At 52.3% G+C, this 56043-nt stretch carries 58 protein-coding genes (2 of these 58 running past the window's edge); 32 read left to right on the top strand and 26 right to left on the bottom strand.

Annotation, left to right across the window (positions count from 1 at the left end):
• The 3 genes from ABDW13_RS00510 to ABDW13_RS00500 all read left to right on the top strand — a co-directional run.
• On the top strand, positions 1 to 61 hold the 3' portion of the coding sequence (locus ABDW13_RS00510) for an amino acid ABC transporter ATP-binding protein (RefSeq protein ID WP_343550412.1). It extends 734 nt beyond the left edge of the window; 61 of the gene's 795 nt are visible here — the last part of the coding sequence; its start codon lies beyond the left edge, outside the window; it ends in the stop codon at positions 59 to 61.
• Positions 61 to 963 (top strand): ABC transporter substrate-binding protein, encoded by a 903-nt coding sequence (locus ABDW13_RS00505; protein WP_343550411.1) that lies wholly within the window; start codon positions 61 to 63, stop codon positions 961 to 963. Before ABDW13_RS00510 ends, ABDW13_RS00505 begins: the two co-directional genes overlap by 1 nt.
• 234 nt (positions 964 to 1197) lie before the next feature.
• On the top strand, positions 1198 to 1488 hold the full coding sequence (locus ABDW13_RS00500) for a hypothetical protein (RefSeq protein ID WP_343550410.1): 291 nt from the start codon (positions 1198 to 1200) through the stop codon (positions 1486 to 1488).
• 131 nt (positions 1489 to 1619) lie between these two features.
• Here ABDW13_RS00500 and ABDW13_RS00495 read toward each other — a convergent pair whose 3' ends face one another.
• The 4 genes from ABDW13_RS00495 to ABDW13_RS00480 all read right to left on the bottom strand — a co-directional run bounded on the left by ABDW13_RS00495 (position 1620) and on the right by ABDW13_RS00480 (position 6273).
• A complete protein-coding gene (locus tag ABDW13_RS00495) occupies positions 1620 to 2966 on the bottom strand; it encodes an EAL domain-containing protein (protein ID WP_343550409.1) in 1347 nt (448 codons plus the stop codon).
• Between the two features lie 297 nt (positions 2967 to 3263).
• Complete coding sequence (locus tag ABDW13_RS00490) at positions 3264 to 4295, bottom strand: proline racemase family protein (RefSeq protein ID WP_343550408.1); 1032 nt, start codon at positions 4293 to 4295, stop codon at positions 3264 to 3266.
• Between the two features lie 17 nt (positions 4296 to 4312).
• Positions 4313 to 5341 (bottom strand): proline racemase family protein, encoded by a 1029-nt coding sequence (locus ABDW13_RS00485; protein WP_343550407.1) that lies wholly within the window; start codon positions 5339 to 5341, stop codon positions 4313 to 4315.
• A gap of 32 nt (positions 5342 to 5373) precedes the next feature.
• Positions 5374 to 6273 carry a transporter substrate-binding domain-containing protein gene (locus tag ABDW13_RS00480; protein WP_343550406.1) on the bottom strand — a complete coding sequence of 300 codons (900 nt, stop codon included), beginning with the start codon at positions 6271 to 6273 and terminating at the stop codon, positions 5374 to 5376.
• A 247-nt stretch (positions 6274 to 6520) separates the two neighbouring features.
• Between ABDW13_RS00480 and ABDW13_RS00475 the strand changes: the two genes are divergently transcribed.
• The 3 genes from ABDW13_RS00475 (at position 6521) to ABDW13_RS00465 (ending at position 8299) form a co-directional block, all read left to right on the top strand.
• Positions 6521 to 7081 carry a non-canonical purine NTP pyrophosphatase gene (locus ABDW13_RS00475; RefSeq protein WP_343550405.1) on the top strand — a complete coding sequence of 187 codons (561 nt, stop codon included), beginning with the start codon at positions 6521 to 6523 and terminating at the stop codon, positions 7079 to 7081.
• Complete coding sequence (locus tag ABDW13_RS00470; protein WP_008108794.1) at positions 7078 to 7872, top strand: SIR2 family protein; 795 nt, start codon at positions 7078 to 7080, stop codon at positions 7870 to 7872. Before ABDW13_RS00475 ends, ABDW13_RS00470 begins: the two co-directional genes overlap by 4 nt.
• A gap of 73 nt (positions 7873 to 7945) precedes the next feature.
• A complete protein-coding gene (locus ABDW13_RS00465) occupies positions 7946 to 8299 on the top strand; it encodes a YebG family protein (protein ID WP_343550404.1) in 354 nt (117 codons plus the stop codon).
• A gap of 50 nt (positions 8300 to 8349) precedes the next feature.
• Here the strand turns inward: ABDW13_RS00465 and ABDW13_RS00460 are convergent, their stop codons facing one another.
• A complete protein-coding gene (locus tag ABDW13_RS00460; RefSeq protein ID WP_343550403.1) occupies positions 8350 to 9153 on the bottom strand; it encodes a hypothetical protein in 804 nt (267 codons plus the stop codon).
• A 421-nt stretch (positions 9154 to 9574) separates the two neighbouring features.
• Between ABDW13_RS00460 and ABDW13_RS00455 the strand changes: the two genes are divergently transcribed.
• A complete protein-coding gene (locus ABDW13_RS00455) occupies positions 9575 to 11512 on the top strand; it encodes a methyl-accepting chemotaxis protein (RefSeq protein ID WP_343550402.1) in 1938 nt (645 codons plus the stop codon).
• On the opposite strand, the gene ABDW13_RS00450 is transcribed toward ABDW13_RS00455, so the two are convergent.
• Together ABDW13_RS00450 and ABDW13_RS00445 are read right to left on the bottom strand one after the other, a co-directional pair.
• On the bottom strand, positions 11500 to 12702 hold the full coding sequence (locus ABDW13_RS00450; RefSeq protein ID WP_343550401.1) for an MFS transporter: 1203 nt from the start codon (positions 12700 to 12702) through the stop codon (positions 11500 to 11502). The two genes, ABDW13_RS00455 and ABDW13_RS00450, sit on opposite strands and share 13 nt — an antisense overlap.
• 106 nt (positions 12703 to 12808) lie before the next feature.
• The gene (locus tag ABDW13_RS00445) at positions 12809 to 13771 is read right to left on the bottom strand and encodes a helix-turn-helix domain-containing protein (RefSeq protein ID WP_343550400.1); all 963 of its coding nucleotides are present in this window, start codon (positions 13769 to 13771) and stop codon (positions 12809 to 12811) included.
• Between the two features lie 201 nt (positions 13772 to 13972).
• Here ABDW13_RS00445 and ABDW13_RS00440 point away from each other — a divergent pair, with 201 nt between their 5' ends.
• On the top strand, positions 13973 to 14614 hold the full coding sequence (locus ABDW13_RS00440; protein WP_343550399.1) for an HD domain-containing protein: 642 nt from the start codon (positions 13973 to 13975) through the stop codon (positions 14612 to 14614).
• Between the two features lie 6 nt (positions 14615 to 14620).
• Here the strand turns inward: ABDW13_RS00440 and ABDW13_RS00435 are convergent, their stop codons facing one another.
• Positions 14621 to 15736 (bottom strand): metallophosphoesterase, encoded by a 1116-nt coding sequence (locus ABDW13_RS00435; protein WP_343550398.1) that lies wholly within the window; start codon positions 15734 to 15736, stop codon positions 14621 to 14623.
• 124 nt (positions 15737 to 15860) lie between these two features.
• Here ABDW13_RS00435 and ABDW13_RS00430 point away from each other — a divergent pair, with 124 nt between their 5' ends.
• Positions 15861 to 16214, top strand: a complete 354-nt coding sequence (locus tag ABDW13_RS00430; protein WP_343550397.1) for an MmcQ/YjbR family DNA-binding protein — start codon at positions 15861 to 15863, stop codon at positions 16212 to 16214.
• Here the strand turns inward: ABDW13_RS00430 and cybB are convergent.
• Together cybB and ABDW13_RS00420 are read right to left on the bottom strand one after the other, a co-directional pair.
• A complete protein-coding gene (gene cybB / locus ABDW13_RS00425) occupies positions 16198 to 16746 on the bottom strand; it encodes a cytochrome b561 (RefSeq protein WP_343550396.1) in 549 nt (182 codons plus the stop codon). The genes ABDW13_RS00430 and cybB overlap by 17 nt on opposite strands.
• Before the next feature lie 91 nt (positions 16747 to 16837).
• Positions 16838 to 17332, bottom strand: a complete 495-nt coding sequence (locus tag ABDW13_RS00420; protein ID WP_343550395.1) for a MarR family transcriptional regulator — start codon at positions 17330 to 17332, stop codon at positions 16838 to 16840.
• Between the two features lie 99 nt (positions 17333 to 17431).
• Between ABDW13_RS00420 and ABDW13_RS00415 the strand changes: the two genes are divergently transcribed.
• The 3 genes from ABDW13_RS00415 to ABDW13_RS00405 all read left to right on the top strand — a co-directional run bounded on the left by ABDW13_RS00415 (position 17432) and on the right by ABDW13_RS00405 (position 19758).
• Entirely contained in the window at positions 17432 to 18580 is a 1149-nt protein-coding gene (locus tag ABDW13_RS00415) for an MFS transporter (RefSeq protein ID WP_343550394.1), read from the top strand.
• 96 nt (positions 18581 to 18676) lie between these two features.
• Positions 18677 to 19180, top strand: a complete 504-nt coding sequence (locus ABDW13_RS00410; protein WP_343550393.1) for a DUF1543 domain-containing protein — start codon at positions 18677 to 18679, stop codon at positions 19178 to 19180.
• 155 nt (positions 19181 to 19335) lie between these two features.
• A complete protein-coding gene (locus tag ABDW13_RS00405; RefSeq protein ID WP_343550392.1) occupies positions 19336 to 19758 on the top strand; it encodes an NUDIX hydrolase in 423 nt (140 codons plus the stop codon).
• On the opposite strand, the gene ABDW13_RS00400 is transcribed toward ABDW13_RS00405, so the two are convergent.
• Positions 19755 to 20216, bottom strand: coding sequence for a GNAT family N-acetyltransferase (locus tag ABDW13_RS00400; RefSeq protein WP_343550391.1), 462 nt, complete (start codon positions 20214 to 20216; stop codon positions 19755 to 19757). The genes ABDW13_RS00405 and ABDW13_RS00400 overlap by 4 nt on opposite strands.
• A gap of 90 nt (positions 20217 to 20306) precedes the next feature.
• A complete protein-coding gene (locus ABDW13_RS00395; protein ID WP_343550390.1) occupies positions 20307 to 21053 on the bottom strand; it encodes an SDR family oxidoreductase in 747 nt (248 codons plus the stop codon).
• Between the two features lie 99 nt (positions 21054 to 21152).
• Here ABDW13_RS00395 and ABDW13_RS00390 point away from each other — a divergent pair, with 99 nt between their 5' ends.
• Positions 21153 to 22055 carry an AraC family transcriptional regulator gene (locus tag ABDW13_RS00390; protein ID WP_343550389.1) on the top strand — a complete coding sequence of 301 codons (903 nt, stop codon included), beginning with the start codon at positions 21153 to 21155 and terminating at the stop codon, positions 22053 to 22055.
• On the opposite strand, the gene ABDW13_RS00385 is transcribed toward ABDW13_RS00390, so the two are convergent.
• A complete protein-coding gene (locus ABDW13_RS00385; RefSeq protein WP_343550388.1) occupies positions 22052 to 22474 on the bottom strand; it encodes a DUF2000 domain-containing protein in 423 nt (140 codons plus the stop codon). The genes ABDW13_RS00390 and ABDW13_RS00385 overlap by 4 nt on opposite strands.
• Positions 22475 to 22731: 257 nt before the next feature.
• Here ABDW13_RS00385 and ABDW13_RS00380 point away from each other — a divergent pair, with 257 nt between their 5' ends.
• The gene (locus tag ABDW13_RS00380) at positions 22732 to 23193 is read left to right on the top strand and encodes an Lrp/AsnC family transcriptional regulator (protein WP_343550387.1); all 462 of its coding nucleotides are present in this window, start codon (positions 22732 to 22734) and stop codon (positions 23191 to 23193) included.
• A gap of 168 nt (positions 23194 to 23361) precedes the next feature.
• On the top strand, positions 23362 to 23889 hold the full coding sequence (locus ABDW13_RS00375) for a biosynthetic peptidoglycan transglycosylase (RefSeq protein ID WP_343550386.1): 528 nt from the start codon (positions 23362 to 23364) through the stop codon (positions 23887 to 23889).
• Here ABDW13_RS00375 and ABDW13_RS00370 read toward each other — a convergent pair.
• Positions 23824 to 24480, bottom strand: coding sequence for a hypothetical protein (locus tag ABDW13_RS00370; RefSeq protein ID WP_343550385.1), 657 nt, complete (start codon positions 24478 to 24480; stop codon positions 23824 to 23826). The two genes, ABDW13_RS00375 and ABDW13_RS00370, sit on opposite strands and share 66 nt — an antisense overlap.
• A gap of 445 nt (positions 24481 to 24925) precedes the next feature.
• On the opposite strand from ABDW13_RS00370, the gene ABDW13_RS00365 reads away from it, so the two are divergent.
• The 11 genes from ABDW13_RS00365 (at position 24926) to ABDW13_RS00315 (ending at position 35010) form a co-directional block, all read left to right on the top strand.
• The gene (locus tag ABDW13_RS00365; RefSeq protein WP_343550384.1) at positions 24926 to 25159 is read left to right on the top strand and encodes a hypothetical protein; all 234 of its coding nucleotides are present in this window, start codon (positions 24926 to 24928) and stop codon (positions 25157 to 25159) included.
• A 253-nt stretch (positions 25160 to 25412) separates the two neighbouring features.
• Positions 25413 to 26300 (top strand): LysR family transcriptional regulator, encoded by an 888-nt coding sequence (locus ABDW13_RS00360; protein ID WP_343550383.1) that lies wholly within the window; start codon positions 25413 to 25415, stop codon positions 26298 to 26300.
• 155 nt (positions 26301 to 26455) lie between these two features.
• The gene (locus ABDW13_RS00355; protein WP_343550382.1) at positions 26456 to 27274 is read left to right on the top strand and encodes an alpha/beta fold hydrolase; all 819 of its coding nucleotides are present in this window, start codon (positions 26456 to 26458) and stop codon (positions 27272 to 27274) included.
• A 1-nt stretch (position 27275) separates the two neighbouring features.
• Complete coding sequence (locus ABDW13_RS00350; RefSeq protein WP_343550381.1) at positions 27276 to 28379, top strand: LLM class flavin-dependent oxidoreductase; 1104 nt, start codon at positions 27276 to 27278, stop codon at positions 28377 to 28379.
• A gap of 135 nt (positions 28380 to 28514) precedes the next feature.
• Entirely contained in the window at positions 28515 to 29480 is a 966-nt protein-coding gene (locus ABDW13_RS00345) for a BMP family protein (RefSeq protein ID WP_343550380.1), read from the top strand.
• Between the two features lie 4 nt (positions 29481 to 29484).
• Positions 29485 to 30987 (top strand): ABC transporter ATP-binding protein, encoded by a 1503-nt coding sequence (locus tag ABDW13_RS00340; protein ID WP_343550379.1) that lies wholly within the window; start codon positions 29485 to 29487, stop codon positions 30985 to 30987.
• Entirely contained in the window at positions 30980 to 32077 is a 1098-nt protein-coding gene (locus ABDW13_RS00335; protein WP_343550378.1) for an ABC transporter permease, read from the top strand. Before ABDW13_RS00340 ends, ABDW13_RS00335 begins: the two co-directional genes overlap by 8 nt.
• A complete protein-coding gene (locus ABDW13_RS00330; protein WP_343550377.1) occupies positions 32059 to 33000 on the top strand; it encodes an ABC transporter permease in 942 nt (313 codons plus the stop codon). Before ABDW13_RS00335 ends, ABDW13_RS00330 begins: the two co-directional genes overlap by 19 nt.
• Positions 33001 to 33021: 21 nt before the next feature.
• Positions 33022 to 33423 carry a Rid family hydrolase gene (locus ABDW13_RS00325; RefSeq protein WP_343550376.1) on the top strand — a complete coding sequence of 134 codons (402 nt, stop codon included), beginning with the start codon at positions 33022 to 33024 and terminating at the stop codon, positions 33421 to 33423.
• A gap of 64 nt (positions 33424 to 33487) precedes the next feature.
• A complete protein-coding gene (locus ABDW13_RS00320) occupies positions 33488 to 34504 on the top strand; it encodes an aldo/keto reductase (RefSeq protein WP_343550375.1) in 1017 nt (338 codons plus the stop codon).
• On the top strand, positions 34501 to 35010 hold the full coding sequence (locus ABDW13_RS00315) for a flavin reductase family protein (RefSeq protein ID WP_343550374.1): 510 nt from the start codon (positions 34501 to 34503) through the stop codon (positions 35008 to 35010). Before ABDW13_RS00320 ends, ABDW13_RS00315 begins: the two co-directional genes overlap by 4 nt.
• A 50-nt stretch (positions 35011 to 35060) precedes the next feature.
• Here ABDW13_RS00315 and ABDW13_RS00310 read toward each other — a convergent pair whose 3' ends face one another.
• From ABDW13_RS00310 to ABDW13_RS00285, 6 genes are all read right to left on the bottom strand, one after another.
• The gene (locus ABDW13_RS00310) at positions 35061 to 35447 is read right to left on the bottom strand and encodes a RidA family protein (protein ID WP_343550373.1); all 387 of its coding nucleotides are present in this window, start codon (positions 35445 to 35447) and stop codon (positions 35061 to 35063) included.
• A 100-nt stretch (positions 35448 to 35547) separates the two neighbouring features.
• A complete protein-coding gene (locus ABDW13_RS00305) occupies positions 35548 to 36381 on the bottom strand; it encodes a metal ABC transporter permease (protein WP_343550372.1) in 834 nt (277 codons plus the stop codon).
• On the bottom strand, positions 36374 to 37237 hold the full coding sequence (gene sitC / locus ABDW13_RS00300; RefSeq protein ID WP_343550371.1) for an iron/manganese ABC transporter permease subunit SitC: 864 nt from the start codon (positions 37235 to 37237) through the stop codon (positions 36374 to 36376). The genes ABDW13_RS00305 and sitC overlap by 8 nt, the downstream gene beginning before the upstream one ends.
• A complete protein-coding gene (locus ABDW13_RS00295) occupies positions 37221 to 38027 on the bottom strand; it encodes a manganese/iron ABC transporter ATP-binding protein (protein WP_343550370.1) in 807 nt (268 codons plus the stop codon). The genes sitC and ABDW13_RS00295 overlap by 17 nt, the downstream gene beginning before the upstream one ends.
• Positions 38024 to 38926, bottom strand: coding sequence for a metal ABC transporter substrate-binding protein (locus ABDW13_RS00290; protein ID WP_343550369.1), 903 nt, complete (start codon positions 38924 to 38926; stop codon positions 38024 to 38026). The genes ABDW13_RS00295 and ABDW13_RS00290 overlap by 4 nt, the downstream gene beginning before the upstream one ends.
• 166 nt (positions 38927 to 39092) lie before the next feature.
• Positions 39093 to 39449 (bottom strand): cupin domain-containing protein, encoded by a 357-nt coding sequence (locus tag ABDW13_RS00285; RefSeq protein ID WP_343550368.1) that lies wholly within the window; start codon positions 39447 to 39449, stop codon positions 39093 to 39095.
• Positions 39450 to 39792: 343 nt separating this feature from the next.
• Between ABDW13_RS00285 and ABDW13_RS00280 the strand changes: the two genes are divergently transcribed.
• Positions 39793 to 41121, top strand: coding sequence for an FAD-binding oxidoreductase (locus ABDW13_RS00280; RefSeq protein WP_343550367.1), 1329 nt, complete (start codon positions 39793 to 39795; stop codon positions 41119 to 41121).
• Between the two features lie 39 nt (positions 41122 to 41160).
• On the opposite strand, the gene ABDW13_RS00275 is transcribed toward ABDW13_RS00280, so the two are convergent.
• Together ABDW13_RS00275 and ABDW13_RS00270 are read right to left on the bottom strand one after the other, a co-directional pair.
• The gene (locus tag ABDW13_RS00275; protein WP_343550366.1) at positions 41161 to 42447 is read right to left on the bottom strand and encodes a PAS domain-containing methyl-accepting chemotaxis protein; all 1287 of its coding nucleotides are present in this window, start codon (positions 42445 to 42447) and stop codon (positions 41161 to 41163) included.
• A 267-nt stretch (positions 42448 to 42714) separates the two neighbouring features.
• Positions 42715 to 44028 (bottom strand): MFS transporter, encoded by a 1314-nt coding sequence (locus tag ABDW13_RS00270; protein WP_343550648.1) that lies wholly within the window; start codon positions 44026 to 44028, stop codon positions 42715 to 42717.
• A gap of 442 nt (positions 44029 to 44470) precedes the next feature.
• Between ABDW13_RS00270 and ABDW13_RS00265 the strand changes: the two genes are divergently transcribed.
• Together ABDW13_RS00265 and ABDW13_RS00260 are read left to right on the top strand one after the other, a co-directional pair.
• The gene (locus ABDW13_RS00265) at positions 44471 to 46450 is read left to right on the top strand and encodes an autotransporter domain-containing protein (RefSeq protein ID WP_343550365.1); all 1980 of its coding nucleotides are present in this window, start codon (positions 44471 to 44473) and stop codon (positions 46448 to 46450) included.
• 358 nt (positions 46451 to 46808) lie between these two features.
• Positions 46809 to 48686, top strand: a complete 1878-nt coding sequence (locus tag ABDW13_RS00260; protein ID WP_343550364.1) for a hypothetical protein — start codon at positions 46809 to 46811, stop codon at positions 48684 to 48686.
• A 42-nt stretch (positions 48687 to 48728) separates the two neighbouring features.
• Here ABDW13_RS00260 and ABDW13_RS00255 read toward each other — a convergent pair whose 3' ends face one another.
• A complete protein-coding gene (locus ABDW13_RS00255; protein WP_343550363.1) occupies positions 48729 to 50057 on the bottom strand; it encodes a glycoside hydrolase family 10 protein in 1329 nt (442 codons plus the stop codon).
• Positions 50058 to 50267: 210 nt separating this feature from the next.
• On the opposite strand from ABDW13_RS00255, the gene ABDW13_RS00250 reads away from it, so the two are divergent.
• Positions 50268 to 50594: a hypothetical protein gene (locus tag ABDW13_RS00250; RefSeq protein ID WP_343550362.1), complete on the top strand. Its 327-nt coding sequence runs from the start codon at positions 50268 to 50270 to the stop codon at positions 50592 to 50594.
• 34 nt (positions 50595 to 50628) lie between these two features.
• On the opposite strand, the gene gabP is transcribed toward ABDW13_RS00250, so the two are convergent.
• Both gabP and gabT read right to left on the bottom strand, forming a co-directional pair.
• Positions 50629 to 52023 (bottom strand): GABA permease, encoded by a 1395-nt coding sequence (gabP, locus tag ABDW13_RS00245; protein WP_343550361.1) that lies wholly within the window; start codon positions 52021 to 52023, stop codon positions 50629 to 50631.
• A 102-nt stretch (positions 52024 to 52125) separates the two neighbouring features.
• Positions 52126 to 53388, bottom strand: a complete 1263-nt coding sequence (gene gabT, locus ABDW13_RS00240) for a 4-aminobutyrate--2-oxoglutarate transaminase (protein WP_343550360.1) — start codon at positions 53386 to 53388, stop codon at positions 52126 to 52128.
• A gap of 109 nt (positions 53389 to 53497) precedes the next feature.
• On the opposite strand from gabT, the gene ABDW13_RS00235 reads away from it, so the two are divergent.
• A complete protein-coding gene (locus ABDW13_RS00235) occupies positions 53498 to 54982 on the top strand; it encodes a PLP-dependent aminotransferase family protein (RefSeq protein WP_343550359.1) in 1485 nt (494 codons plus the stop codon).
• Between the two features lie 82 nt (positions 54983 to 55064).
• On the opposite strand, the gene ABDW13_RS00230 is transcribed toward ABDW13_RS00235, so the two are convergent.
• Positions 55065 to 55928, bottom strand: coding sequence for an aldo/keto reductase family oxidoreductase (locus ABDW13_RS00230; protein ID WP_343550358.1), 864 nt, complete (start codon positions 55926 to 55928; stop codon positions 55065 to 55067).
• 97 nt (positions 55929 to 56025) lie between these two features.
• On the opposite strand from ABDW13_RS00230, the gene ABDW13_RS00225 reads away from it, so the two are divergent.
• Positions 56026 to 56043, top strand: partial view of a LysR family transcriptional regulator gene (locus tag ABDW13_RS00225; protein WP_343550357.1) — the 5' end (the start) only. The gene runs 897 nt beyond the window's last position; only the first 18 of its 915 coding nucleotides appear in the window; its start codon is at positions 56026 to 56028; its stop codon lies beyond the right edge, outside the window.

The raw sequence follows: 56043 nt of genomic DNA, 5'->3' as shown, positions 1-56043 counted from the left end.
TCAAGTGCTGAATCAACCGCGCCATGAGCGCACCAAACGTTTTCTGGCGCGGGTGCTGTAATGAAGCAAATGATTATTACGGCGATGTTCACGCTGATTTTTGCTGCGCCAACTTTGGCGGCGGAAAAACTGGATGCGCGGAATAACGAAACGCCGATCACGATTGCGGCTAATCCACAGGCCATCGCCAAAATCCCGCCGGATTTTCATTTCGTCAATCCGGGCTATTTAACCGTCGCCACCTCGGCAAATAATTCGCCGCCGATCGGTTTGTGGGCTTCGGATAATAAAACCTTGATTGGCAGCGATCCGGATATTGCGCGTCTGCTGGCGGATAGCCTTGGTTTGAAGCTGAAACTGGTGCCTGCGGCGTGGGAGGATTGGCCGCTGGGCATTACGGCGGGGCGCTATGACGTGGCGATGTTCAATATCGCGGTAACCGAGGAGCGTAAAAAGAAATTCGATTTCGCCACCTATCGCGCGGATAACCATGCGTTTATGGTGAAAAACGACAGCACCTTGCAGGTCAAAGGGCGCGAGGATATTGCCGGGAAACGCATTATTGTCGGTTCGGGAACCAATCAGGAGAAAATTTTACTCAGCTGGGATGATAAGAATCGCGCGCAAGGATTAGCACCAGTGCAGCCGATTTACCTGAATGATGATGCCGCCGCAACCCTGGCGCTGCTTTCCGGACGGGCCGATGCATCGTTTGGTCCGCAGGCGATGGCGGCTTGGAAAGTGGCTTCCCGCGGGCAAACCAAGATCGTCGGCCATAGCCCGTTCCGCTCGTGGGTGGCGGTGACGACGAAGAAAGGCAACGGCTTGGATGTGGCATTGCAGCAAGCGATTAACGGTGCAATTAGCAGCGGGCAATATAAACAAGTTTTAGCGCGCTGGGGTGAACAGGAAGAAGCAGTTGAAACTTCTCAGGTGAATCCGCCGGGAATTGTTTATCAATAAAATGCAGAGTTAATATTGCGAGAAAGCTCACAAGGTAAAAGTTGTGGGCTTTTTTTATTTCAAAAAAGCGCATGCGCCATCACAAATATTATTAGTGAGTTCATTAATTACCCATTCAATTTGGAAGTATATTGCTTAGGCTGTAAATAAAATTATTTTTGGCTTTGATTATAAAATGATAGGGTGTCCTAAGTTTCAATAACATTCATGCAAAAATATTGTAGAGGTAATGGAATGCATAAGCGGATTATGGAATTAGAGGATTCAATATCATCACTTAGAATTGACATGGCAGTAATCAAGGCCAACTATGCTAGTAAGCTCGATCTTCAGATCGCGAAAAATCAAATTATCCTAAAAGATGTTGGGTGTTCAAGTAAGCAATTACCTTTATCTAATGTCATACCAGTAAAAAATGAAGAGTTTGATCTGCATAAAATGGTGATGGTTCAAGTCAGGTGGGTTGCTGCAAGTCAGCTTTGTGCTATGACATTAGGGATAATCATTCTGAAATACTTCTTTTAGTTAAGGATTTGTTGCCAGAATTCTAAAGCGCACGTATCGTAGCGGCGCGATTTATCGCGTTGTGTTGACCTTTAAAAATCAACGGAACGCGATAAATCGCGCCGCTACAAAATTGTGCGATGATTGAATAATTACTCAACAGATCGCATTTTGCTGCCTTTTTTAATCCACGCTAATGCATCCGTTGCGGGCAAAGGTCGAGCGAAGTGGTAGCCCTGAAACAGGTGACAACCTTTATCACGCAGGTAAGTGAAATACTCTTCACTTTCAATGCCTTCAGCTAATACTTTGATTCCCATTTCGCGCGACAATTCTATGGTCTTCTGCACCACAATCGCTGATGATTCATTTTTGAAAATTTGCATGATCAGCGACTTATCAATCTTAATATCATCAATAGCGAAATCACTGATCGATTTAAGCGATGAATAGCCAACACCGAAATCATCAATCGCCCATTTAATCCCTAACTGGCTAAAGTGATTAATGACATCACCAATACGTTTTTGATCATAAATAAATGTGGTTTCGGTAATTTCAAATTTTAAGCGTTCCGGTCGGATTTTATAGTGCGAAAGCGTCAACAACGTATCATGGGTGAAATCACGATGAATCAGTTGCAGCGGACTGATATTAATTGAAAATACCAAATCACGCAGATTATGTTCACGATCCCAATCCGATATTTGCTGTAAGGTGCGCTCCATCACCCATTTGCCGATATCAATTATCAAGCCACTCTTTTCCGCGACCGGAATAAACACTTCCGGCGAAATGAACCCTTTGGCTGGATGCTTCCAGCGTAATAGTGCCTCAAAGCCAATCAATCTTTTTTCACTATCAACTTGCGGTTGATAATAGAGATCTAACTGTTGCTTTTCGATGGCGTACGAGAGTTCACGCTTGATTAAATCGGTTTCTGAATAATCGCCGCGCGAGGTAAATACGGTGAGGAGTAACGCGACAATGGGCACCAAACAATTAACGATATAGAAGCTAGGTTCTTGCGGGATATTGAGTTGAAAGTTACCGCGCTGCCAGGTTAATCCGGTCGAAATGAAAAACAGATAAACCATTAAACATATGATGGGAAATAGCTTGCTTAAGTAGACAGATTGCTGACGTAGTACCAACGCGGCGCCAATGGTTAAGGCGATCAGGTAATTATATTCAGAGTGCTTGGCCGCAAGATGCCCATTATCTAACAGAAAAAGCAAAACAATACTGAACAGCAATGCATGGGTAATAATATAGAGATTTCTGTTTAAATTGCCGTAAAAGGCAGCAATGACGGTATAAAATCCGAGCGTGGTGGTGAGGCAATAGAGGAAAGCAATACTATCTTGCCCGCTGGCGAGATTGAGTAATGCCATATAAATTCCCGCAACGATGCTGGAAACACCCGCAATCATTAAGGTTAATCGCAGTTTCTTTTCTGGACTGTCACCTTTCAACATGAAAGGTAAATTCTTCACCATAGAATATCTTGAACTAAAATAAGAGATCATCAGTCGTTCTCGTGTTTTTATGTCATATTTATTTAATATTTATCAACGATATATTAGAGTTAAGCCAAGCGACTGTCATAATTGTTTTCGCATTATTTACATATGCGTAAGTTGTTTTAGGATTTGAGATAGGATAGGTCATTTCGTGACGCTGGTAATGAAGATCATGATAATCAGCGTACTTAAGAGAAATAAACAAAATAGTGTGCCAGATACAACTAAGGCAGCCGTATTATCGCGCTGCCTTTTTCAGAATTGGATGAGGCTTTAACTCGGTGCGCGCGCATCGCTGCCGTAGCCGACGCCAAACCCTTCGACAAACGGATCTTGCGGATCAAGCAGGAAAGTGGAATGGGCAATCACATGCGCACGCCCGCGTATTCTGGGAATCACTAAGGTTACGCCATTTACTGTATTTGCACTGGCTAATTCGCCGGTAAAAACGGATCCAATAATACTTTCATGCGGGAATTTTTCCTGTAATTCCAGCTCTCCGCGATAATAACGTTGCGCCATGCGCGCTGACGTTCCGGTGCCGCCGGGCGATCTGTCGACGCCTGATTCACCAAAAAATACCAGATTGCGATAAGTGCCTTGGCTGTTTTTCTCCTCGGTGAATATCACCATTGGCACATGGCAGGTTTGCCCGTTGGTGGGATCAATAATATGCAAATCACGATTAACTGCATCGCGTATTTCGCGCCCCGCAATCACCAATTGTTCAGAAAAAGCAGGCGCAACTTGCATATCCAGCGACTGTGCGGGAATTAACGCGTAATAGTTGCCGCCATAAACAATATCCACCGTGACTTCGCCGAAAGTTGGCAATAGCAATTTCTGCTGCGGCATCACCATATACGATGCCACGTTTTGCAGTGTGACACCTTTTACCACGCCATCGCGTACTTCAACTTCAGCGGTAACGCGTCCGGCTGGCGTATCAAAAATGATATTTGTCAGCGGTTCCGTGGCCGCGATGTAGCCATTTTCGACCATCACCGTTGCCGCGCCGATGGTGCCTGCGCCACACATAATCGGCCATCCTCCGGTTTCGATGAAAACGATGCCAATATCGGCTGCGCTATCACAGGGCGGCATCAGAATACTGCCGCACATTTCAGAGCTGCCGCGCGGTTCGTACATCAGTAGCTTCCTAATGTCATCATGATGGGTTTTCAAATATTCACGTTTTTCGGCGATGGTGGTGCCTGGTGCCGGTTTTACGCCGCCGACCACCACGCGTGCCGGTGCGCCAGCGCTGTGCGCGTCAATCACTGCAAATTGAACCGCTGATTTCATTGTTCACCTCAACGTTATTAAGCGGGGCGCCTGGCATCGGCGGCATAACCCACGCCAAAACCTTCCGGGAAGGTATCTTCGGGATCGACATAGAAGTTACGGATGGCGATCATAAATGCGCGGCCAGTAATCCGCGGTAATACGCATTCGATGCCGTTTACCGTTTCCACCTTCATTAGTTTCCCCTCGAAGCGCGAACCAATAATGCTTTCATGGATAAACGATTCACCGGGTTGCAGTTCGCCACGTGCATACAACTGGGCCATACGCGCCGAGGTACCGGTGCCGCCAGGTGAGCGATCAACGCCCGCTTCGCCAAACAACACCATATTGCGATAAGTGCCGCTGTTGGCTCCGGGCTCGGTGAAAATCAGATTGGGAATCGGCATGATCGCTTCATCCTGATGTTGCACGCTGATGGAATGATTGGTCGCGGCACGGATCTCGCGGCCGACTTTTTTCAGCTGGTCGGCCTGATCAGGACGGATTTGCAGATCGAAACGGCTGGCCGGCACGATGACGTAAAAGTTGCCGCCGTAAGCAATATCAACCTCGACGTCGCCATAGTCCGGAACATGTATTTTATGGTCGCGCACCGCTAAATAAGAGGCGACATTATCCAGGCTGACGCCTTGAACACTGCCATCTTTTATCGCCACCCGTGCGGTGACCAAACCTGCGGGTGTATCAAACACGATTTTGGTTTCAGGTTCTGTGGCTTTAATTAAGCCGCTTTCAATTAACGCGGTGGCCGCACCAATGGTGCCCGCACCGCACATGGTGAGCCAGCCGCCACTTTCAATAAACACAATGCCAATGTCGGCGCGGGGATCGCTGGCGGGCATAATTAAACTGCCGCTCATTTGCGAGCCGCCGCGTGGTTCATACATTAATAGCTTGCGCACGTCGTCATGATGTTGTTGCAGGTAGAGACGTTTCTCGTTGATGGTATTACCGCGCGCCAGCGGGATACCACTTAATACCACGCGCGCTTGTGCGCCAGCCGAATGCATATCGATGGCGTAATAATGAGATTTTGACCGCATTAAACAACCCTTACTTAATTCGGATGAAGGTATTAGAGATACGTCGGCAAGGCATCGCTTTTACGATAAATGGTCGGGTTATCGATCATGCCGTAATCGGTGCCCCATTTTTTATGGATTTCCTGATACTTGCCGCTTTTAATCAGGCTCAAATATGCCGCCTGAATTGCCTTTAACATTTCATCGCTGTATTCGGTGCGTGCCACGGCGGTCGCGCATGGCCCACCACCAATGCGTCCGCTGGGTTCAAACGGCTGGCCGCTGGCGACTAAAGTTAAACCGACTTCACGCCCGGTTAAAACCGCTTCAACGCGATTGCTGGATAGCGCTAATACCGCATCAGACATTTGTGGGAAGGCGGTGACAATCGGTGCCGGTTTGCCTGCTTTGGCACAATGTTCTTTCCCGGCTTGCATGGTCGGTACGCCAGAGGAACCGGCTAAAATAGCGATTTTATGTCCACACACATCATCGAAATTTTGTGGCAAATAAGTGCTGCCTTTATTCACTACAAACGCATCGAAATTACTCCATTCGGTGACGAAATCGGCTACTTCAAGCCGGTCTTTACGCACAAAGAATTCACCCATGCCGATATCGTATTTATTGCTTTGCAGGCCGAGTAAAATTCCAGGGAAATCCATCTGATTAATTTCGACTTTTAATCCCATGGTTTGCGCCACCGCCGTGACCATCTCCGGGATCATGCCGACCTTTTTGCCATCCTGAACGAAGGAGAAGGGCTGATACCGCGACATAGTGGCAACGCGCAATACGCCGCGTTTTTTTATCGCATCGGGGACTAAGGCGACGACTTCAGGCACCGCTTGCACCTGCATTTCTGCGGGCGTTGCGGCGAGAGCCGGTGAAGCCTGAGACAGTGCCAACGTAGCGCCCATCAGCAAGGCGGCAATGCTTTTCTTTGCGGACATAACAACTCCCTTATCGGTGTAAGTTAAGTGTAATATGTAACCGGTAATTAATAACACATTATGAAATGTGTCAATCTTTTCGCGCGCAGAGTGTGAACGAATGAGGAAAGTGCGATGTGGATTGTTCCTACCCAGTTATAAATCCACACGTTAGAATGAAAAAGGCGTTTGAGCGGAATGTGCGGTTATGCAATTCAGTGCTTAAGCACAACGGTTTCTCCAATGATCACTCACTCTTAAGATTGCAATGAAAATACGATTCTTATCTGCAAACGAACTTAAGCTGGCTGAAGTGCGCACCATTCTGGAGCCAGTCGGCGTTGAAGTGTTGCCCATCGCGCGCCGTATCGAAGAAATCCAGACGGAAAATGAAGTCGAGTTGGTACGCGACAAGCTCACCAAAGCGTTTTCTATCATCGGTCGCCCGTTATTTGTCGAACACACCGGATTGTATCTGGATGGCCTGAACGGCTTACCAGCGGGACTGACACGCATTTTCTGGAGCCGACTTAATGCGGAGCGCTTTACTAAGCTGGTCAACGGCTTAGATAGCCCGTGCGTGACGGCGAAAACCGTGTTGGGCTATTGTGACGGGCAAAAAATGTATCAGTTTGAAGGGGAACTGCGCGGCACCATCGCCAAAGAACCAGCCGGGCCACGTGAATTTCAGTGGGATTGCGTGTTCATTCCGGAAGGCCACACGCAAACTTTCGCCGAAATGGGCGAGCTGAAAAACGAGATTTCCATGCGTCGTTTGGCGCTGGATCGCTTCGCCACCTTTCTTAAAACATCGCGGGGATTGGCATGAAACCGGAGCTAAAACGCGCCTATGATGCTGGGAAATTGATCCTGTTTGCTGGCGCGGGGATATCGCGCAATCTGGGCTTGCCGGAGTGGCATGAACTGATTGCGCATCTGGCTAAAGAGTTGGGCTACGACCCGAAAATCTTTAATACCTATGGCACGCATTTGTCGCTGGCGGAATATTACAAACAGCGCAAAGGCTCGCTGGGGCCGCTGCGCAGCTGGATGGATCGTGAATGGCATCGTCCCGATATTGACGTGCGCAGTTCAGAGATTCACACCATGATCACCCAAGGCAATTTTTCGCGCATCTACACCACCAATTACGACCGCTGGCTGGAGATGGCGCATGAAGCGCACAATGTCCCATACAGCAAAGTGGCGAATGCCGCAGATTTGGTGTCATTGACCGAAGATAAACGCCATATCATTAAACTTCATGGCGATTTTGACGATGATACTTCGATCGTTTTAGACGAAAGCAGCTACTTTGAGCGACTCTATTTCGATTCACCGCTGGATATTAAATTGACCCACGATGTGATGGGCAATTCGGTGTTATTTGTCGGCTATAGCATCAGTGATTTTAATATTCGTCTGTTATTCTACCGCCTGACCAAAATGTGGGGCCGCACCGGATTAGCCACCGCCCGTCCAAAATCCTACTTGTTCACTAACCGCAATAACCCGGTGGCGAAAGAGGTGCTAGGACAGTGGGGCATTGAAATGATCGTTTCGGAAGAGGACGATCCGCGCAAAGCGCTGGCGCTGTTCCTGGAAGAATTACTGGCTTAGAGGCAGAAAAGCGTTGCCTGCAAAAGTTGGATTAGAATACACTGTATATAAATACAGTTAACCGAGGTGCATCATGGCAGTCGAAACCAAATATGTTGTAGTCAGAAAGGGTGAAGAGAAGATGACGTTTGCCAATAAAAAAGACGCGGATGCCTGGGACAAAATGCTCGATATGGCAGATGCTTTCACCGATTGGCTGCAACAGCACCAGCCAGAGTTGGATGAAGCGCAGGCCGAAGCATTGGGCATGTTGTTGGCTGAACAAAAAGACGCGGTGCAGCATATTCTGCGTACCAGCAAGTTACCGGATGTGGTGAAAGAAGCGGCGTCAGACGTTGCAGAATCGGTTGCAGCGGCGGCTGAGTCTGAAGGTGAAGCCGAAGAGGCTGCGCCGGAAAAAAAGGTACGCTCGGTTAAAGCGGCCTGATTATTTAATTTATTTGGCTGCGCTGCGGTGCGCAGCCAAATGTTGTTGTTTTATTGCGGGAACAATAAGGTCACATTAAAACGAATGCCCCAATCTTCCGGGCCCACATTATCTGGTGTATGCGCCCAATAACGTAGTCCTCCGCCAAACTGCACCACTTGATCGCCAATTTTTGTCACTTTGCTGACGGTTAAATTAATTGGCACGCTCCATTCGCTCTGCGTCCAGTCATAAGTTGATTCCGTGTTCAGGCCATAGGAAATTGCATCAGCCGTGGTGTACGAGAGAAAAGGCTGGATAAAGGTGGCGTTGACATGCTTGCGATCATTTTGACCGGCGTAATCCCAGATGTGATTCGCCAATGTGCCGAAGGTCCACGGGCCGGATTGTTTTAGCACCACGCCAGTGGGTCCCGCACCCCATTTACGCCCAGATAAGACGCTCTCGCTGCCGGTTGGCAGCAGTAATACCGGACCAAATCCCCAAATCAAACCACTTTCAGTCGGTGCTTTTGGCGAGTAGAAAAAACTCTGCACAATATCGCCAATACCGGTTTGATTTTCTCCCTTTCCAGTGACATCACTCTGTGTTGTGAAGGGCAGAATAGTTCGGCTAATAATATTGGTATCGTTATTGAGGCTTAAAGGCACAACAGGCTGCACATTGAGCAGCGTGCGCGTGCCTTTATTTGGCCCAACATTATCATCCACATTTAATTGAAACGGTACGCTAATTAAATTAGCCACGGGATTGCTGAGTTGTTTTGCTAACCCGGCACTGTCCTCCGCAGCGTAGATTGTCAGCGGACTTAACGTTAAAGACACACACCACCAAGGAAGATTAAGTTTCATCATGAACTCACCTGCAAAGGCCAGAACCGAGGAATTAGGTTGAGTAAGTTTAGTGCCTAATTTGATAACGTGTGCTGCGTTCTCGACCGGGTAATTTTCCAGGCAACCTCATACTTTTGCTCCTGAATGGGCTGAGCTGAATGTAATGGTTATTCGGCTCATATTATGAGCCGAATAATAGCGGCCAATCGGCTCATTACCAGTAAGGTTCGGATAAATGTCGTGATACCGAGCAGTTAAACAATCGAACCCATTAGCGCCGCTACGGAATGTGCGGGAATAACTTTCTGCCAAACCCTACACCTCTGATCAGACCTCCTCAGCCATCAAGTTTCTGCACATCCCGCCGATAGTCTGTTCCAGGATGTACGCGCACAGGGAGTGGTTCTTTTTACCGAAAAGTGTCAACTCCAGGAGCGCCATAATGGCCAAACACGCATCACCTAAAACCATAAGCACCCGCACGCAAATGCTGCTGACGGGCGCCATCACCATCACGCTCGGCTTTGCCGTCACCATCGGCGTACTCAGCTGGCAATCCAGTAACGAACAAAAGTCTCTCGCTGAAAATTATCTGCAACAAATCGCGCAAACTCAGGCGCTGCAAATCCAACATGAACTGAGTTATGCGCGCGATGTGGCGCATAATCTGGGTCATAGCTTGATTGCACTACCCGCGGCGGGCATTCAAGACCGCAAAGTGGCGGATAAAGTGATGGAATCGGCATTACGTGATAATCCCGATTACCTCTCAATCTCGGTGATTTTCCAGGAGAACGCCTTTGATGGCCGCGATGCCGAGTTTTCCACACAGCCCGGTGCGGCACCGAAAGGTCGCTATGCGTTCTTTGTCGATCGCGATCAGTCCGGCAATTTCAAAATGCATCCGTTGGCCTCGATCTTCACGCCAGGTCAGGGCGATTACTATTTATTGCCACAGAAAAGCCAGAAAGACACGCTGATTGAACCTTACAGTTACGCCTACAACGGTGTACCAACGCTGTTAACTTCGGTTGCCGCGCCGATTCTCAGTCAGGGCAAATTGTGGGGCGTAGTGACATCGGATATTTCGCTGGCATCGCTGCAAGAGAAGGTCAACAAAATCAAACCGTGGGAAGGCAGCGGCTATGCGATGTTGCTCTCCAGCGCCGGTAATGTGGTGTCCTATCCAGACAAAAGCCTCACCAGCAAACCGTGGAAGGGCGAAACACACAACTTCAGCACCAGCGTAGCGCAGCAGCATGATGCATTGCTGGGCGAAGATGCGCTGGTGACTTGGCAACCGGTGAAGATTGGCAACAGCGATCAGCAATGGTACCTCGGCGTAGTTGCGCCGGTGAGCAAAGTGATGGCGGCGGCGCATCGTCAGTTGATCAATGCGGTGATCCTGATGGTGATCAGCATCCTAGTGGTGTGTTCGTTGCTCGGCGTGCTGTTCAGCCGCAAAGTGCTGAAGCCAATTGGTGGCGAGCCGCTGGAAGCCGCGACCATTGCGCTGGCGGTGGCCGATGGCAAGCTGGATAACGTGATTACGCTGAAAGCACGTGATAACTGCAGCTTGTTCTATGCGCTGCATACCATGCAAAACCAACTGCGCGACATCGTCGGACAAATTCAGGATGCCAGTTCGTCGGTGCGTCAGGGCGCGGGAGAAATCGCCAGCGGCAACCTCAATCTGGCTTCACGCACCGAGCAGCAGGCCGCCGCGCTGGAGCAAACCGCCGCCAGCATGGAGCAGATCACTGCCACGGTGAAACACAACGCCACCAACGCGCATCAGGCCACCACGCTCACCGATAACGCCACGCGCATCGCCAGCCGTGGCGAAACGCTGGTGGGCGAAGTGGTGCAAACCATGGCGCAGATCGACGACAGCGCGAAGAAAATCGGCGACATCACCGCCATCATCAACAGCATCGCTTTCCAGACCAACATCCTGGCGCTGAACGCGGCGGTTGAAGCCGCGCGTGCTGGTGAACAAGGACGCGGCTTTGCGGTTGTCGCTTCTGAAGTACGTAATCTGGCCCAGCGAAGCGCCAATGCGGTGAAAGAGATTGCGGCGCTGATTGAAGAGTCGAGCCAGCGTGTCGGTAGCGGCGTGCAGCTGGTGCAAGATGCCGGTAAAACCATGCAGGAGATGACGCAGGCGGTTAATTCGGTACGCACCATCATCGGTGAAATCGTCATTGCTTCCGATGAACAGGCGCGCGGCATTAGCCAGGTGACGATCGCGGTCAACGAGATGGACAGCACCACACAGCAAAACGCCGCGCTAGTGCAAGAGATGTCCGCCGCAGCCAGTTCACTGGAAGATCAGGCATCGCAATTAGCCAACACCGTTGGACGTTTTCAATTGAGCTGATAGTTATCTGCTCGGCGGCTGCCCATCCACCACGTAACCAATGCGGCGAAGGCGATAACGGCCAGAACCGCAAAGGTTGCGCGATACGAGTAGGCAGCCGCAATATTCCCGGCTAATGCTGGACTGAGTGACGCGCCAATACCTTGCATCAGCATAATAAATCCCTGACCGGCATTGGTATGTCCGCTCCCTTGCAGGACTTTGACAATATATCCCGGTATCGACACGCCCAGCAGCCCGGCGGCTATCCCATCCAGAATTTGCACCGGCACCATTGAATAGGTGCTGTCGAAAGCCGACGCCATCAGAGCGCGTAATGGCAGTATGAGCAGTGCCAGCGTAATCAGCGTTGCATAGCCGTAACGTGTTGCGTGTTTTGCCGCGAACAATGCAACGGGAATCATCACACACTGTGAAATAACCACTGTTGCCGCCGCATATAGTCCGGGGCTGATTTCCTGGTTATGCATTACCGCAACGCGCAAACTCAGCATCGGTAATAAAGCCGCGTTGCCAAGGTGAAACAGCAGCAACGTTAGCGCAGTGATAATAATCGCCGGATGACGGGCGATTTGGCTCAATCGTGGAAGCGGGCTGTTTGATGAAGCGATTGTCAGCCCTCGTGCAGCAACATCATCGATCTCTGCGCTGCGAATGGCCAATACCGCCATGCCAGCAAGTAGCGCCATTGCCGTCATCAGCACAAAAACGGCGCCGATGCCCCAATACCAAACCGAGGCGCCAGCGATAAGCGCAGCGCTCATGTTTCCAGCGTGATTGAAGGCTTCATTTTTCCCCATTTGATGGCCAAACTTGTCGGGGCCGGTTAAACCCAGCGTAACGCCGGTCAAAATGGGGGCAATTAGTGCCGCAGAGAGTCCGGTGATAACCTGAGACAGCAGCGTTATCCAACCCTGTGGGAAATACCACAACATCAGCGTGGCGCAGGTGATCAAAATGGTGCCAGCCAGCAGTAACGAACGTTTATGGCGTGTTGCATCAGTGGCGACGCCTGCCGGTAATGTTGCAAGCAATCCTGCCAATCCACCCGCTGTCATCACCCAACCAATGTCTGCCGGATTCCAGTGGCGCTCGGTTAAAAAAATGCCGAGAAAGGGGCCAAGACCATCGCGCACGTCAGCCATAAAAAAATTCACCAGGCAAAGTGCCTGGAGCGAACGCAGTTGCATATCAATCCTTAATGTTTCGGAAAGAAGTCACGGGAAGAAACTACCTAATCATGGCAGCAAATTTTAGATTTGATGAACAAGATGCACGCTAAATTCGTCGAGGATATTAAATCTTCACGATCATTTTTCGATAAGCCGCTGGCGTTAAACCCGTCACGCGGCTGAATGCGCGCCGCATCACATCCGCGCCCGAAAATCCACATTGCGCCGCCAGCGTTTTGGCGGGCAATGCGTGCTGTTCCAGCAACTGTTTAGCTTTTGCCACGCGTTCGCGCTCCAGCCATTGTCCGGGCGTTATCGCCAATTCACTGCGAAATAGGCGCGTGAGATGTCTTTCGCTGATGTCCATGTGTTGCGCCATCACCGCCACGCTTTTCACTTCGGTCAGATGCGCAATCGTCCAACGTTGTAACTCTTGTAATGCCGATCGACCTTGCAGCGAGACGCTGTTGTTACGCGCAAAGTGTGCCTGATTGACCGGACGACGGAAAAACATCACCAAATGTGCAGCCACTTCTAAAGCCACTTGCTGGCCGAGATCCTCTTCAACCAGTCGCAGCGCCAAATCCAGGCCGGATGTCACGCCTGCGGCGGTGCGCACCCGTCCATCGCTGATACAGATGGCATCGGCTTCCACCTTGATAGCGGGATGCAGCGAGGCCAGCAACGCCGCGCTTTCCCAATGGGTGGTGACGCGTTTGCCATCCAACAATCCGGTGCGCGCCAGCAATAATGCACCGCTACACACTGAGCCAAATCGTTTGCTGCGTTGGCATAACGCGGTGATTTTTTCGAGCATGAGCGGAGCCGACGCCAATTGATCAATCCCCGGCGCACCGGCGATCAGGAAAGTATGCGGGACGATGTTATAGCTATCGGCTAACAAGATGTCGGCATTGAGTCGCACACCCGACGACGCGCGAATGTTGAGATCGTCGAGAGCAATAATGCGCGGTGAGTAGATCTGTCGTTTCAGCAGGCGATTGGCTTCGGCAAACACATCCAGCGGGCCGCAAACGTCGAGCATTTGCACGCCTGGCACCGCCAAAATCGCTATTTCGTGGCTCATTGCAATCCCCATGACGCAATCAATCGTGATGTCCGTAATCATCGCTAAAGGACACTTTAAGACGTTAAGCCTGCGCTCTATTCTGGGAAAACGCAATACGCGGCGTTTTTGCCCGGTCACCATTTATGGTGACCCTACAAAACAACCCTTCGTAGGGTCGCCATTTATGGTGACCTCTCAACCGGAAATTGGAGAGATAACATGAGCTTAAACATCACTGGCATCCGCATTCCCGATAGCAAAATGGCGCGCGAAGCCACCGAATTTGTCCGCGATACCGAATCCGATTTGCTGTTTAACCACTCCAGCCGCGTCTATTACTGGGGCGCGCTGGCGGGACAACAACGCGGGTTACAGGTCGATCAGGAATTGCTCTACATCGGCTGCATGTTCCATGACATCGGTTTGACGCACGAGCATTGCAGCTGCGATAAGCGCTTTGAAGTGGATGGTGCGAATGCGGCACGCAGTTTCTTACAAGGTTACGGCATTGCAACCAGCGATATCGATAAGGTGTGGACGGCGATTGCACTGCACACCACGCCGGGCATTCCGGAGTTTATGGCGCCAGAAATTGCGCTGGTGACCGCTGGTGTGGAAATGGATGTGCTGGGAATCGGTTACGAGAAATTTGCTGAGGAGCAAATTGGTGCCGTAACGCATCACTATCCGCGTCCGGCGGCGTTTAAAGAGGAAATTATCGAGGCATTTTATGCGGGCATCCGGCATAAACCGGATACCACGTTTGGCAACGTCAAAGCGGATGTGATCAAAGATAAACAGCCCGATTTCACGCCGCTCAACTTTTGTAGCGTGATCCGCCAGTCGCGCTGGCCGGGCTGAGTGATATTACGGCTTACGCGTTAAGGTAATGCGCGTTAACTCCGAAGGACGGCCCAAACGCACCGCCATGCCCGGCCACAAGGCGGTGCCGTTATTCACGTATAACTGCATGCCATCGACTTGATACAACCCGGAGACAAAACCGGCATTGGGTTTGACAAACAGCCGATCAAATCCAACGATCAAGCCGCCGTGCGTATGGCCCGACAGTTGCAAATCGACTCTCTCAACCGCATTTTGCCGTGCATTTTTCGGCTGATGATCCATCAGGATCACCGGCGCATTTTCTGGCGCACCTTTCAGCGCTTGCGCTAAATCCGGGCCAGTGGCACCTCGACGTGGCGCTGAAGTATCCGGCAAGCCGGCGATCACCAGTTCTGCACCATCGCGCTTAATCACCACGTGATTATTCAGTAGCGGCTTTAAGCCCAACGACGCCAAATGCTCGGTCCAACGCTGCTGTTCGAAGAAGTATTCGTGATTGCCGGTGGTGGCATAAACGCCATCCGGTGCGTGCAAACCGCTGAGCGGCGCGACATCTTCGCGACGATTATCCAGCGTGCCGTCAATCACATCACCAGTAACCAGAATCAGATCGACGTTCAGCGCCATCGCTTTCTGCACCGTCGCCGCCGTCCATTTGGCATTGAACAGGTTAGTGATGTGCATATCCGTCAGCTGTAACAGTTGATAGCCTTCGAACTCACGCGGAAGGTTGTCGATCTCAATCGTCACATCTTTTAAAGGCGGAACGCGGATCGCCTGATATACGCCAAAAGTCGCCAGCAACAGCGCCAATACCGCAGCTGCATAACGCAGGTTGGGGACGATCTCCAGCGGATGCCTGATCAGCAACGAAACCAGCGCTACCACATCAAGCGCAATCTGCGTGATGGCGAGAAACAGCACAAAGCTGTACGACCAGTTAAACAGGATGATCACCGTGCGTGGCATTTCAGGCGAAAACACGCTACCGGAGGTGAATTTATTAACCAGAAGATACTGCGAAGCCAGCAATACCAGCAGCGATAAGACGATTTTTAACAGCAGCGGCATGGCTAACGGGAACAAAAAACGCGCGATAACATACCAGCTCGGTATGCTGAAAATCAGATGAAACATCGTTTACTTCCCTGGTCGAAGGCGCTGTCGCAGCGCAAAAAAACAATACGCAGTGTAGCCTTAACTGATTACTATTGCGGCTTCGCGTGTGCGGTTTTTACCCGTCATTCACCACGGAGGATGCATGAAACGCCAGCAGTTGTTCGAGCACATCAATCAGACTTATCAAGTCGAACCTGATTATCCGTGGAAAAAGCACAGTGCGTACGCGGTGCTGCGCCATCCGCGTCACCGCAAATGGTTTGCCCTGGTTTTTCCGCTGGAGAGTCACAAACTCGGTTTACCTGACGGCCCGGTTGTTGATGTCATGAACATCAAAGCGCGCCCCGAACTGATCGGTTCGCTGCGTCAATTGCCCGGTGTGCATCCGGCTTACCACATGAATAAAGAGCATTGGCTCAGTATCACGTTGGAGAATGGCTTGCCGGACAGTGAAATTCTGGCGCTGCTTGACGACAGTTTTAGTCTGACATTTTAGTGCGACGCGAAGGCATCATGCGCAATAAGGTGTTGTCTTTGAACAGATAGTGATGCGCTAACGCGGCGACCGCGTGAATGCCGATCAGCCAATAACCGTACGGCGCGAGGGTTTCGTGCCAATCGACGATGCTATCGGCGAAATCAGGATCGGGATCGCTGCTCACCGGCATTGGAATTCCAAAAATCCACCAGGTGCGGCCCATATAGAAGCGCGACAAAATGCCCAGTATCGGTAGCACGATGAAAAACACATAGATCGCCAAATGCATCAGATGCGCTAAGCCCGTTTGCCAGTGCGGCGGTTTTGGCACGATGGCCGGGCTTCGATGGCGGAAACGCAACATTATGCGCGACAGCATCAACACCAGCACGCAGCTGCCAGCGGTGAAATGACTGATGATCATGGCATAACCTTGCCACGAACCGCGCGTCGCTAAGCCACGGAATTCCATGGTGCAATACGCGGTGGCGACCAACACGAACGTCAGCCAATGAAGGAATATTTGCGACGGGGCGTATTTTGTACTCATATTCAATCCGTAATTGCCTGGCGAGAAAAAGCTACTTTAATGCAAAACGTGCTGAATTAATTCATAATTTGACACATCCGCAACACCCATTTTACTTCACCGTTTCGCTTGCTTGCAGCAGTTGGCTTAGTAAAGCGCTGAGCTGCTGTTTCTGTGCCGCATCTAAACTGGCGAGCACATCATTTTGTGTTTGCGTATGCACATGCAGCGCTTGCTCGATTTTTTCTAATCCCGCGTCGGTTAACGCCACCAACATGCTGCGTTTGTCTTCTGGATCGGCGATACGTTTGATCGAACCGACTTCTTCTAAACGATTAAGTCGGTTAGTCATCGCGCCGGAGGTGACCAGCAACGATTTATACAACTGCGTCGGCGACAAACAGTAGGGCGCACCTGCACGACGCAAGGTTGCCAGTACATCAAATTCGCCATCGCGAAAACCAAACGGCTCAAGCGCCTCGGCGCGGTTTTTCGCCAGATGTTTCATGATGCGCAGCATGCGACCAAATACCGCCATCGACGATGCATCCAATTCCGGCATCGCGCTGGCCCATTGTTCAACCACAAAATCTACGTGATCCGCCAAACTGATTCTCCTTCATTTGTTGCTTTGTGCGCACAGGCTATCTCAATTTGCAAAACTATCTTAACGTTAAGATACTTTCAACGTGCAAGGAGATGCAAAGTGAATCGTACTTTACCTGCGGTTGGGATGTTTGCCTTACTGGTTTTTGTTATCGCGCTCAATCTGCGCCCGATCATGGCGGCAATGGGGCCGCTGTTTCCGCTGCTTCAACGTGATGCGCAATTGAGCGCCACACAACTGAGCTTATTAACCACCTTGCCGGTGATCATGATGGGATTGGCAGCGCTGGCGAGTCCGCTGCTGTTGCGTGCACTTGGCGAAGTGCGCGGCATTGCGGTTGGATTGATATTGTTGATTGTGGCGAGCGTGGCGCGCGGTATTGATCAATCCGCCACGATGTTAATTACCAGCGCGCTGGTGGCAGGTTGCGGCATTGGTTTGATTCAGGCGCTGATGCCTGCGCAGATCAAACGCCACTTTGGCGCCAAAGCTGGCACGCTAATGGCGCTGTTCACCACCGGTATTATGGCGGGCGCAGCGATTGCCGCCGCCAGTGCCGCGCCGCTCGCGCATACACAAGGTTTGGCCATGACGCTGGCGATTCCCGTGATTCCAGCGGCGATTGCGCTGCTGTTGTGGCTGACCAGTTCACGCGGCATGGCACCGATTATTCATGCTGCACGCTCGCAAATAAAACCCTCAAAACGCGCCTGGCTATTGATGATGTTCTTTGGCATCGGCACCGGTGCTTACACGTTGGTGCTGGCATGGTTGCCGCCGTTTTATATGCAGCATGGTTGGCTGCCCGCGCAAAGTGGTTATGTGCTGGGCGCGCTGACATTAACTGAAGTGGTCGCTGGATTTATGTTGTCGGCGCTAATTCATCGCTTCCACGATCGCCGCCGTCCGCTGTTGGGGGTTTTAACGCTGATTTTAATCGGCTTGATCAGTTTGCTGATATTCGGCGGCGTGCATGCATGGCTTCCCACGTTGCTGCTGGGATTGGGTATCGGCGCACTGTTTCCCTTATCGCTGATCGTCACGCTAGATCACGCCCAAACACCAGAACAAGCGGGCGCATTGCTCTCCTTCGTGCAAGGCGGTGGTTATTTAATTGCCGCGATCATGCCGTTGATCGCAGGCATCGTGCGTGATCGCGCGGCATCTTTGGATAGCGCGTGGATTATCATGAGCGTGGGCATTGTGTTGCTGATGGCCATTGCGCTACGCTTCAAACCACAGCATTAATTGGCATGGTTGCGACAGGAAACGGTTGTCACGTTATATGTCTTGTTTTATAACGCTTTGCACACGCTTCTTGGTAGAACAAAAGGAAATGAACACGTGAACCTGTTTATCTTTTACGTTGGCGGTAATGCCGGAAAATCCAACATTGAAGTGCACGATATCCAATTCGTCGCAGCCGATAAACCTGAAGATGCCTGGCCCGCGCTGCGCGAAGCCTGGTTTGGCGACGCCGATAAAATTCATGTCGATGGCTATGCACGCGTGACTTGGGCGGATGGTTATCGCGTGACGTTGTCACCTGAGGCCGCGCAAGGCCATGAGAAACTTTTCTTTGTTAATGCCGGTGCGTACCATCCTTCAACGCTGGCTGAACTGCATGCGTTCGATCTGTTTGTGGCGAAAGATGCCGCAGAAGCCAAAGCTAAAGGCATGAAAAACCTGCTGCCTGGTGCGGATCATCAGCACAAAGACAACCTGAAAGATGTGGATGATTGCTTGCTGCTGGAAAAAATTGGCGATCTCTATATCCACTTAACGCCAGAAGCTAATGGTGAACCGTTCCGCCCAGAATGGCAGGGATATCAACCGATTGGCATTTAATTCGTAGCGGCGCGATTTATCGCGTTGTGTTGACCTTTTAAAATCAACGGAACGCGATAAATCGCGCCGCTACGGAATTGTGCGTTGATTGAAAGCGTTACTTAACTGATCGTCATTACATCATTTTTGGCGACTTCACCATCAAAGGAGCACGCATGTCCCCACAAATTGGCGTTGGCGTATTAATTTTCCGCGACGGAAAACTGTTATTGGGCCAACGCAAAAACAGCCACGGCGCGGGCGATTGGTCGGCACCGGGCGGCCACCTGGAATTTGGCGAATCGCCTGAAGACTGCGCGCGCCGCGAAGTATTAGAAGAAACCGGCTTGCAACTCGAAATACTGCAAAACGGTGCGTTCGTCAGCGATGTGTTTCCAGAGGTCAACAAGCACTACATCACGCTACTAATGGTCGCGCAGCACGCCAGCGGCGAACCGCAACTGCTGGAACCGAACAAATGCAGCGGCTGGCATTGGTTCGCACCAGAAGAATTGCCACATCCGTTGTTCGCACCGCTGCGCACCTGGCTGGAACGCGATGGATTGGCGGCGCTTCAGGCGCTGGCACAGTCAAGTTAAAGTAGTAGTTTCATCACCGTAACTTCTTCTTCAGCGATCATACGTTGTTCAACATCCTGCCAGCCAAAGCGTCGGTACAACGCTTGTTGATCCGGCGTATAGAGCCACAATGCTGAGATTGCACGTTGATGCGCTTCCGCAATTAAGCGCGTGACCAAAGCGCTCGCCAATCCTTTGCCTCGATGCTGTGAGGCAGTAAGCACTTCACCGAGCCAAAACTCACGTTCGGCAATATCGCTGATTTCATAGTGGATGATGCTGGCAGTCGCCATTAGTTCGCCTTCCGCCGAAGTCGTCACTAGCGTCAGCGTTTGCGCTGAGGGAGCATTACGGTCGATCAAGCGTTGACGTATGAGCGAGGCATCGCGCCAGTTGGGAAAATCTGACCATTCGCGATGCAGCATCTCTGTTACTGCATCGAACAACTGTGGCTGTTGGGCCAGTAGACTGATGTGCATTTATGATCCTGAGTGAGTATCAGCAAGACCAAAAACATAGCCCGAAGAGATAAAGGTTGCCAGGCAAACTGCGATGCCTGGCAATTAACGTCACGCTGCGCCGTTGGCCAACGCCACCGCATCTTCCCCCGCCGGAATACGCATCGGTGCATGCGGATCGGTCGCTGCTTGCCAAACCGCCTCGGCGACATCTATCGCTTTGGTGGTCGGCTGCGGCTGATGCATCGCATTGAAGATACCATCCAGCATCGGCTGATACGGTTCGAGTTGCGTATTCTCCATACGCGGCATCGCATTCTTACCGAAATCGGTGGTCGGCGCTAAACCTGGCAACACCAGGCGCACCTTCACATTGAACGGCTCAAGTTCCAGCGCCAGCGATTCCGTAAAGGCATTCACCGCCGCTTTGCTGCCGGTGTACACCGCCAGCAGCGGCAGCGATTTCAGCGTCACAGTAGAAGTAACATTGACCACTGTGCCGCTTCGATTCGCGCGGAACTGCGGCAGCACAGCCTGCGTCATCGCGATGGTGCCAAGCGTGTTAGTTTCAAACACGTCGCGCACCGTTGACATTGGCGTGCCTTCCAGTGAGGTCAGCACACCAATTCCGGCGTTATTGACCAGCACATCAATATCGCCCGCAGCGGCTATCGCGTTTTTTATGCTGGCGGCATCGCTGACATCCAAAGGCAGCAAATGCAGATTATCCGATGTTGGGAACAGTTCTGGATTTGGCTTACGCATGGTGGCGATCACTTTCCAGCCGCGCTCGAGAAAATAGAGCGCGGTGGCGTGACCAAAGCCAGAAGAACAACCGGTGATTAGAATCGTTTTCATCTTTCACTCCTGCATTGCATTGGGGTAGACGTTCACTATAAAGTCAACGTGCTGGACTCACTACAATGCAAAGTCCAGCTTTCATTCGCAGGAGTCCAAATGATCGATCCACTCTCAGAAATGGTGTCGTTGCTGCAACCGCAAGCGGCTTTCTCCAAACGCGCGCGTGGCAATGGCCGCTGGCGCGTGAGTCGCAGTGAAACCGGTCAGCCGTTCTATTGTTTGGTGTTGGAAGGTCGCAGCCAGTTGAAGATGAAAGGGCATGCGCCGATTATGCTGGAGCAGGGTGACTTTGTGCTGATTCCTGCCGCATGGGAATTTTGCATGACCAGCGCCGAACCGCCAGCCGATGATGCGCCTGACATCTTGCCGCAAATGCTCGCGCCCGGGGAGTTCTGGATTGGCGATCAGCAACAACCCGCCGACGTGCAAACGTTAATCGGCTATTGCCAGTTTGGCGCACCCGATGCCGGATTGATCGTCTCGCTGTTGCCGCAGTTTATCCGCGTGCGCGGCGAATCGCGCCTGACCACGCTGGTGCAATTGGTGATGGAAGAGTGTCGTGCGCAACGTCCGGCGCGCCACGTAGTGTTGGAGCGTTTGCTGGAGTTGCTATTAATAGAAGCGCTGCGTTCGATGCCGATCTGCAATGCGTGCCCTGGCGTGATGAGTGGCCTAGCCGATGAACGTTTAGCGGCGGCGATCCGCGAAATCCACGCCAAACCCGCTCACAACTGGACGGTTGCCGAATTGGCAAAAACCGCCGCGCTTTCGCGTTCCGCTTTCTTTGTGCGTTTTCGTGATGCGGTTGGTGTCGCGCCGATGATGTATCTGCTGACGTGGCGCATGGCGCTGGCAAAAAATCTGCTGCGTAACAAAAGCATGGCGGTGGCCGAAGTGGCGGAGCGTGTTGGCTATCGATCAGCCAGCGCGTTTAGTGTGGCGTTCAGTCGCTACGTCGGCCAGCCGCCCGCATGGTTCGCGGCGCATGAGGAAAGTTAGCGATAGAGCTTCAAATTACCGGTTAATCGGGTAATTTTTTTCTTCGGTCCAATCAATCCCATCGCCACCAATTCAATATGATTGCTGTGCGTATTGGCGATGCGTTCACCGTATTCATTGTAGGTTTTGCAGGATTGCGCCAGCGCGCTGAATGGCATGGCAAAGATCTCGTTATCCGCAGCGCTTATTTGCTGTAACTCGCGCAGATAATTACCACTCGCCAATAACACCGGCAGCGGCGCATAAATCACGCCGGGATAATTTATGCCATCCTGACTTAGCTGATCTGGCCCGACCAAATTGCCTATCAATTTTCCAAAACTAATGCCGATAACACTGGCAGCATTCATCGCCAATCCGGCGGGTAATTGTTGGTCGATCACAATAGTGCAGCGATGGTTATTTGCGTCGAAATCCATATTGTTTTTTCCTAATAAATGCGATGAAAGTGCGGCCAATAACTTTCCCGGTGCGCAAAAATGCACACTCTACGTAGGGTCGCCATTTATGGTGACCAGACCATCTTGCAAACCTGCTGAACGATGCTGGCAGCAAGAAGCGAACTAAAAGTATGCAGCAGCGCGCCCGAAAAGTGCTTGCGCAATGCATTGCCAAAAGGACGGATTAAGGATAAAAAATCCCTTAATCGCAAAAAAATGGAAAGGAATATCCACCTATGGCCTTAAGCAAGACAGATATAAAAATACTCCAGCAGTTGCAGCAGGATGCACGCATCACTAACCAACAACTCGCCGACGAAATCGGCCTCTCCGCGTCACCCACCTGGCGCAAAGTGCGCAAGCTGGAAGAGGACGAAGTGATTCAGGGCTATCGCGCCGTCCTTAATCAAAAAAAGATTGGCCTTAATGTGATGGTATTTGTACGCGTCACCATCGACAGCCACAGCGAAGCCGAAGCGCGTAAATTCGAACAAGAAGTAATGGCATTGGATAATGTGGTTTCCTGTTATAGCATCGGTGGCGACGCGGATTTCTTATTGCAAGTGGTGGCGGCAGATATGGATACCTACGCGGACTTTGCCATGTCGGTTATTCGCCGCTTGCCAGGGATTAAAGAGATGCAGAGCATGTTTGTGTTGAAGGAGATAAAAGGGTTGGCGGCTTGGCCTTTGGTATAGTTTCAGGGATATTTATATCTTTTAAATTAGTGACTAATAAACAATAATGTTGTATAAACTAATTTTTGGATCTTATCTAAGAGCTTAATGGAAATTATGAACTTTCCTTTCAACATTAGAACTTATTATAAATTTAGAAGGCTACTCATAAACCTTAATAGGGATTTAATGGATATATCTTCTAAAATAAAAGATGACCATTATGTTTTTGATGAGTTCGATTATCTTGTTATGGCTTTAGAAGATAGGAGATACTTAACTCATGGTGGAATTGATCTATGCTCTATCGTTAGGGAAATGGTGAAAATTGTTAGCTTTAAAAAGCATGGTGGAGCTAGTACTATCGATATGCAGATGGTTAGAACCATTACGAATTATAAAGAGCTAACAATAAAAAGGAAGATGTATGAAATGACATTGGCTATTTTGATAAACTTTAAATTCACAAAAAATCAAATTATGCAGTGCTACATGGATAATGCTTTTTTTGGCTCTCACCTTATTGGTGCTAGTTCTACTTCAAGGAAAATATATAACAAAGAAATTCATGAATTGAACTCTTTAGACAAAGCTAAGTTAGCAGCAATGCTGCTTAAACCAAGACCTAAGAAACCAAGCGAAGAGTGGTTCTTATCTGTTCAATCTAGAGCGATTTATGCGCAATCTAAGCGGCGATTTGTGAAACAAGGCGATTAAAAGTGTTATGGTGCTAGCCTGATGAATATTGCTATATGTCAATGGCTCGCTATCATAATCTTTTATTTCATCCCATCGGTTATCAGCAATATCTGTCAGAGACTTGGTAACTTTCCTTGCAGACTCATAAGCCCGGTTGGTTGATTTTAATGCCATAACAAGATCAGCAGGAATAACACTTTTGTTATTTTTAATCTCTTTTTTTATCTCTAAATGTGCAGTAGCAAGCTCATTATGAACATCAATTTCAATCCTAATTGCGAACTCATAGAGTTTGTGACTACTAAGATCAAAAAACATAGCGTTTAGATTTTTATTCCAATCAATGACCGAGTCTTGATAACCTTCACGCTCTTTATCAGTTAAAGATTTTTCATTGATTGAGGAAATAATTTGTCTAGTTCTATAAATTCTTTCAGATGACAATTTTTCAAAATTATCTCTGATAGCCTTTAATTCCGCAGCTTTCTTTTCTGCCTTTTTAATGCGTAGCTGATTTTGATTGTTCTTCTGTTGGAACTTATGAGAAATAAACACACCTACGAAGCCAGTTAAAATGAAGGTAATTAAGATTTTTAAAATATCAAACATCACTTACCCCTCGATGTGTTTTAGCGCAATTAATAGCTATTCTACATGCTTTACTTTAGCAAAGCCATATTTATATTGTATTTCTAATGCTTTAGGCGTTTTAATTTTTATATTGGGTAGGTTTTAAATACAATTGATATTGTTAGACTAATATAATCTCATTCTGTCGTGTTCGATTATGAAATTATTTTGTGTTTTTTAAATAGAATTATAATTCCAATCTAGTTAGGACCATTTTATATTTTAATCTCTAAATTTCATCCAACCCATCTCACAATTCCTTAACTCAAATTAGACACTTTCCTGCGTTAGCGCTGATACTCATTTCATCTGATTTCAAAAATTAAAAACCTGAAACAAAATAATTCAATCACTTAAATACCTCTGAAGCGTATTGGCGTTCTGCCGTACGCGCTTTGTCTTTTCTCTGCATGAGTAAAACAACGTGTTTAAATTAAATCCGGTGTTACTGAGCCTGGTGGCGGCGCAAGGGATGATGTTCCCGCTATTGCCGACAACGGCCGCGATATTAAGGACTTACACGCCTGAAGTAAATGACAATAAAGTCGGCGCTTATTATCTTTGCAATGGCAGCACACAAACCCTAAGCGGATTTCCGCGTTTTAAGCCCGGTGAATTTAGCGTCGGCACTTACGATAGTGACAAGGCGGCCATTTAACTAACCGTGGCAGCATCTTCGTTGCTTCCGGCATCGGCGTCGGCGGCAGTGCCACCATTAATAACGATGTGGCGCTATAACGCGGGAGTGCGTTGGACGTTTTGAGCCATCGGTCACCCTAAATGTCGACCCTACAAATGCCCACTTCCGTAGGGTCATCATTTATGGTGACCGCAAAAACATGAGTGCTCCATCAAATGGAATAACTCTTGCATCACCCTGTGCGATAAATCCTATCCACAGGGCGATGACCGTGAACCTCAACACCTACAAATACTTCAACGAAGTCGCCTCAACCGGATCGATCAGACGTGCGGCGGATCGCCTGCACGTCGCGCCGTCGGCGATCAGTCGCCAGATTGCGCTGCTGGAACACACACTGGGCGTAATGCTGCTTGAGCGTACCAATACCGGCATCCGTTTAACGCCTGCGGGTATGATGCTGGAGCGCTTTACACGCAAGATGTGTCGCGATCTCGATCGCATCCACGAATCGATTAAAAACCTCAAAGGTCTGCGCGAAGGCGAAGTAAAAATCTGGGTGATTGAAGCAGTGGTGCAGGCGATTTTGCCGCGCATTATGACCAGCTTTAATGAAAATTATCCGGCCATTCAATTCTCAATAAACAGCGAATCCTCTGACCGCACTATCGAAGCGATTATCCGCGATGAAATCGATATCGGCATCGTGTTCAACATGGGCGATCGCCCTGGAATAGAAGTGATCAAACGCTGTCCTGCACCAATTCAGTGCCTGGTATCACCGCAGCATCCATTGGCCCAACATCAGTCGCTGAGTCTGGAAGATATTTGCTTCTATCCGGTGGCGTTGCCGGTTTCCAGCTTTGGCATGCGGCAAACCTTCGACAAAGTCACGCGTAGCCTGCATCTCAATCCGCAATCCATCGTTAACACTAACAACCTTGAGCTGACCAAAGCGATGGCAATTGCCGGGCGCACGCTGACCATTGGGCCGCGCCAGATTGCCGCGCGGGAGATTGAGCAGAATATGTTGATCGCCATTCCGATTGATAACCAGGCGATGGAATCCGCCAACATCGAAATTTGTGTGCATCGCGACCGGTCGCTGTCCTTCGCCGCGCACCAGTTTCTCAAGCATGTATGCCGGGAATTTAACTGATTTCGTTTGCTCGCGAAGGTCGCGTTTTCTCACGCATATCGCGTTCTAAAACCGGCAACGCGGTGTGCTGCAATCGGTATTACTTGGGGTGGGAAAACGCGTGGTACTTATTAGTCATCGCTGAATACAGGCAAAAATCCATTGAGGGGAAAACGATGCCGAGCATCATGACTAACGGAATTCGCACCCATTACGAAATCGCGGGACGTGGTCCGGCCATCCTGTTTGTCTCCGGGCTGGGTGGCACCGCTGCGTATTGGCAGCCGCAAGTGCAGGCGTTCGCCGAGGAATTTACCGTGGTGACTTACGATCAACGCGGCGCGGGACAATCGGATCATCCGGCTGGCCCCTACAGCATTGAAACGCTGGTGGATGATGTGCAGGCGCTGATTGCCGCGCTGGAGCTGGATCGTCCGGTGCTGATTGGTCATTCCACTGGCGGGGCGATTGGGCAGATTCTGGCGGCGCGCGATCCGCAACTGCTGGCGGGCATGGTGCAGTACGCCAGCTGGGCGAAATCCGACATGCATTTCAACTGGTGTTTCCGTATGCGCCGCGCGCTGCTGCTCGGTAGCACGCTGGAAGAGTATGTGCACGGCAGCGCGTTGTTCCTCTATCCGCCGGAACATATCAAAGCCAATGCCGAAACGTTATCGCCAACGCTGCTGGCCTCGGCTACGCGCTTCCCGGCGCGCGAAGTGGTGCTGAGCCGCATTGACGCCATCATGGCGCACGATGCCAGCACCGCGCTGCCGCAGATTCAAACGCCAACGCTGGTGATGTGCGCGCAGGATGACATCCTGACGCCGCCATACCAATCACGTTTGCTGGCGGAAAAGATCCCCGGCGCGCAGTTAAAAATCGTACCGCAGGGCGGTCACAGTTTTTCTGAAACCGAAACACCACTGTTTAACCAAATTACCCGCGACTTTATGGCGAGCATTCACGCGCCAGTGATTGAACGAGGAGTCTGAGATGAAGAATGTTGAATTCGGCGTGTTTCTGCCGGTGGGCAACGGCGGTTGGATCACCTCAACCACCAGCCCGCAACTGCCCGCAACTTATGATTACAACAAGCAGGTGGCGATCCTCGCGGAACAGTTGGGCTTTGACTTTGCACTTTCAATGGCGAAATGGCGCGGCTACGGCGGCCCATCGCAACATTGGGATGTGACGCTAGAAAGTCTGACCACCATGGCCGGTATCGCCGAAGCCACCAGCCGCATTGGCGTGTGGGGCACGGTGCACACCATGGTGTTCCATCCGGCGGTGGTGGCAAAAATGAGCGCGGTGCTGGATCAGATCTCCAAAGGGCGTTTCGGTCTGAATATCGTTTCCGGCTCGAACCCAACCGACCAAGGGCAAATGGGCTTGTGGATGGATCTCGACCACGCCGAGCGCTACGAACTGGCTGCGGAGTGGTTGACGGTGTTGAAACGTTTGTGGACTGAAGATCGCGTGGACCACAAAGGCAAACATTACGAACTGATTGATTGCATGTCGAACCCAAAACCGGCCACGCCGCCGCCGATCATCTGTGCGGGCGCTTCCGATCGCGGTTTTCTGTTCACCATGGATCACTGCACCGGCAGCTTTATGCTCGGTTCCGATCATGACGATTTCATCAAAACCGGGCTGCGCGCCAAAGAGCTGGCGGCGCAACAGGGTAAACCCGATTTCAAAACTTACGGCTTGTTCACCATCGTGCCGGGCGCAACAGATGTGGAAGCGCATGAGCGCGTGGCGCTGTATGACGCAGGCGTCGACACCATCGCGCTGGATAACCAAACGCGCGAATACTCCGGCGACAAGAGCTTTAAGCAGAACACCATGGCGCAGCGTTTTGTCTCGCAGGGCGAGCAGCGTAATTCGATGACGCGCGCGGCTCTGGTGGGATCGCCAGAAACCATCGGTACTAAGTTGGCAGCGATTATCAAAGGCGCGCAGCTTGATGGTGTAACGGTGATTGTGCCGGACTTTATCGACGATCTGCGCACCGTCGGCACCGAAGTATTGGAAGTGCTGGAGCAGCACGGCGTCAACACCAACGCACGGGCATATCAGAAATCGATGTCGTAAAACCAGGTGCGCATAAATGCGCATCCTACGGGGCGAGTGCAGCGGTTTTGTAGGGTCGCCATTTAGGGTGACCGGAATCTTTCACACAACAATAAATCCACCTTTTCCGCGATGCGGATTGCCAGGAGTCGAGCGATGAAAATGAAGATGATGTTGGCTATTGCTGTCGCAGCAGCGATCGGTTGCAGCGCCGTTGTTCAGGCTGATGAGAGCAAACCGCGCGTGGCGGCGCTGTTCACCCAAACCGTCACTCAAGGTTCGTGGGATATGGCGGGCTATGCCGCGTTCAAATCGATGGCAACTAAAGAAGGTTTTGCGCCGAGCTACCTCGAACACACCACCTACGAAGCCGCGCCTTCCGTGCTGCGCCAGTTGGCTTCTGATGGCGTGAAGCTGGTTATCGCGCACTCATCGGGTTACTCCGCAGCAATCAAAGAAGTGGCACCGCAGTACCCGAATACCCAGTTCGTGCTTTATTCCTATGAAGGTTCTACCAACAATTTGCCGAACTATTCCGCGTGGTCAGTAGATTGGGATGAATACGGCTTTGTGCTTGGCGCATTAGCGGCGTCGGCCAGCAAAACCGGCCACATTGCGGTGATCAGCGGCGAACCGATTCCATCGGCAGAGCGTACCGTGCAGTTCATCAAAAAAGGCGCGGCTTATGTTAATCCTAAAGTGGTGGTGGATTCAGCGTATGTCGGTTCATTCACCGACGTAGCGCGTGCCAAAGAGATCGCCACCGGCGCGATTGCGCGCGGTGCTGATTTCGTCATTCCGTCGGCGGATACCGCTGATGCCGGCATTCAGCAGGCCGCCGATGAAGAGGGCGTGTTGACCATCGGCTCTTACACCGATCAAGCCAAATCGTTCCCGAACTCGATCATTACCTCCACCGTGATGAATTTTGATAAATCCTACGCCGATATTGGTAAACATTTCGCCGATCACCAACTGGGTAATCGCATCATCACCGAGAACCTGAAAACCAACGGTTGGACGCTCTCCACACCGTTCGCCCACGCCGATAAAGCGGTGCAGGACAAGGTGTTCAAGGTGATTGACGATATTAAATCCGGCAAGGTCAAGATTGAGGACTAACGCCATGTCCAGCCCGCTCATCGAACTCGATCACGTCTCGAAGCGCTATCCGAATGGCTTCGTGGCACTGGAAAAAGTGTGTCTGTCGCTGTTCCCCGGAGAGATCCACGCGCTGCTGGGCGAGAACGGAGCGGGCAAGTCGACATTAATGAACATCTTGTACGGCGTGCACGAACCGAGCGAAGGCGGCGTATTGATGAACGGTCGGCAGGTGATTCACCGTCGACCGGCCGATGCCATCGCCAACGGCATTGGCATGGTGCATCAACATTTCAAATTGGTGGCGCCGTTCAGCGTGGCGGAAAACCTTGCGCTGGTGGCGCGTGGCGATCGGCGCAAAGCCTTTCGTCGTCACGCCGATGTACGCACCTTTATGCAGATTTATGGCGTTGAGCTTGATCCCGGCGCAATTGTGGGTGAGTTGCCGCTGGCGTTGCAGCAAAGGGTGGAAATCCTTAAAGCGCTGGTGAACGACACGCGCGTGCTGCTGCTGGATGAGCCATCGACCATTTTGACGCCAGATGAAATTACGGCGCTGTACGCCACAGTGCGACGTATCTGTCAAAGCGGTACGGCGGTGGCGGTGGTGACGCATAACGTCGATGAAGTGCTGGCGAATACCGATCGCTACACCATTTTGCGCCGTGGCAAAACCAACGGCAGCGGGCTAACTCAAGGCTGCACACCAGATGAACTGGTGGAGAAGATTGTCGGGCGCACGGTAAGCAGCGGCACGCGTTTAGGCTTACAGCGCAGCGGCGGCGCGGAGCAGATGCGGCTAACCAACGTGCAGGTGAAAGCGGGCAGCGGATCGCCGGGATTACACAACATCAATCTCACGCTTGCCGCGCGCGAGGTGATTGGCGTGGCGGGCGTGGAAGGCAATGGGCAAAGCGAGTTGTTTGCGATTTTGGCCGGTGAAATGCAGCCGGACAGCGGTGAAGTGACGCGTGCAGGTGACAATGTCACGTTAGCTTTGGTGCCGCAGGATCGTCATCACGAAGGTTTGTCGTTAGATCTGCCGGTTTCCCACAATTTGCTCTATCCCGACATCATGCAAGGCGCTTATCGCCGCTTGGGTTTACTCGATCATCAAGCCATTGCCCAACGCGCAGTTGAAATGATCGAACAGTCGGATATTCGCACTCACTCACACGCCAGCCCGGCGCGTTCGTTGTCGGGCGGCAATCAGCAGAAGATCGTGGTGGCGCGTGCGATGGCGCAAGGTGCTTCGATCATTGTGGTGTATCAGCCCACGCGCGGCTTGGATATGGCGGCGGCGGAGGCGGTGTTGATGCGCTTGGCCGAAGCGGCTGATGCTGGCACCACGGTGATGATTATCTCCTCGAACATTGAGGAACTGATTCGCGTGTCGGATCGCATTGTGGTGATGAACGGCGGACGCATTACCGGCGCGGTGGCGGGAGATGAAATGAATATCGAAAGAATTGGCACCTTGATGACATCAGGGCGCGGAACGCAGATCGCTGGAGGTGCGCATGTCTGAATCGGTTACTTCGCTGGCGCAAACCAGCGCTTCATTGCGCCGCGTGCTGGCGCAGCTCAGCGCTTCGCGATCGTTGTGGATCACCCTGAGTGCGTTTGTTGGTTCGCTGATCATTGGCTTAGCGCTGATCGCGGCAATGGGTGTGCCGATGCGTGCGGCGCTAGCGACTGCTTTTGACGGCGCGTTCGGCAATATTCGCGCACTGTCCGACACGCTGGTATTTATGACGCCGCGTTTATTGGTGGCACTCGGCGCGTTAATCGCCATTCGCGGCGGCATGTTTAATCTCGGCGGCGAAGGGCAACTGCAAATGGGTGCGATTGGCGCAATGCTGCCGTTTCTCGCCTTCGGCGATGTCGGTGGTGCGCTGTTGCCATTATCGATTCTCAGCGGCGCGTTATGCGGTGCTATTTGGGGCGCGATTCCGGCGCTGCTGAAAGTGTGGCGCGGCATCGACGAAATCATCGTCACGCTGATGATGAACTTCATCGCCATCTATTTCCTGAAATATCTGGTGCAAGGGCCGATGCGTCCGGCCAATTCTAACTTCAATATGTCGGCGCAAATCCCCGCTGATGGCGTGTTCCAGCAGGTGATTGAAGGCACGCGTTTGCATGCGGGCGTGTTCCTCGCGCTGCTGATCGCTTTGGGTGTTTGGGTGATGCTCAATCACAGCGCTTTTGGTTTGAAACTGCGCGCCAGCGGGCAAAGTCCACGCTTTGTGCGCTTGCAGGGGCAATCTGCCGCCAAAACCATCCTTTCCAGCATGGCGATTTCCGGTGCGGTGAGCGGGCTGGCTGGCACCTTTGAAGTGCTCGGCGTGCAATACCGTTTGATTGATGGCTTCTCGTCTGGCCTCGGATTTGAAGGGTTGGCGGTGTCATTCCTTGCCGGTTTGCAGCCGTTTGGCGCAGTGATTGTTTCGCTCTACTTTGGCGCGATCAATAGCGCGGCGCTGGCGTTGCAAACCACCTTTTCGATTCCGGCGGCATTAGCCGATGTGCTGGGCGGCATGCCGATTCTGATTTTAGCGGTACTCAGCGGCGTGATGCTGGTGAAAGGGAGGCCGGTATGGAATTCAACACTGTAACGCTGGCGCTGTTTTTGGCGGGTGGCTTGCGCCTGTGCGTGCCAGTGCTGCTGGCGGCGCTCGGAGAAACCATTTCTGAACGCGCGGGCGTGTTCACCATTGGGCTGGAAGGTTTGATGCTGTTTGGTGCGTCGGCATCGGCGCTGGGTTTAGCCTGGACCGGTTCGCCGGTGATGGCGTTGGGCGTGGGCATGCTGGGCGGATTGCTGGCCGCGTTTGTGCTGGCATTAGGCACGGTGCTGGCGCGCGCCAACCAAATCGTGATGGGCATCGGCTTCAATCTGTTTGCCATTGGCGCCACCTCGTTTATTCGTCAGCTGTGGCTGAGCGGCGCGCCAGCCGCCGGATCGATGCGCTCGGTTTCGATGCTGAAACTGCCAATGTTGTCCGATTTACCGCTGGTGGGCCGCGCGCTGTTTTCGCAAAGTCCGGTGTTTTATCTGGCGGTGATCATCGCCATCGCGCTGTGGTGCTTGCTGCGTTTCACCCGCGCTGGATTGCTGCTGCGCGCGGTGGGGGAAAACGCGTTGGCTGCCGATGCCGCTGGACATGGCGTGTTGCGCATTCGCTTCAGCGCCACGCTGTTCACCGGTTTGATGGCAGGTTTGGGCGGCGCGTATCTGTGCATCGTCGCATCGGGCGGCACCTTCGTTGACAACATGACCGCCGGGCGTGGCTATTTGGCGATTGCCATCACCATTTTCGCCCGCTGGATGCCGCTGCGCGTGTTGGTCGTCGCCATCGTGCTCGGTTTGCTCGAAGCGTTGCAGTTCCAGGGACAATATCTTGGCGTGGATATCGCGCCAGCCTTGCTGATGGCGATGCCGTTTGTGGTGGCGCTGATTGCCTGGATCATGATGGGCAAAGCGGGTGCTGCGCCCGGTGATTTAGGGCGTCCATTCTTAAGAAACTCAGGTCGTTAACACTTTTATCAGGAGAAGCAGATGAATCAGGCAATCAATCCCGAAGGTTGGATTATCGGTAAAACCGCCACTGGCCTCAATCACCTTAACTGGGGCGTCAAAGCCGGTAATCATGTCTATGTCGCGGGTATGTTATCGACCGATCCCGTAGACGGCAGCATCGTCGGCGTGGGCGATATCGAAGTGCAGACGCGCCGCGTGCTCGACAGCATCAAAGTGGTTTTGGAAGCGGCGGGTAGCAGCATGGATCACGCCGTCATGAATCAGATCTTCCTGCGCGATCTGGATGATTACCACAAATTCAATGAAATCTACGTCACCTACTTCCCGGCGCTGCTGCCCGCACGTTTCTGCGTGAAGCTGGAAATGGTGCGCCCAGAGTTTCTGGTTGAGATCGCCACCACGGCGGTGATTCCTTCTTAATCGGTGCACATTTTCGTAGGGTCGCCATTTATGGTGACCACCTAAAAATAATGAGGTCATTTGCATGCAATACCGATATCTCGGGCGCAGCGGGCTGAAAGTCTCCGAAATCTGCCTCGGCACCATGATGTTTGGCGGCGCGACGGACGAAGCCACTTCACAGCGCATCATTGCCGATGCGCGTGACAGCGGCGTCAATTTCATCGACACCGCCGATATGTATAACAAAGGCGAATCCGAACGCGTGGTTGGCCGCGCGATTGCCGCAGAGCGTGATAACTGGGTGCTGGCAACCAAAGTCGGCAATCCAATGGGCGATGGCCCAAATCAACGCGGCATGTCGCGCAAGTGGATTCGTGAAGCGGTGCACGGATCGTTGTCGCGCCTCGGCACCGATTACATTGACGTGCTGTACATGCACAAAGCGGATTTTGCCGCACCGCTGGAAGAGATGGTGCTGGCGTTTGCCGATCTGATCCGTGAAGGCAAAATCGGTTACTTCGCGGTATCCAATTTCAAAGCGTGGCGCTTAGCGGAAACCGTGCGTTTAGCGCGTGAAGCGGGCATTGCTGGGCCTGTTGCTACCCAGCCGCTGTACAACCTTGCTAACCGCGAGGCCGAGGTAGAAATTCTGCCGTCTGCGGCTTACTTCGGCGCGGGCACCGTGTGTTACAGCCCGCTGGCGCGCGGCATCCTGACCGGAAAATACCGCGTCGGCGCTGCGCCAGACAGCGACAGCCGCGCAGGCCGTGCCGATCCGCGCATGATGGAAGCAGAATGGCGACCGGAATCGCTGAAAATGGCGAGTGAACTGGCGGCATACGCTGAGCGCAGCGGACGCCAACCGGCGCACGTCGCACAGCAGTGGGTGATGCGCAATCAACTGGTGACCAGCACTTTAGTGGGCCCGCGCACTTTCGAGCAGTGGCGCGATGGCATTGCCGCGCTGGATTGTCCGTGGTCAGCGGAAGATGAAGCGTTTTGCGATCGTTTGGTGTCTCCAGGCAAAGGTACCAGCCTCGGGCCGGTTGATCCGCATCATCCGATTGAAGGTCGTATTGTTCGCGAGAATTTGCCATGACAGATACTGTTGTTAATCCAATCACCATTGCCGATGCCTATCGTGGCGGCATGCGTCAACTGGCGGCGGGCGTGTGTTTGATCACCGCGCAACATGCCGGTCAACAGGGCGGCATGATCGCCACCGCAGTGACCTCGGTGAGCGCCGAACCGCCGACCTTGCTGGTGTGCGTCAATCGCAGCGCTTCGATGTTCGCGATGATTGCCGAAAGCGGACGATTTTGTGTCAACGTGTTGGCCGCTGATGCGCTGCCGCTGGTGGATATTTTCAGTAATTCGGCACGGCGTGAAGAACGTTTCCAGTCTGGCGAATGGCTGATAGCCGCCAATGGTTCGCCGGTGTGTGCTGAGTCGTTGGTCTCTTTTGAGTGTCGATTGGCGAAAACCGTGGATTGGCATACGCATGCCATTTTCTTGGGGGAAGTGACCGGGGTGCTGCATCCGCGCGCAGAAGCCAAGCCGTTGGTGTATTTGGATCGCGGGTTTCATCAGTTGGCGGGATTGTAGCGGGACGTGGAAGAGGTCGCCATGAATGGCGACCCTACGAAACCGCTGTTTTACAGCGGCATCATGATTACCACATCAATCTCCAGCAGCAGCTCCGGCTCGGCCAATGCCGCAATCTGAAACAGCGTGCTGGCCGGTAATTCCAGCCCGGCGAAAAACGCCTCGCGAATTGGGTGGATGTGTGGCACCAATGCCAAATCCGTCACGTAAGTGGTGGTGCGCACAATCCAGTCGCGCTGCGCACCCAATCCTTCCAGCAAGCGATCGATATTGGCGTACACCTGCTCGACCTGCTTTTGCATGTCATCAACGCCAACCACCTCACCATTTTCATCCCACGCTACCTGGCCAGTTGGAAATACCGGCGTGCCGGGACGAATTTTGACGTGATTGTAATAGCTACGCGCTTTGAGTCCGGCGGGATTGATGATGCTCATGATGCTTCCTTAATTGAAGGGATTCAGGCCAACAAGGTTTCAAGGCTAGCATCAGCACGATTGATTGCGTAATCGTATCTCGGCTACACCGCGTTGCGGATTAGGCAACGCGCTGTGTACGGCGGTCTTTCAACGTGGCGAAAGTAAATGCCAGCACAAACAACACGGTGTAGATCACCACGATGGTTGGGCCGGGTGCGCTGTCGAGGAAGAAAGAAGCGTACACGCCGCTGAAGCCGCTAAAGATGGCGATGGCGATGGCCAGCAGCATCACCTGCACAAAGCGTCGCGACAGCAATAAGGCGATAGCGCCGGGCGCAATCAACATCGAAATCGACAAAATCACGCCAACCGATTTCAGTGCCGCAACGATGGTAAGTGAAATCAGGCACAGCAAGCCGTAATGCAGCAGTTTGCCGTTGATACCGCAGGCGCGTGCCTGGTTGGGATCGAAAGCGTGCAGCAATAAATCGCGCCATTTGATGCCGATAAGCACACTGACAATCAGCGCGATGGCAGCGGTTTGCAAGATATCGGTGAGGCTGATACCCAACATATCGCCGAACAGAATGTGGTCGAGATGCACTTCCGGTTGCAGCTTTAAATACAGCACCAAACCCGCGCCAAACATGCCGGAGAAGACGATGCCCATCACCGTATCCGGTTTGATGCGGCTGTTTTCGCTGATATAGCCGGTGGCGACTGCGCACAATATCCCGGCGACGAACGCGCCAATTGCGTACGGCAAGCCGATCAACCAGGCGATCACTACGCCGGGAAACACCGCGTGGCTCATCGCATCGCCAAGCAGCGACCAACCTTTTAATACCAGGAAAGCCGATAACATCGCGCACGGCAAAGACAACATCAGCGTGGTGATCAGCGCCATGTTCATAAATTCAAACTGGAATGGACTTAATAATAATTCAACCATTGATGCCGTCCTCCAGCGTTTGACGTGCGCGGCGACGCGAAGCCAGCACGCCGTGTTTAGGAGCGAAAACAAACGCGGTCAGGAACACCAAGGTTTGCGCCACCACAATCACGCCGCCGGTCGCGCCATCGAGGAAATAGCTGCTCCATGCGCCGAGGAAGCTGGTGATGCTGCCGATGGTAACGGCAATCATCAACAGGCGCGGAAAACGATCGGTGAGTAAATACGCGGTTGCACCCGGCGTCACTACTAAGCAAATCACCATAAACGCGCCGACGGTTTGCAGTGCGGCGACGGTAGAAGCGGAGAGCAGGGTGAAGAACAGAATTTTCAGCCACAGCGTATTCAAACCCAGCGAACGCGCATGGCTTTCATCGAAAAATGTCACCATCAAATCTTTCCACTTGATGAGCAGAATGGTCAGCGTGATGATGCCAATCGCGCCCAGTTGCCAGATATCAGCCGGCGCAACTGCCAAAATATTGCCCAACACGATGGTTTGAATATTCACCGAGGTGGGATTGAGCGACACCAAAAACAGGCCAATGCCGAAAAACGAAGAGAATATCAGGCCGATAATCGCATCTTCTTTCAGGCGCGTGCGTTGATTGAGAAACAGCATGCTGCCCGCGGCTAATCCGCCGGAAAGAAAAGCACCGAGCGCGAAGGGCAAACCGAGCATATACGCGCCCGCCACGCCGGGCACAATCGCGTGCGACAGCGCATCGCCAATCAGCGACCAGCCTTTCAGCATCAAAAAGCAGGAGAGAAAGGCACAAATCGCGCCCACTAATGCCGCGATCCACATCGCATTGAGCATGTATTGGTAGCCGAATGGCTCAATAATCCACGACATGCTGCGCTCCTTGCTCGGGATTATTGGCTAATATGCGTTGCAATAATGCGGCGTTGCGATCGTGCAGCGCGCCGTCAAAAGTCTGCGCGAGGTTTTCTGCGGTGAAGGTGTCGTTGAGTAATCCGCTGGCCAGCACGGTGTTTTTTACCAGCACGCAACGATCGCAATAATCAGGAATCGCATTGAGGTCGTGGGTCGAAACCAGCATGGTGCGGCCTTCGTCACGCAACTCTTTGAGTAACGCGATAATCGCTGCTTCAGTTTTGACGTCAACGCCTGTAAACGGCTCATCCAGCAGGATAATTTGTCCGCTTTGCGCCAGCGCACGGGCCAGGAAAACGCGTTTTTTCTGTCCGCCCGAAAGCTCACCAATTTGTCGATGGCGATAATCACTCATGCCAACGCGTTGTAATGCTTGATCAACGCTAAGTTTGTCGGCCGCGCGCGGAATGCGCAGCATGCCCATGTAACCGTAACGTCCCATCATCACCACATCTTCTACCAGCACTGGGAAACTCCAATCCACCTCTTCTGATTGCGGAACGTAGGAAACGATGTTGTTCTTCAGGGCTTTTTTGGCGGGCATCCCAGCCAACGTCACCTGACCGGAAGAGAGCGCTACAAATCCCATCATCGCTTTGAACAAGGTGGATTTACCGGAACCATTCACGCCAATCAGTGCGGTGATGCTGCCAGCCGGGACGATAAACGAGGCGTTGCGCAGCGCGGTGTGGCCGTTGCGATAGGTCACGCCAACGTTTTCGACGTTTAATCCTGCGGCGGCGTTCATGATTGGTCTCCTGCGGTGATGCCTTTCACCACGGTTTCGGTGGTGACGCGCAGCAGATCGAGATAGGTCGGCACCGGGCCATCGCTGTTGCTCAATGAATCCACATACAACACGCCGCCGTAATGAATGCCGGCTTCACGCGCCACCTGCTGCGCCGGTTTGGCGGAAATGGTGCTTTCGCTGAAAATCACTGGAATGTGATGAGTGCGCACCGCATCGATCACTTTGCGTACCTGCTGCGGCGTACCTTGTTGATCAGCGTTGATTGGCCATAAATACAACTCTTTCAGGCCGAAATCGCGCGCCAGATATGAGAACGCACCTTCGCTGGTGACTAACCAACGTTGATCGGCGGGCAGTTGATCGATAGCCGCCCGCATCGGCGCAATGGTCTGCTGAATCTGCGCTTTATAGCGCACGGCGTTGGCCTGATAGATTGCGGCATTGGCGGGATCGTATTTCTGCAACGCATTACGGATGTTATCGACGTAAATCAACGCGTTATCCGGTGACATCCAGGCATGCGGATTGGGTTTGCCGTTGTACGGACCTTCGGTAATGCCCAGTGGTTGTATGCCCTGCGTCACGCTGACTTCCGGCACATCCTTCAAACGTTGGTAGAAGCGGCTGAACCACAATTCGAGATTGAAACCGTTCACCAGAATCAAATTGGCACCTTGCGCGCGTCGGATATCGCCGGGCGTCGGTTGGTATTCATGGATTTCAGCGCCGGTTTTGGTAATCGAGGTTACATTTGCTGCATCACCCGCCACGTTCTTCGCCATATCGGCAATCACCGTGAATGTAGTGACGACGTTGAGTTTTTCGGCGGCAACGGCCGAGAAGGTAGTGATGGACAGCAATATCGTTAAGGCGGGCAACAGGCGCTGAGTGAACATAATCGTCTCCAGAGAAATATAGCCAGTGCTATAAATTATAGCAGATGCTATTTATATGAGACATTTTTGCTCAATGCGCCAGCGAAATGACAAAAATTTACCGAGGAAAAGGGAAGTTGAAATGGAGGGAATGGGTCACCTGTAATGGCGACCCATTGGGATGAAATTAGCTGGCATCGAAAATCACATACAGCTTGCGCATGGTGTTTTCGATCACCCAAGTGCCTTCGGTGTTAGCTGCAAAAAACAACGAATCGCCGGGTTGGAAGGCCACGGTTTCTTCGCCGTCCGGCGTGAAAGCGCCATTGCCATTAAGGATGTGCATGATTTCCGCTTGTTTCACCGAGCGGCGATACGATCCCTCACCGCACTCAAAAATGCCGCAGTCGATGTCTTCTTTGCCGGGAATAATTTTCTGTATGCCGGATAACGCAATGCTGCCGGTGCCCGGCAATCCTTCTACGTTGCCCCAGGATTCCATGCTTGCGATTGCGGCGGGTTGCGCGATTTTTTGTACTTTCATCATTTCCCTTAAATATGTGTTGATGGATACGCAACGTATGCGCTGCAATATTGCGCAATAAATTGCGCCGCTACGGAATGTGCGATGATTGAACAGCGCACATTCCGTAGCGGCGCGATTCATCGCGTTGTTTTGAATTTCAGATTACGCATGCGGTTTAAAACCTGATGCGATTTATTGCGGTGCAATTAACAGATTCGAATGTTTATTTGTGCAGGTTTGGCAGAAACTTTCGCGCGATATCCCATAAGATAAGATTTGATTGCAGCGCCAATACCTTAGCGAGCCTGCACACCTTTTCATGCTGAATTCGCCATCACCATGGCTTGCGAGACTTAAGACGATGCGCATAAAAATCAATGCAGTGGCAGACAGTGAAGGTTTCCCCGAATCCGTTGATGTAATTGTGATTGGCGGCGGCATTATCGGTACGTCGGTGAGTTATGAGCTGGCAAAGCAGGGCGTTTCCGTGGCGCTGTTTGAGAAAGGCGTGATCGGCGGCGAGCAATCCGGACGTAACTGGGGCTGGGTGCGACAGCAAAACCGCGATCTGTATGAATTGCCGATGGCGATTCGCAGTTTGCAGCGCTGGGACGAACTTGGCAGTGAAATTGGCCTCGACCTCGGCTTTTCCCGTCAGGGCATCACCTATGGCACGCTGAACGAGAGCGACATGGCGCGTTGGGAAACGTGGGGAAAGCAGGCCAAACAGATTGGCTTTGTTAGTCATTTAATGTCGGCAAAAGAAGCGCGTGAACGCATTGGCAATAATGCGCCGTGGATTGGCGGCGTGTGGTCACCCAGCGATGGCCGCGCCGAGCCATCGTTAGCCGCTCCGGCTATCGCCACCGGTGCGAAAAATCACGGCGCGCATATCCATCAAAACTGCGCGGTGCGCGGGCTGGATGTTTCTGGCGGACGTATATCTGGCGTGTGGACCGAGCGCGGTTTGGTCAAAGCTAATCGGGTGATTTGCTGCGGCGGCGCGTGGAGTTCGCGCTTCTGCAAGCAATATGGCATCGAACTGCCGAGCGCCAACATTCTCGGCACCGCGTTTAAAACCACTGCCGCGCCGGAAGTGATCAAAGGCTGTCTTAGCACCGGCGGCTTGTGTATTCGTCGTCGGCAGGATGGCAGCTACACCGTGGCGCTCTCCGGACGCGGACAAATCGATCTCGCGCCGCAGAACATTCGCTATGCCACCAAGTTCTATCCGATGTTCCGCAGCAAAATCGCCAAAAAACTCAAGATTCGCGTTAACGGTTCGTTCTTCAATGGCCCTGAAGCGGCCGGTTCTTGGTCGAATCAAAGCGTGTCGCCATTCGAGAAAATTCGCACGCTGGATCCGGCGGCAGATAACGCCATTGTGCAGGAAGCGTTACAGACTTTGGTGCAACTCTATCCCGAGTTGAACGGTATCAAGGTTGATCACGCGTGGGGCGGCTGGATTGATACCACGCCAGATCTGGTACCAGTGATTGATGAAATGAACAGCCTGCCGGGCTTGTTTATCGCTTCCGGCTTTAGTGGTCACGGTTTTGGTATTGGCCCTGGCGCGGGATTGTTGTGCGCGCAGATGGTGAATAACAAACCGCTGTTCACCGATGTTGCACCTTACAGCCTGGCGCGTTTCGCCAAGGGCAATGCGATTCGTGAACCACAGATGATGTAAGGTTTGCCCGGTGCGCCATGATGCGCACCGGGCAAATCTTCACACATCCAAGCGGTGAATCACGTTCACAAACTCATGCACGCCGCTGTTGATTTCTCGCAGGCTGCGTGACAGCACGCTGATTTTATCCTGCTCGGTCACCACGAACTGCTTCACTTCATTTAGCTGCTGTTCCATCTGGGCGATTAATTGCGCGTTGTGCTCCACCACTTGCGTGATCTGTTTCGTCGCGCTGGAAGTTGATGCCGCCAGACGTCGCACTTCACCCGCCACCACGCTAAATCCACGACCGGCTTCACCTGCGCGCGCTGATTCAATCGCCGCGTTCAGCGCCAGAATATTGGTTTGCGAGGCAATCAGATTGATGGTTTCCACCACTTCGCTGATGCTTTTCGCCGAGGTATTCAACTCCGCGCCAATCGCTGTGGCAGCATTGACCTGAACCGCGACAATACCGGAATTGCGGATGGTTTCATCCAGCACTTCGTTGGCGTTGTCAGTGATTTGTGAGGTTTGTTCCGAGGTAGTGAGCGCGATATCAGCCACACGTTTCGCCGCTTCGACGCGCGCGGTGATATCCGAGGCAATCTTAATCACTTTGTAGACTTTGCCCTCGGCGTTATAAACCGGGTTGTAGCTGGCTTCTAACCAAATGCGTTCGCCACCCGCGGTTTTACGCTCAAAACGGCCCACAAAGTGCTGGCCGTTGCCGATCTTGCGCCAAAAGTCGGGATTCTCGCGGTAAAAATTGTCGTAGCAGAAAATACGGTGATGCTGGCCAACGATGGACGATAGCTGATATCCCATATGCTTAAGGAAGTTATCGTTGGCGCTGATGATTTGGCCATCTGGCGTGAATTCAATCACTGCCATAGAGCGATCGAGCGCGGTGATCACCGCTTCTTTATGTTCCAGTTCCTGATGACGTTCGGTGATATCCGATGCCACTTTAATCACTTTATACACGTGGCCTTTGTCATCGCTCACCGGGAAATAGGTGGCGCTAAGATAGAAGCGTTCACGCTGCTTGTTAAAGCGTTCGAAAATGCCGGTGACCGATTCGCCCGACGCCAGCTTTTGCCAGAAGGCGTAATAATCGGAAGATTGGCTATATTGCGGGCTACAAAAGATGCGGTGATGCTTGCCCTGAATCTCATTCAGCTGATAGCCGGTGGTTTCCAGGAACAGGGAATTGGCAGTGAGAATCTCGCCGCTGGGCGAAAACTCAATCCATGCAACATGTTGTTTGATCGCATTGATATCTTTGGCAACATCGCCGTTTTTATGAAACGACAACGAAAGACTCGACTTTTTCACACCAAACATGGGAAGCCTCAGGCGATTATTATGTCATTGAACATAAAGGCGCTCAGCAGGGCAATGAGCCTACCTGTACTGTTGCGCGTTATTTCCCGTAGCCGTCCACTCTAAAGGTGTCTCTCTGCACAAGGCGATGCGCAGGCCGGGATGTCATGGTTTTAATTGCTGCCTGATGTTGTTAAAGCCCGGACCGGTGAGGATCCGAGCTTAAGTGATTCTGATCCATTATCGGCGCTGATGTTGAAACATTTAATTAAAATGCAACAAGAGCAATTAGTGACCTGATTCCGGCCGCGTCATGGCTGGCAACGCGTCTTTTCTGGGGCGCGAGACAATGATGCCCAGAACGCCGCCGATAATCAGTGCCACCGCTACGATCAATAAACCGTAGTGATAACTGTGGGTCACATCTTTGATTTTTCCCAGTATCGGCGGTAATCCGAGCCCAACAAAATTTGCCACCGTATTGATAAAAGCGATGGAGGCGGCAGCAGCCACACCAGCCAATTTTTCTGTGGTAACTGCCCAGAAAATTGGCGTTAGCGCAAAGTTAAAACCGATAGTCAGTACCAATAGAATATAGGCGACCCATAAATTTCCCACATAAATGGCGGCTGCCAGCGCAAGCCCGGAAATAATCAGCGGCAAACCTAAGTGCCAACTGCGCTCGCGGGTTTTATCGGAATGGCGACCATTTAAATACATGAATAAACAGGCGAGCACGAACGGCAACGCCGAAAGCAGGCTAATCACCATATTGCTTTGATCCTCCGCCATGCTTTTAATAATCAACGGCATAAATAAGGTGATGCCAATCGAACCAAAAGCTTGCAGGAACCACACTAAACTCAGCAGCAGCACGGTTTTATCTTTCAGCGCACTGATCCAGGAATGATGTTTGCCAATTTCGACGCCAGCATTGTCCTGATGCAGGCGCTGGCGCAGCCAGGATTTCTGTTGCGGAGATAACCAAGGTGCATGCTCCGGCGTGTCTGGTAAACGCCACAGCACCAGGCAACCGAGAATCACTGCCGGAATGCCTTCCAGTACAAACAACCAGCGCCAACCTGCAACCTCAGCCAAGCCGTGCATATTCAAAATGGCACCTGAAATCGGCAGGCCGATGATCGATGCCGCTACCGAACCCATATAAAAGAATGACATAGCACGTGCGCGATGACTTTTGGGAAACCAGCAGGAGATGTAGTAGATAATGCCAGGCGCGAATCCTGCTTCGGCCATGCCGAGTAAAAACCGCATGATGTAGAGTTGGTTGGCGCTTTGAACCCACGCCATGCCCATGCTGACGATTCCCCACGTGATCATGATGCGGGCGATCCAACGTCGCGCGCCAACTTTGGTCATGATGACGTTGCTGGGAATTTCGAACAGAATATACGAAATATAAAACATGCCGACGCCCAAGCCATACATACTGGCGGATAAACCCAGATCGGCATTCATCTGTAACGCCGCAATCGATATATTGGTTTTATCCAGATTGGCGACAAAATAGCAGATGACAATAAAGGGAATAATCCGGCTATTTAACTTACTTAGCGTCGAACTGTTTAAATCGGAGCTAATCATAGTGACCTCAGTTATTTACTTGCCAGATTGAAACAGCAAAATACCTGGCCGGATAAAAAGCCGGGCAATATAATTTTTTTATTTTATTTAGGGCTATGTATTAAATGGGGCTGATGTACGCGATGAAGCGTTAACATAAGAAATGATTGTAGTACGATTAATTAACATTGTACTACAATATGGATCACAAAATGGAACATGACTCGGATTAGTACTCCACCACATTCATGCTGCGACGGTATTGGATTAAGCGCAGCGATGGTTAACTTTTTTAATGATTTTCCCCTAAATTGGCTGCCGTTGCTGGTATTCCTCCGCCTTCCTGACTAAACCTTAAAGCGTCCTTGTTAACACCTTGTTTCTTTCCGCATCGCTGATGCGAATTTTCTGGCGTGCGTTGCTGCTGTGACAGGCGCATGCCATTTTCATGGAGTTGATGATGAAAAAACACCAATCCGCGCTTTCGGCCGTGGCGCTTGCCACCTGCACCGCATTACTCACGCCGCTGCCCGCAGCGGCATGGGACAGTTTGACCGTTTTTGGCGATAGCCTGAGCGACAGCGGCAATGTCGGACGCTTCACCTTCGATGGTGCGCAACATCCGCTTTACGACGAAATTCTCGCCGCCCATTTAGGGCAAGATTTACAGCGTTCTTCGCAAGGCGGCAGTAACTACGCGCAGGGCGGTGCAGTGTCGGTACCAAAACTCGATCCTGATTTAAATACCCAGGATCAACTTGCCAGTTACCTGCAATCCACCGGCGGGCGTGCCGATAGTAACGGATTGTATATTCATTGGGTTGGTGCCAATGACATCGCGGCGGCGGTAACCAATCCGCTGACAGCCACCGAAACCATCGGCAACAGTGCGAACGCCAGCGTAGCGCAAATCAAAACCTTGTTAGACGCCGGAGCGGGTGCGGTGATTGTGCCGACCGTGCCGCAGCTCGGATCGACGCCGTATATGATTCAGACGGTGCTGCGTGCACTGGGCACGGCAGCGACGCCAGCGATGGTGGCGGCCTTCCAGTCGCTGGATAGCGTTACCACGCCGGATGCGGCAGCACGCCAACAAGCGGTGCAGGATGCATTTACTCAGGCGGCGGGCGTGGTATCAACGGTTCCGGCGGTGCGCGATGCGCTGGCGCAGCAGCTTTATGCGGCCTGGCAGAAACTCAGTCAGCAGGTAACTGCATTGTCCGATGGCTACAACCAGCAGGAAGAAGCCGGGCTGGCAACGCTCAACGGCAATATCGTGCGCGTCGATATCGCCGGATTATTCAGCGAAGTGATCGCCAATCCAACGCAATACGGTTTAAGCAACACCATCGGCATTGCGTGCCCGATTGGCACCTCGGCAGATGAATGCCAATCCAGCACGCCGGGCTTCTCAACCGCGCAGGATTATCTGTTCGCTGACCGCTTGCATCCAAGTCCAGCGGTGCATGCGATGATTGCCGATTACATTCAGTCAATTCTGGATGCACCGGCGCAAGTGGCGGCATTGTCGAAAGCGCCATTGATGATGACGCGTGATATGCAAAACACGCTGGATGGCCATTTGCAGCAGCAGCGTCAGCAACCAGCCAGCGCTGGACAATTCACCGTATTCGGCGGTTATGCCGGGCAGCATGTGGATTATCAAGGCGATGCCTGGAACAATGGCAACGCCAACAGCGCCAATCTCACGCTGGGTATTGGCTATCAGCTCACCGATAACTGGCAAACCGGCGTGCTGTTCTCCAACAGCAATCAGCGTCAGGAACCGTCGTCGAATTACGATTACAAACTGCGCGGCAATTTAGTGGCGCTTTATAGCCAGTTAACGGTATTTGATCAGGGTTGGATCAACGCCGATCTGCACTATGCCGATCTCGATTTCGACAGCATCGAGCGTGATATCCACATCGGCCCGGCGACACGCACCGAGCAGGGCAATACCAGCGGTAAATTGCTCGGCATGCGGCTACAAACCGGTTGGACGCTGCCACTTGGCGATCACTTGAGCACCGGCCCCGTTGCCAGCTATGCGCTGGATTACGGGCGCGTCGGCGGCTATCACGAGAACGGCGACAGCAGTACCTCGATGCGCTATTCCGATCAAACCACCCATTCGCAAATTGGTTCGGTGGGCTGGCGTGTTGATAGCAAACAGTGGCTGATTAATCCGTGGGCGCAGATCAGTTATAACCACCAATTTGGTGATACCGATTCGACGGTGCGCGCCGGATTGAAATCCACCCAAACCTCGTTTGAACGCAGTATCGAAGCCGGGGATAAGAACTGGCTGGATATGTCGGTGGGTGCCAACGTGCCGCTGGGTGAAACGGTGAATGCGTTTGCTGGGGTTTCGGCGGTCGGCGGCAACAGTGATTATCATCAGGTCACCTGGAACGTCGGGGTTAATGCCACGTTTTAATCTAGCAAGGCCAGTAACTCGTGGTTACTGGCCTTATGCAAATTTTGGCTAAACAAAAAACACGCAACGCCTTAATTATTCGCGAGATTATTGTATTCCCGCGTTAAGCTGTTTCCTTTTCCCAAGCCATTTCCCCCGCGTAAGTCGATCCAGCTTTAGCAATAACTTGCCTGCGAAAACTCTGTAAAAATTAGCGCTCCCGCTGCGCTTTTAACCGTTAATCATCACGTTACTTTGGCATATCTTTATCGAGTCAATTTTAACCCGTAATTATGACTGGCACTCCTCAACACATTAATTATCAGTTACTTATACTCGATGTGGCAGTTACTTCTCTTATCATTTCCGGGGTAAAACTATGACCAACGCTTCCAACAATGTGAATCCTACGCCACAAAATGCCGTTGCCGCCACCGCGCCCGTTATCCAAATTACCGATGTCGCGACGCTTAAAGCGACAGAACCTTCCGTGGGCGGAGAACTGGCCACGGTGCTGGAATACACGCGCGGTACTAAGGCTGGCGGTGGCGTGTTTGTGCATGACGCTACTGATACCACTTCGGTGGATGATGGTGGACTGGTTTTTGTTACACCGAGAGGAAAGCGCTGGAAACGTGTGGTGTTGGATTATAACTCGGTTACCGTACTGGATTTTGGTGCGGTGCCTGATGGTAAAACCGATTGCATCGAAGCGGTTAAACGTATGTATACATGGTCGCAGCGCGTATTACCTGCAGCTGGAATACGCTTCACAGCAGGCGTATTCAGCATGTCGACCTTTGATATCTCAGCCAAAGAGATCAATCGCTTTAAGGTTTCTGGCGCCGCCGTCACCTTTGGTTATTTCCCCACCACCACGCTGGTATTTAACTGGGCAACTCAACCGCGTGGTGAGCACTTCTTTAAAGTTCAGGCGCGTTACGCGGAAATATCCGGACTGGTGATTAAAGGGATGAGTTACAGGCCCGGCGGCTCGATGTGGGGCGATGGCGATGGCGGCACGGCGGTGAATACGGTGGGATTTTTTAAGAACACCATTGTAGGCGGCCAATTCCTGCGCGTCAGTAGTATGGAGTTCCGTTATCTCGGCGGTAAAGCATTGGATTTGATTGATACGCTGGATTGTAAAATCGATCAGTTTTATTCGCGCTGCTGTCAGGACAGCCTGATTTATGCCCGTTGGTCGGATCGTGAAGCGGGTGCGTGGGATCATAGCACCGCGATTGAACTCTCCAACTTCAATCTGCAATTTGGTTACAACAACAAACCGGTATTCGACCTGCCGCGCTGTACGCAATCGTTTATTCGCAACGGCTGGATCGAGCATTCGGATTACGCTGGCGATCTCACCAATGGCCAATGGGTCATTGAAGGGCTGGCAATTGAATCAACCACCAAACCATTACGATTGGGCTATTGCCGCGCCACGATAATTCAAAAAAGTATTCACAACCAGAGCGCCGGATTTGATTACAGCACCGATGGTTTGGAGGAGTGGAAGCTAATTGGTGAAGGCGATCGTGGCGTACTGGAATTGTCGGATTGGGGCGTAATTACTCAAAGCTTAAATTACGATTTCATTAGTTCACCGCACCATATGGATAATCGCACCGATGCCAATAAATGGTTTTATGTGGGCGAATTTAATTTCTCTGATGCCACTTCGCAGATACATGTGCGTGTGGTTGGCACCGCACAATATTTATCTCAAAGTGAAACGCAAACTGATTACAGTTTCCGCACGCCGGAAGGCGCGGCAAATATCTATTTGCAGGCGCGAGCCGAAGGCGACTCTATTGGTAGTTGGTATGCTGAAGGTTCAAGCCCAGTAGTGAAAGTGCATATCTCCGGCAATGGTGCCAGAACCAAGTTGTATGTGAAAATCGCCGCGTATACCGGTTTCTCCACCGCGCTGGTCACCACCAATGGCAAGGATCGTTATCAGGCTGGATTGTGCTTTATCTTCCGTAAAAGCTTTACGGCTTGCACCGCGCAAGAGAGCGCCACGCTGGATGCGGCAAAAGTGGTGGCTTTCGAACAACACTGGATCGGAAATAAGGACGTTGGCTTTGGCTATAACAACAATAAAGAGTTGTTATTACGGGGCGAAGTGATTAAAGGGGAAGTCGAAGAATATGAACCCGGTAAATATCGCACGCGCCGGTATTTGAAGGTGCGCGTCAATGGTGAGGCGTGGAGTATTCCATTAAACGACGCTACCAATCCATATATCTAAATATCAAGCCAGCAACTGGGGTTGCTGGCGTTTATTATGAAATTAACTCCCCCAACGGCTGCGCAGATAATTAACGGCTTGTTGGGTTTGTGGCTGATTGAGGTAATTCTCGCGGAATAAAATCGTGCCGTTGATTTGTGGCACAGATTCATTGAGATCGAGCTGTTTTTTCAGTTCGGGCACGCCGCCATTTACCGTCCAATCCGGCTCGCTTTTCGAGGCTTCGCCGACTTTATATAGCGCAACGCCGATATACAGCCGCGTGTGCGTCGGTTTCACCACGTTCGCCCACCAGTTTGCCAGCACATCGTAACGTGCGGCCTGGCGTGCAAATGGCCAATAGATTTGCGGCGCGATGTAATCCAGTAAGCCCATCTGCACCCAACGGCGTGTATCGGCATAAGCTTCATCGTAAGCCGCTGCACCGCGCGTATCGGAACCGGCAGCATCATGGGAAATATTGCGCCACACGCCCGCCGGGCTGACGCCAAACTCAACGTTAGGTTTGAGTTGTTTGATGGTGCGCGACACTTGTTCGATCAGCTGCAAGGTGTTGTTGCGACGCCAGTCGGCTTTCGAGGCAAATCCCTGACCATATTGGCGGAACGTGGCGTTGTCATTCAGCGTTGAATCGGGCGTTTCGGTGTAGAAATAGTCATCAAACTGCACGCCGTCGATGGCGTAATGTGACACCACTTCAGCCACGATGCTGGTGATCCAATCGCGCGCGGCAGGAATGCCGGGATCGAGCACAAAGCGGTCGCTGGCGGTGCGGATCCAGTCGCGATGTAACACAAACACGCTGGCAGGATTGAGCGACAAAGTATTATTAAGCGCGTTAACCGTGGACGGTTTGACGTTGGTGGAGACGCGATACGGATTGAGCCATGCATGCACTTTCATGCCGCGTTTATGCGCCTCATCCAGCATAAATTGCAGCGGATCGTAGCCGGGATCTTCACCAATTTTGCCGGTCAACATATCTGACCACGGCAGGATTTTGGAGTGCCACAACGCGGTGCCATCGGGTTTGACCTGGAAAAATACCGTGTTAATGCCCAGGCTTTTCAGTTTATCGAGTTTATCGATCAACGCTTGCTGCTGCTGGTGGATGCGATTGTCCGGGCTGGCGTTCACTGAGTTAATCGGCGGCCAGTCGAGGCGCGAAACCGTGGTGAGCCAAACGCCACGCATCGGTTCCTGGCGGGGAAGCGGTTTGGTGGGCAACGGCGTTTTGCTTACCGGCGGAAAGGGCGTCACCAGCGATTTTGGCGGCGGCGATGAGCAACTGGCAAGCAGCAAGCCTAGCGTAAGCAGCGTGACTGATTTTGCAGCGAGAAAGCGTGATGAACCGGCGATGATAAACTCCATTTCTTACGAATTACCGTTCGAGGAGCATCATTCTCTTATCATGCCGACTAAAGTCAATATAATGCGCACCGCATCGGAGCGGCGCAATTTATTGCGCAATGCCTGGATGGGCAGCGAAATACCATGAAGATGCGCGATAAATCGCGCCGCTACGATACATGCGGTCAATGACCCATATAGATTTCTATTTAATCGAGGAACCCAAAACCTATGCAATATGAAGACCTTTATCGTCGTATCGGCCAGATCGTCTATAGCTGTGGCCCGGAAGGCGCGCGGGAATTGATCGTGCAGGCTGAGTTATTTACCGACGGTGATGGCGGGCAATATCAGTTCGATTACATTGATGAAAAGGGTGAGCCAGATTGGTTTGAACCCGATGCGCGCGCAATTGGCGATCTGTCTGAGGCGCTGAAAGATTTTCAGCAGTATTTCATCGACAACAACATGACCAATGGCTTGCCGGTGTGGCGAAAATGCGTGGTGACGCTTAACGTCCCGGAAGAGGCGATCAGCATCGACGTGCAATACGATTAAATGATTCCGCGGCATCCTTGCCGGGATTGCTGCGTTATGAGCGGACAGCCACCATCTCGGCGTTTTTACGTGTGGCACGTTTGCGCTGCACAATTTGGCTGGCGACGATCACCGCCAGCGTCAACAAACCGGTGGCGATAATCTCTGAGCGGTGTTGTGGATTGAACAGCATGGCAATCAACACGCCGACGATGAACACCATGGTTGCCCACGTCAATCCTGGGAACAGCCACATGCGGTAACTGAGTTTCTCGCCGCGCGCTTCACGCTTTTTGCGCAGGACTAAATGCGACGCGGCAATCACCAAATACACCAGCAGGGCAATCGCGCCGGAACTGGCGAGCAGGAACTCAAATACCGCGCTCGGTGCCAAATAGTTGGCGATCACCGCGAGGAATGCGGCGGCGGTGGAAAACAGTACGGCAACCCACGGGGTGCCGCTGCGCGTGGTGCGGGAAGCGATGGCAGGTGCATCCTGACGACGCGACAGCGAGTAAATCATGCGCGAGGCGGTATATAACGCCGAGTTGAGACAGCTGCACACCGCAATCAGCACCACCACATCAACAATCTGCTTGGCATACGGCAGATTCATCATCTGCATCGCGGTTTGGTACGAACCGGCTTTCATCAGCGAGGGTGTGTTCCACGGCACCAACGCCACCACGATAAAGATCGACAGCAAATAGAACAGCGCGATACGCCAAATCACTGAGTTGGTGGCTTGGGTGATCTGCTTCTTCGGCTCACGCGATTCGGCGGCGGCAATCGTGACAATCTCGGTGCCCATAAACGAGAACATGGTGGTGAGAATCGCCGCCAGCACCGCGCTGATGCCGTTCGGCATGAAACCTTGCGTATCATACAGATGTGAAATTCCTTGCGTGCTGCTGCCCGGCATCAAGCCAAACACCGCCAAACTACCGGCACAGAGAAATGCCACAATCGCCACCACTTTCAGCAGGGCAAACCAGAACTCAAACTCACCGTAGTTCTTCACGCTGAACAGGTTACTGATGGTGAGGATCGTTGTGATCGCCAGCGTGTACTCCCACACCGCCACTTGCGGAAACCATGAATGCAAAATGGTGCCTGCGGCGTTGGCTTCCAGTGGAATGACTAAAACCCAAAACCACCAATAGAGCCAACCGATGGTGAATCCCGCCCAGCGGCCGAGTGATTTGTCGGCATAGGTGGAGAAGGAGCCGGAATCTGGCGCAGCCACCGCCATTTCGGCCAGCATGCGCATAATCAACACCACCAGCGCACCGGCGGCGATGTAAGCCAGCAACACCGCTGGACCCGCTTCAGCAATCGCATGCCCCGAACCGACGAACAATCCAGCGCCAATCACACCACCAATTGACAACATCCGCACATGACGCGGTTTCAGGCTTTGCGCCAATACATCAGTATTCTGTGAACTCATCAAAATTTCTCCAAAGCGTCTCTCAAGCAGTGTGTTACACCGCCCGTTTGCAACAGGTGAGAAGCCCAGCCCGGCGCGCGAGCTGGGAAGTGAGACAATGCGCTACGAATCGAAATGCGGGCTCAGCACGCTGCCGAGGATATCCAGCGCCTGCGCGAATTGCGCATCCGGAATGGTGAGCGGATAGAGGAAGCGGATGACATTGCCTTGCGGGCCACAGGTGAGCAGCAGCAGGCCGCGTGCCATCGCTTGTTGTTGAATGGCTTGCGCGGTTTGTGCCGACGCGAATTCCACCGCGATCATCGAGCCAAGACCTCGAATATCGGTGATCGCTGAACAATTACTGCACGCGCTGTGCAAAAAATCAGTCAACTGCGCGCCAAGTTGCGCCGAGCGTTCACACAGCTTTTCGTCTTCAATCACATCCAGCACCGCGTGAGCGGCGGCAATCGCCAGCGGGTTGCCGGCATAAGTGCCGCCCAAACCGCCAGGGCCAGGCGCATCCATGATCTCTGCACGACCGCTCACCGCCGAGAGCGGCATGCCGCCCGCCAGGCTTTTCGCCATAGTGATGAGATCGGGTTTCACCGCGTAATGGTCCATAGCAAACAGCTTGCCGGTGCGGGCAAAGCCGGTTTGCACTTCATCGGCGATCAGCAGAATGCCGTGTTCATCTGCCAGTGCGCGTAAGCGGTTGAAGAATTCCGGCGGTGCGACGTGGAAGCCGCCTTCACCTTGCACCGGCTCCAGCACAATTGCGGCAACGTCTTGTGGCGCGATGTCCTGGGTGAAAATGTCCTGCAAACTGGCCAGTGCGTCGTCGGTGCTGATACCCGTCACGCTATTGGGATAACGTGCGTGCCATACCGAAGCGGGCATTGGGCCGAAATCACGTTTGTAAGGTGCCACTTTGCCGGTCATCGCCATGGTCATAAAGGTGCGGCCGTGAAAGGCGTTGCCAAAGGTGATGATGCCGTGACGACGTGTGGCGGCGCGTGCCACTTTCACCGCATTTTCCACCGCTTCTGCGCCAGTGGAGAAGAACGCGGTTTTGGCTTTACCGGCGATTGGCACCACGCGATTGAGGCGTTCCGCCAGCGCGACATAGCTTTCGTATGGCGTCACCTGGAACGCAGTATGGGTAAATTTTGCTAACTGATCGGCAATCGCCTGCACTACGCGCGGATGGCGATGACCGGTGTTCAGCACCGCAATGCCGCCAGCGAAATCAATCCAGCTATTACCTTCAATATCGCGCAGCGTGGCGTTTTCTGCCTGCTCTACGTACCACTGACAAAGATTGCCGTTACCGCGTGGCAGGGCATCATCTTTGCGTTGTTGCAACTGGCTGTTTTTACCTTCCATAACCTTTCCTTAGCGATAAGCATCTTTACAATTCGCGACAAACACGCTTATTTATCCCTGCGCTGCGGTATGTTGCCAGAGCCACTTTTAGAGAAAAGGATGGAGCCAATTGCGGAGTTTGTACGCCGATCATGTATTAGAACGATTGCAGTTCATGCCGGAAGGAACCTTGCAGCAGCGTCTGTTGGCCTGCATGCAAGCGGCTATCGTTGAAGGGATTTTTCCGCGCGCTACACGCTTGCCTGCCACGCGTGATTTGGCGCGCGAGCTGGCGGTGTCACGCAATACCGTGCTGAACGTGTATGAAAATTTGATGGCGCAGGGTTACGTTACAGCTCGTACTGGCAGCGGCACGTGGATTGCGGAACATTTGCCGGAAGGATCGCTCAACACGCCACGTAATCCGGCGGCAAATACGCCTTTGGCGGCAAAACCGGCGGCGATCTCCAAACGCGGTGCATCGTTGCTCGGTCATGCCAATGCTTCGCCGTATCAGTGGGGCGCATTTGTACCTGGCGCGCCGGATGTCACGCAATTCCCGCATAAACTGTTCAGCCAGATTCAAGCGCGTTTGAACCGTGAACCGGATGTTGAACGGCTGATTTACAGCAGCAATGGCGGTTGCCCACAACTGCGCCAGGCGCTGGCGGAATATCTCAGCGTGGCACGTTCGGTACGCGCCGATGCCGATCAAATTATCATTACCGAAGGTATTCATCAGGCGGTGGATTTGGTATCGCGCGTGTTGTGCGATCCCGGCGATCACGTGTGGATTGAAGAACCAGGTTATTGGGGGACGCGTAACTTACTGCGCATAAATGGGCTGAAAATCAATGCGATTGCGGTGGATGAACAGGGATTAATTCCCGATTTACCGCCGCGCAGTCGTGCACCAAAGATGATTTTTGTGACACCGTCACACCAATATCCACTCGGCGTGCATCTTAGTCTTGAACGGCGTAAGCAGTTGCTGGATTTGGCGCATAAACACAAAACCTGGCTGGTGGAAGACGATTACGACAGTGAGTTTCGTTTCTCCGGCCAGCCGTTTCCGTCTTTGCAAGGTTTTGAACCGAATGCGCCAGTGATCTACATGGGCACTTTTAGCAAGACGCTCTATCCGGCGCTGCGTCTTGGCTATCTGGTGGTACCGAAAACTCTGGCGCAGCCGTTACGCGTGGCGGCCGCAGAACTGTATCGCGGCGGGCATTTGTTGGTACAGCGTGCGTTGGCTGAATTTATCCAGAAAGGGCATTACATGGCGCACGTGCGGCGCATGCGCAAACTTTACAGCCAGCGCCGGCGCTTTTTAATCAGCCTGATTGAACGCTATCTTGGCGCGGCGTTTTTGCCGCTGGTGAATCATGAAGCGGGATTGCATTTGGTGATGAATCTGCCAAACGGTTGTGACGATGTGGCGGTGGCAGGATTGGCGTTGCGGCGCGGCGTGAAGGTGCGGCCGCTATCGCAATATTATATGCATCCGCAGGAACGACGCGGGCTGCTGCTGGGTTTTGCCTGCGTTGATGAACGGCAATGCCAGGATGCGTTTGGTACGTTGAAAGGATGTTTGGCGGAGTTAGGGATTATTTGATAAAGAGGTCACCATAAATGGCGACCCTACAACAAAATGACGCGTTTTTCGTAGGGTCGCCATTTATGGTGACCTGGTAAGCTTATGGTTGTCCGATGCTGTCTAAACGCTGCACGATTTCAGGCGTTAATGTCACCTTCGCGCTCGCCAGGTTTTGCTGCAAATGCTCCGGCGACGAGGTGCCCGGAATCAGCAAAATATTCGGTGAACGTTGCAGCAGCCACGCCAGTGCCACTTGCAGCGGCGTCGCGTTCAGCTCATTCGCGACGTCAGTCAACTGATCCGACTGCAAAGGAGAAAAACCGCCGAGCGGGAAGAACGGCACGTAAGGAATACCTTGCGCCGCCAACTGGTTAAGCAACGCTTCATCATGGCGATTGGCGAGATTATAAAGGTTTTGCACGCAGGCAATCGGCGTCATGGCTTGCGCATCGGCCACCTGTTTGGCGGTAACGTTGCTTAGCCCGATGTGGCGCACCAATCCACGCTCTTTCAGCTTGATCATCGCTTCAACCTGCGGCTCCAGCGAACCTTCTTTCGGGCCGTGCACGTCGAGCATGGAACGCAGATTAACCACTTCCATCACCTCAAGCCCAAGATTGCGCAAGTTATCTTCCACCGCTTGCGTCAACGCTTCCGGGGTAAATGCTGGTAACCAGCCGCCTTTTTCATCGCGACGTGCGCCCACTTTGGTCACGATCACCAGGTCATCGGCGTAAGGATGCAGCGCTTTTTTAATCAATTGGTTAGTGATATGCGGGCCATAAAAATCGCTGGTATCAATGTGATTGACGCCTGCGGCAACCGCATCACGTAAAACCTGCAATGCGCGGGCTTCATCTTTTGGCGGACCAAACACGCCCGGTCCCGCCAGCTGCATGGCACCGTAACCGAGTCGTGCAACCTGGCGATCGCCAAGTGTGTAAGTCAATGCGGGATGAGACATGGGAAGCTCCTTTGTCAGTGTGTGGTTAGATTGTAATCGCTGAACGGCTGTGCAACTATCCGCACAAAACAGGACACAGTGTACGAGGTAGCGAACAATGGCATTGGATATCGCA

This window comes from Pantoea sp. (assembly GCF_039594315.1).
Lineage (GTDB): Bacteria > Pseudomonadota > Gammaproteobacteria > Enterobacterales > Enterobacteriaceae > Pantoea.
This window is presented reverse-complemented; position numbering and strand designations above follow the sequence as displayed.

What these genes read in the sequence shown, in the direction of transcription:
- ABDW13_RS00230 (WP_343550358.1), bottom strand. Translation starts at nt 55,928, where the DNA reads ATGTCTCATCCCGCATTGACTTACACACTTGGCGATCGCCAGGTTGCA.
- ABDW13_RS00500 (WP_343550410.1), top strand. Translation starts at nt 1,198, where the DNA reads ATGCATAAGCGGATTATGGAATTAGAGGATTCAATATCATCACTTAGA.
- ABDW13_RS00495 (WP_343550409.1), bottom strand. Translation starts at nt 2,966, where the DNA reads ATGGTGAAGAATTTACCTTTCATGTTGAAAGGTGACAGTCCAGAAAAG.
- ABDW13_RS00440 (WP_343550399.1), top strand. Translation starts at nt 13,973, where the DNA reads ATGAGCTTAAACATCACTGGCATCCGCATTCCCGATAGCAAAATGGCG.
- ABDW13_RS00335 (WP_343550378.1), top strand. Translation starts at nt 30,980, where the DNA reads ATGTCTGAATCGGTTACTTCGCTGGCGCAAACCAGCGCTTCATTGCGC.
- ABDW13_RS00315 (WP_343550374.1), top strand. Translation starts at nt 34,501, where the DNA reads ATGACAGATACTGTTGTTAATCCAATCACCATTGCCGATGCCTATCGT.
- ABDW13_RS00395 (WP_343550390.1), bottom strand. Translation starts at nt 21,053, where the DNA reads ATGAAAACGATTCTAATCACCGGTTGTTCTTCTGGCTTTGGTCACGCC.
- ABDW13_RS00385 (WP_343550388.1), bottom strand. Translation starts at nt 22,474, where the DNA reads ATGGATTTCGACGCAAATAACCATCGCTGCACTATTGTGATCGACCAA.
- gabT (WP_343550360.1), bottom strand. Translation starts at nt 53,388, where the DNA reads ATGGAAGGTAAAAACAGCCAGTTGCAACAACGCAAAGATGATGCCCTG.
- ABDW13_RS00285 (WP_343550368.1), bottom strand. Translation starts at nt 39,449, where the DNA reads ATGAAAGTACAAAAAATCGCGCAACCCGCCGCAATCGCAAGCATGGAA.
- ABDW13_RS00350 (WP_343550381.1), top strand. Translation starts at nt 27,276, where the DNA reads ATGAAGAATGTTGAATTCGGCGTGTTTCTGCCGGTGGGCAACGGCGGT.
- ABDW13_RS00465 (WP_343550404.1), top strand. Translation starts at nt 7,946, where the DNA reads ATGGCAGTCGAAACCAAATATGTTGTAGTCAGAAAGGGTGAAGAGAAG.
- ABDW13_RS00275 (WP_343550366.1), bottom strand. Translation starts at nt 42,447, where the DNA reads ATGTTTGGTGTGAAAAAGTCGAGTCTTTCGTTGTCGTTTCATAAAAAC.
- ABDW13_RS00375 (WP_343550386.1), top strand. Translation starts at nt 23,362, where the DNA reads ATGGATATATCTTCTAAAATAAAAGATGACCATTATGTTTTTGATGAG.
- ABDW13_RS00260 (WP_343550364.1), top strand. Translation starts at nt 46,809, where the DNA reads ATGACCAACGCTTCCAACAATGTGAATCCTACGCCACAAAATGCCGTT.
- ABDW13_RS00450 (WP_343550401.1), bottom strand. Translation starts at nt 12,702, where the DNA reads ATGCAACTGCGTTCGCTCCAGGCACTTTGCCTGGTGAATTTTTTTATG.
- ABDW13_RS00470 (WP_008108794.1), top strand. Translation starts at nt 7,078, where the DNA reads ATGAAACCGGAGCTAAAACGCGCCTATGATGCTGGGAAATTGATCCTG.
- ABDW13_RS00340 (WP_343550379.1), top strand. Translation starts at nt 29,485, where the DNA reads ATGTCCAGCCCGCTCATCGAACTCGATCACGTCTCGAAGCGCTATCCG.
- ABDW13_RS00490 (WP_343550408.1), bottom strand. Translation starts at nt 4,295, where the DNA reads ATGAAATCAGCGGTTCAATTTGCAGTGATTGACGCGCACAGCGCTGGC.
- ABDW13_RS00330 (WP_343550377.1), top strand. Translation starts at nt 32,059, where the DNA reads ATGGAATTCAACACTGTAACGCTGGCGCTGTTTTTGGCGGGTGGCTTG.
- ABDW13_RS00370 (WP_343550385.1), bottom strand. Translation starts at nt 24,480, where the DNA reads ATGTTTGATATTTTAAAAATCTTAATTACCTTCATTTTAACTGGCTTC.
- ABDW13_RS00400 (WP_343550391.1), bottom strand. Translation starts at nt 20,216, where the DNA reads ATGCACATCAGTCTACTGGCCCAACAGCCACAGTTGTTCGATGCAGTA.
- ABDW13_RS00475 (WP_343550405.1), top strand. Translation starts at nt 6,521, where the DNA reads ATGAAAATACGATTCTTATCTGCAAACGAACTTAAGCTGGCTGAAGTG.
- ABDW13_RS00380 (WP_343550387.1), top strand. Translation starts at nt 22,732, where the DNA reads ATGGCCTTAAGCAAGACAGATATAAAAATACTCCAGCAGTTGCAGCAG.
- ABDW13_RS00480 (WP_343550406.1), bottom strand. Translation starts at nt 6,273, where the DNA reads ATGTCCGCAAAGAAAAGCATTGCCGCCTTGCTGATGGGCGCTACGTTG.
- ABDW13_RS00355 (WP_343550382.1), top strand. Translation starts at nt 26,456, where the DNA reads ATGCCGAGCATCATGACTAACGGAATTCGCACCCATTACGAAATCGCG.
- gabP (WP_343550361.1), bottom strand. Translation starts at nt 52,023, where the DNA reads ATGAGTTCACAGAATACTGATGTATTGGCGCAAAGCCTGAAACCGCGT.
- ABDW13_RS00505 (WP_343550411.1), top strand. Translation starts at nt 61, where the DNA reads ATGAAGCAAATGATTATTACGGCGATGTTCACGCTGATTTTTGCTGCG.
- ABDW13_RS00485 (WP_343550407.1), bottom strand. Translation starts at nt 5,341, where the DNA reads ATGCGGTCAAAATCTCATTATTACGCCATCGATATGCATTCGGCTGGC.
- sitC (WP_343550371.1), bottom strand. Translation starts at nt 37,237, where the DNA reads ATGTCGTGGATTATTGAGCCATTCGGCTACCAATACATGCTCAATGCG.
- ABDW13_RS00320 (WP_343550375.1), top strand. Translation starts at nt 33,488, where the DNA reads ATGCAATACCGATATCTCGGGCGCAGCGGGCTGAAAGTCTCCGAAATC.
- ABDW13_RS00390 (WP_343550389.1), top strand. Translation starts at nt 21,153, where the DNA reads ATGATCGATCCACTCTCAGAAATGGTGTCGTTGCTGCAACCGCAAGCG.
- ABDW13_RS00435 (WP_343550398.1), bottom strand. Translation starts at nt 15,736, where the DNA reads ATGTTTCATCTGATTTTCAGCATACCGAGCTGGTATGTTATCGCGCGT.
- ABDW13_RS00445 (WP_343550400.1), bottom strand. Translation starts at nt 13,771, where the DNA reads ATGAGCCACGAAATAGCGATTTTGGCGGTGCCAGGCGTGCAAATGCTC.
- cybB (WP_343550396.1), bottom strand. Translation starts at nt 16,746, where the DNA reads ATGAGTACAAAATACGCCCCGTCGCAAATATTCCTTCATTGGCTGACG.
- ABDW13_RS00430 (WP_343550397.1), top strand. Translation starts at nt 15,861, where the DNA reads ATGAAACGCCAGCAGTTGTTCGAGCACATCAATCAGACTTATCAAGTC.
- ABDW13_RS00325 (WP_343550376.1), top strand. Translation starts at nt 33,022, where the DNA reads ATGAATCAGGCAATCAATCCCGAAGGTTGGATTATCGGTAAAACCGCC.
- ABDW13_RS00345 (WP_343550380.1), top strand. Translation starts at nt 28,515, where the DNA reads ATGAAAATGAAGATGATGTTGGCTATTGCTGTCGCAGCAGCGATCGGT.
- ABDW13_RS00280 (WP_343550367.1), top strand. Translation starts at nt 39,793, where the DNA reads ATGCGCATAAAAATCAATGCAGTGGCAGACAGTGAAGGTTTCCCCGAA.
- ABDW13_RS00455 (WP_343550402.1), top strand. Translation starts at nt 9,575, where the DNA reads ATGGCCAAACACGCATCACCTAAAACCATAAGCACCCGCACGCAAATG.
- ABDW13_RS00460 (WP_343550403.1), bottom strand. Translation starts at nt 9,153, where the DNA reads ATGATGAAACTTAATCTTCCTTGGTGGTGTGTGTCTTTAACGTTAAGT.
- ABDW13_RS00295 (WP_343550370.1), bottom strand. Translation starts at nt 38,027, where the DNA reads ATGAACGCCGCCGCAGGATTAAACGTCGAAAACGTTGGCGTGACCTAT.
- ABDW13_RS00255 (WP_343550363.1), bottom strand. Translation starts at nt 50,057, where the DNA reads ATGGAGTTTATCATCGCCGGTTCATCACGCTTTCTCGCTGCAAAATCA.
- ABDW13_RS00310 (WP_343550373.1), bottom strand. Translation starts at nt 35,447, where the DNA reads ATGAGCATCATCAATCCCGCCGGACTCAAAGCGCGTAGCTATTACAAT.
- ABDW13_RS00405 (WP_343550392.1), top strand. Translation starts at nt 19,336, where the DNA reads ATGTCCCCACAAATTGGCGTTGGCGTATTAATTTTCCGCGACGGAAAA.
- ABDW13_RS00290 (WP_343550369.1), bottom strand. Translation starts at nt 38,926, where the DNA reads ATGTTCACTCAGCGCCTGTTGCCCGCCTTAACGATATTGCTGTCCATC.
- ABDW13_RS00265 (WP_343550365.1), top strand. Translation starts at nt 44,471, where the DNA reads ATGAAAAAACACCAATCCGCGCTTTCGGCCGTGGCGCTTGCCACCTGC.
- ABDW13_RS00250 (WP_343550362.1), top strand. Translation starts at nt 50,268, where the DNA reads ATGCAATATGAAGACCTTTATCGTCGTATCGGCCAGATCGTCTATAGC.
- ABDW13_RS00305 (WP_343550372.1), bottom strand. Translation starts at nt 36,381, where the DNA reads ATGGTTGAATTATTATTAAGTCCATTCCAGTTTGAATTTATGAACATG.